General features: G+C 72.4%; 32 protein-coding genes. 17 read left to right on the plus strand and 15 right to left on the minus strand.

What is annotated here, in order from left to right:
• Positions 1-2,061: DUF8754 domain-containing protein (locus tag RBXJA2T_RS10400; RefSeq protein WP_009857320.1), on the minus strand; the 2,061-nt coding region annotated here is incomplete at its 3' end.
• Between the two features lie 73 nt (positions 2,062-2,134).
• Between RBXJA2T_RS10400 and RBXJA2T_RS10405 the strand changes: the two genes are divergently transcribed.
• Positions 2,135-3,430 (plus strand): iron-containing alcohol dehydrogenase, encoded by a 1,296-nt coding sequence (locus RBXJA2T_RS10405; RefSeq protein ID WP_009857321.1) that lies wholly within the window; start codon positions 2,135-2,137, stop codon positions 3,428-3,430.
• Here the strand turns inward: RBXJA2T_RS10405 and RBXJA2T_RS10410 are convergent, their stop codons facing one another.
• The 3 genes from RBXJA2T_RS10410 to RBXJA2T_RS10420 all read right to left on the minus strand — a co-directional run bounded on the left by RBXJA2T_RS10410 (position 3,431) and on the right by RBXJA2T_RS10420 (position 6,514).
• Complete coding sequence (locus tag RBXJA2T_RS10410) at positions 3,431-4,123, minus strand: anaerobic ribonucleoside-triphosphate reductase activating protein (RefSeq protein ID WP_009857322.1); 693 nt, start codon at positions 4,121-4,123, stop codon at positions 3,431-3,433. It lies immediately after the preceding gene.
• Positions 4,110-4,328 carry an anaerobic ribonucleoside-triphosphate reductase gene (gene nrdD / locus RBXJA2T_RS10415; RefSeq protein WP_009857323.1) on the minus strand — a complete coding sequence of 73 codons (219 nt, stop codon included), beginning with the start codon at positions 4,326-4,328 and terminating at the stop codon, positions 4,110-4,112. The genes RBXJA2T_RS10410 and nrdD overlap by 14 nt, the downstream gene beginning before the upstream one ends.
• A gap of 158 nt (positions 4,329-4,486) precedes the next feature.
• Positions 4,487-6,514 carry a ribonucleoside triphosphate reductase gene (locus RBXJA2T_RS10420; RefSeq protein WP_009857324.1) on the minus strand — a complete coding sequence of 676 codons (2,028 nt, stop codon included), beginning with the start codon at positions 6,512-6,514 and terminating at the stop codon, positions 4,487-4,489.
• Between the two features lie 277 nt (positions 6,515-6,791).
• On the opposite strand from RBXJA2T_RS10420, the gene ubiU reads away from it, so the two are divergent.
• The 7 genes from ubiU (at position 6,792) to RBXJA2T_RS10455 (ending at position 15,618) form a co-directional block, all read left to right on the plus strand.
• On the plus strand, positions 6,792-7,811 hold the full coding sequence (gene ubiU, locus RBXJA2T_RS10425) for a ubiquinone anaerobic biosynthesis protein UbiU (RefSeq protein WP_009857325.1): 1,020 nt from the start codon (positions 6,792-6,794) through the stop codon (positions 7,809-7,811).
• Positions 7,812-7,825: 14 nt separating this feature from the next.
• Positions 7,826-8,755: a U32 family peptidase gene (locus RBXJA2T_RS10430; RefSeq protein WP_029718573.1), complete on the plus strand. Its 930-nt coding sequence runs from the start codon at positions 7,826-7,828 to the stop codon at positions 8,753-8,755.
• Positions 8,752-9,204 carry a ubiquinone anaerobic biosynthesis accessory factor UbiT gene (gene ubiT / locus RBXJA2T_RS10435; RefSeq protein WP_009857327.1) on the plus strand — a complete coding sequence of 151 codons (453 nt, stop codon included), beginning with the start codon at positions 8,752-8,754 and terminating at the stop codon, positions 9,202-9,204. The genes RBXJA2T_RS10430 and ubiT overlap by 4 nt, the downstream gene beginning before the upstream one ends.
• A gap of 176 nt (positions 9,205-9,380) precedes the next feature.
• The gene (locus RBXJA2T_RS10440; protein ID WP_009857328.1) at positions 9,381-10,976 is read left to right on the plus strand and encodes a methyl-accepting chemotaxis protein; all 1,596 of its coding nucleotides are present in this window, start codon (positions 9,381-9,383) and stop codon (positions 10,974-10,976) included.
• Between the two features lie 271 nt (positions 10,977-11,247).
• Positions 11,248-12,654, plus strand: coding sequence for a bifunctional enoyl-CoA hydratase/phosphate acetyltransferase (locus RBXJA2T_RS10445; RefSeq protein WP_009857329.1), 1,407 nt, complete (start codon positions 11,248-11,250; stop codon positions 12,652-12,654).
• Positions 12,651-13,832 carry an acetate/propionate family kinase gene (locus tag RBXJA2T_RS10450; protein ID WP_009857330.1) on the plus strand — a complete coding sequence of 394 codons (1,182 nt, stop codon included), beginning with the start codon at positions 12,651-12,653 and terminating at the stop codon, positions 13,830-13,832. Before RBXJA2T_RS10445 ends, RBXJA2T_RS10450 begins: the two co-directional genes overlap by 4 nt.
• 16 nt (positions 13,833-13,848) lie before the next feature.
• Entirely contained in the window at positions 13,849-15,618 is a 1,770-nt protein-coding gene (locus RBXJA2T_RS10455) for a PHA/PHB synthase family protein (protein WP_009857331.1), read from the plus strand.
• 87 nt (positions 15,619-15,705) lie between these two features.
• Here RBXJA2T_RS10455 and RBXJA2T_RS10460 read toward each other — a convergent pair whose 3' ends face one another.
• Entirely contained in the window at positions 15,706-16,509 is an 804-nt protein-coding gene (locus tag RBXJA2T_RS10460) for an alpha/beta fold hydrolase (RefSeq protein WP_009857332.1), read from the minus strand.
• Positions 16,510-16,684: 175 nt separating this feature from the next.
• Positions 16,685-17,752, minus strand: coding sequence for a selenide, water dikinase SelD (gene selD / locus RBXJA2T_RS10465; RefSeq protein WP_009857333.1), 1,068 nt, complete (start codon positions 17,750-17,752; stop codon positions 16,685-16,687).
• Positions 17,753-17,885: 133 nt separating this feature from the next.
• On the opposite strand from selD, the gene RBXJA2T_RS10470 reads away from it, so the two are divergent.
• The 5 genes from RBXJA2T_RS10470 (at position 17,886) to RBXJA2T_RS10490 (ending at position 22,219) form a co-directional block, all read left to right on the plus strand.
• Complete coding sequence (locus RBXJA2T_RS10470; RefSeq protein ID WP_439126483.1) at positions 17,886-18,731, plus strand: putative selenate ABC transporter substrate-binding protein; 846 nt, start codon at positions 17,886-17,888, stop codon at positions 18,729-18,731.
• An 11-nt stretch (positions 18,732-18,742) separates the two neighbouring features.
• Complete coding sequence (locus tag RBXJA2T_RS10475) at positions 18,743-19,558, plus strand: phosphonate ABC transporter ATP-binding protein (RefSeq protein WP_009857335.1); 816 nt, start codon at positions 18,743-18,745, stop codon at positions 19,556-19,558.
• Complete coding sequence (locus RBXJA2T_RS10480; protein ID WP_009857336.1) at positions 19,552-20,373, plus strand: PhnE/PtxC family ABC transporter permease; 822 nt, start codon at positions 19,552-19,554, stop codon at positions 20,371-20,373. The genes RBXJA2T_RS10475 and RBXJA2T_RS10480 overlap by 7 nt, the downstream gene beginning before the upstream one ends.
• Positions 20,370-21,137, plus strand: a complete 768-nt coding sequence (gene phnE / locus RBXJA2T_RS10485) for a phosphonate ABC transporter, permease protein PhnE (RefSeq protein ID WP_009857337.1) — start codon at positions 20,370-20,372, stop codon at positions 21,135-21,137. Before RBXJA2T_RS10480 ends, phnE begins: the two co-directional genes overlap by 4 nt.
• Positions 21,138-21,211: 74 nt before the next feature.
• Positions 21,212-22,219, plus strand: a complete 1,008-nt coding sequence (locus RBXJA2T_RS10490; protein WP_009857338.1) for an NAD-dependent epimerase — start codon at positions 21,212-21,214, stop codon at positions 22,217-22,219.
• Here RBXJA2T_RS10490 and RBXJA2T_RS10495 read toward each other — a convergent pair whose 3' ends face one another.
• Positions 22,220-23,092, minus strand: coding sequence for a S1C family serine protease (locus RBXJA2T_RS10495; RefSeq protein ID WP_009857339.1), 873 nt, complete (start codon positions 23,090-23,092; stop codon positions 22,220-22,222).
• 46 nt (positions 23,093-23,138) lie between these two features.
• Complete coding sequence (locus RBXJA2T_RS10500; protein ID WP_009857340.1) at positions 23,139-24,458, minus strand: PilZ domain-containing protein; 1,320 nt, start codon at positions 24,456-24,458, stop codon at positions 23,139-23,141.
• 321 nt (positions 24,459-24,779) lie between these two features.
• Here RBXJA2T_RS10500 and RBXJA2T_RS10505 point away from each other — a divergent pair, with 321 nt between their 5' ends.
• The 4 genes from RBXJA2T_RS10505 to RBXJA2T_RS10520 are packed head-to-tail and all read left to right on the plus strand — an operon-like array spanning position 24,780 to position 27,714.
• Positions 24,780-25,385: a hypothetical protein gene (locus tag RBXJA2T_RS10505; protein ID WP_009857342.1), complete on the plus strand. Its 606-nt coding sequence runs from the start codon at positions 24,780-24,782 to the stop codon at positions 25,383-25,385.
• Positions 25,386-25,389: 4 nt separating this feature from the next.
• The gene (locus RBXJA2T_RS10510; RefSeq protein WP_009857343.1) at positions 25,390-25,686 is read left to right on the plus strand and encodes an HPr-rel-A system PqqD family peptide chaperone; all 297 of its coding nucleotides are present in this window, start codon (positions 25,390-25,392) and stop codon (positions 25,684-25,686) included.
• Complete coding sequence (locus RBXJA2T_RS10515) at positions 25,683-26,618, plus strand: HprK-related kinase A (protein WP_009857344.1); 936 nt, start codon at positions 25,683-25,685, stop codon at positions 26,616-26,618. The genes RBXJA2T_RS10510 and RBXJA2T_RS10515 overlap by 4 nt, the downstream gene beginning before the upstream one ends.
• Entirely contained in the window at positions 26,608-27,714 is a 1,107-nt protein-coding gene (locus RBXJA2T_RS10520; protein ID WP_009857345.1) for a nucleotidyltransferase domain-containing protein, read from the plus strand. The genes RBXJA2T_RS10515 and RBXJA2T_RS10520 overlap by 11 nt, the downstream gene beginning before the upstream one ends.
• 30 nt (positions 27,715-27,744) lie before the next feature.
• Here RBXJA2T_RS10520 and prsT (RBXJA2T_RS10525) read toward each other — a convergent pair whose 3' ends face one another.
• From prsT (RBXJA2T_RS10525) to RBXJA2T_RS10555, 7 genes are all read right to left on the minus strand, one after another.
• Positions 27,745-30,510 (minus strand): XrtA/PEP-CTERM system TPR-repeat protein PrsT, encoded by a 2,766-nt coding sequence (prsT, locus tag RBXJA2T_RS10525; RefSeq protein WP_009857346.1) that lies wholly within the window; start codon positions 30,508-30,510, stop codon positions 27,745-27,747.
• Positions 30,510-33,287, minus strand: a complete 2,778-nt coding sequence (gene prsT / locus RBXJA2T_RS10530) for an XrtA/PEP-CTERM system TPR-repeat protein PrsT (RefSeq protein WP_009857347.1) — start codon at positions 33,285-33,287, stop codon at positions 30,510-30,512. The genes prsT (RBXJA2T_RS10525) and prsT (RBXJA2T_RS10530) overlap by 1 nt, the downstream gene beginning before the upstream one ends.
• Positions 33,288-33,313: 26 nt before the next feature.
• Complete coding sequence (gene prsR, locus RBXJA2T_RS10535) at positions 33,314-34,687, minus strand: PEP-CTERM-box response regulator transcription factor (protein WP_009857348.1); 1,374 nt, start codon at positions 34,685-34,687, stop codon at positions 33,314-33,316.
• Complete coding sequence (prsK, locus tag RBXJA2T_RS10540) at positions 34,684-36,786, minus strand: XrtA/PEP-CTERM system histidine kinase PrsK (RefSeq protein ID WP_009857349.1); 2,103 nt, start codon at positions 36,784-36,786, stop codon at positions 34,684-34,686. Before prsK ends, prsR begins: the two co-directional genes overlap by 4 nt.
• A 70-nt stretch (positions 36,787-36,856) precedes the next feature.
• The gene (locus tag RBXJA2T_RS10545; RefSeq protein WP_009857350.1) at positions 36,857-38,239 is read right to left on the minus strand and encodes a TIGR03013 family XrtA/PEP-CTERM system glycosyltransferase; all 1,383 of its coding nucleotides are present in this window, start codon (positions 38,237-38,239) and stop codon (positions 36,857-36,859) included.
• A 459-nt stretch (positions 38,240-38,698) separates the two neighbouring features.
• Positions 38,699-39,730, minus strand: a complete 1,032-nt coding sequence (locus RBXJA2T_RS10550) for a PEP-CTERM sorting domain-containing protein (protein WP_009857351.1) — start codon at positions 39,728-39,730, stop codon at positions 38,699-38,701.
• Between the two features lie 189 nt (positions 39,731-39,919).
• A partial coding sequence (locus tag RBXJA2T_RS10555) for a GMC oxidoreductase (RefSeq protein WP_009857352.1) occupies positions 39,920-41,252 on the minus strand: 1,333 nt, incomplete at its 5' end.

Consider the following 41,252-nt stretch of genomic DNA (forward strand, 5'->3'; position numbering starts at 1 on the left):
GGCGCGGCGCCTGGGCTTGGCGGCCGGGGCGTCCGCCTGGGCTTCGCGCTTGCGCGCCGCCAGTGCCAGCCGGCGCACACGCGCGATGTCGCGGTCGGTGATGACGCCGTTGACGCCGGAGATCGCGGCCAGCTTCATGCCGTGTTTCAGGCCCAGCTTGTAGATCTCGCGCACCTTCTCCCACTCGATCGCGCGGCCGACGGTGAAGTTCTCGAAGCGGCCTTCCAGCGCCAGCACGATGGTCTCGGCCAGGCAGGCATAGGCCACGCCGGGCGGCAGGCCGATGTTCTTCATCTTCACGTGGCCGGGCAGCTGGATCTCGCCGGACTCGATGACCAGCACGTCGGGGCGTTTGGCCACGTCCTCGGGCGACAGGTCCAGCGGCCGGGCGACGTCGGTGATCACGCAGCCGGGCTTGACCTTCATGATGTCCAGCACCTTCTTGCCGGCGCCCGAGGTCGCGGTGACGATCATGTCCATCTCGGCGATGTGCGTGTCGGCCTTGGCGCTGAGCACGATCTTCGCGTCGGGCGTCTGGCGCAGGATGGACTCCTGCAGCGCCAGCAGCTTGGCGGTTTCCGGCGAGACCAGCGTCACCTCCTCGGCGGCGCGCACCAGGAGCCGCGCGCAGGCCGAGCCGATGGCGCCGGTGGCGCCGACGACCATGGCCTTGAACTTCACGCGCTCGTCGCCCTGGGGCGGCTCGATGAGCCGCAGCCGCAGCAGCGCGTCGTGCGCCGCCCACAGCGCGCCCGAGGCGCTGTAGCTGTTGCCGGTGGTGATCGGCAGCGTCGCGCGCCGCGCCACCGTCGCGCCGGCATCGCCGACGACCTTGGTGAACGCGCCCAGGCCCATGATCTGGGCGCCGAGCTTGCGCGCCATCTCGGCGGCGGCCAGCAGTCGGCGGTAGGTGAACTCCGGCGGGTGGCTCATGATCTCGCGCGGCGTGCCGCCCACCGAGATCAGCCAGCCCTCGGCCTCGGCGCCGGTCGGCGACTTGATGCCCTCGACCTTCGAGTAGACGAAGGGCGGCGCATAGGCCATCGCCTTCTCCAGCGAGTCCATCAAGAGCGGCGGCGAGACCTTGGACAGCATCTCGATCGGCTTGACCTTCTTGAAGTACTCCTGCGACAGCGGGTGGATGACGAAGGCGAAGCGGTTCTTGCGCTGGAAGCCGTTGGGGTAGAGCACGCGCGGACGCGCGTCGAGCATCTGGATCAGCTCGAGGTAGTCGTCGTCGTACAGCGTGCCCGGCGCCTTGCCGGTGGCCGCCAGGATCATCGCGTCGAGCAGCTCGTGGCCGAGCACCTGGCCCTGCACCACCGGCGAGGCGTCGACGATCATCGCCACGCCCTTCTCGCGGAAGGCTTCCAGCCGCGCGTCGTTGACGGTCGCGGTGACGATGGTCTTGCCGGCCAGCTCCTCGGTGCCGAAACGGTCGAGCTCGTGCACCGGCGCGACGACGACGGTGGCCTTCTTCATCGCCTGGCGCAGCACGTGATCCGACCAGCGCTCCAGCAGCGCCGTGCTCGGCAGGCGCCTGGGCGTCCAGCCGGCGACGTAGTGCGAGCCGGTGGCGTACAGCGACAGCGCGTCCAGCGAGGTCAGCAGCTTGGGCACGCCCAGCTGCAGCAGCGGGTCGGCGAAGAACAGGTTGGGCGTGAACTCGGCCATCGCCGAGGCCAGCTTGCGGTTGGCGACGCCGGAGAAGAACAGCACCAGCGCGTTGTCGAAATAGCGCCCGAGATCGGCCTGCACGTGGCGCAGCGCCCATTCGAGATAGATTTCGGCGAGGTGGGCGCCGGTGGTGCACGGCGCGTGCTTGAGCGTGGCGGCGAGCTCGGCGCCGCCGACCGTGGCGCCGACGCTGCGCGGGTCTGGCCCGGCGCCGATGCCGATCGCGGCGGCGCGGCGGTCCCAGTAGGCCAGCCGGCGTGCGGCGACGGTCTCGTCGCCGTCGGTGCCGATGCGCCGCACGCGCAACGGTTGGCCGAGCAGCGTGGTGCGCAGCTCGAAGTCTTGCGCTGCTGCGCCGAGGCTGATGCCGATCACGCTCTTCATACGTTGTTCGCGCCAGAGTGGACCCGGAAGGGCATGGTGGAGGGTTGACGAGATGGCCAACTTGATTGGGGACATGGCCCGCAGCGTCGGGCTGCCCAAGCTGAAGCAGGCGGCAGGCCTGGTGACGAAGCGGCTGCCGATACCGCAGCCCCTGTTGATCGTAGGGCCGGGTGCCAGCGCCAAGCTCGGCCAGGCGATCGGGGATTTCACCCATCGGAAGGTCATGCTGGTCACCGACGCGACGGTGATGAAGCTCGGCCTGGCCGAACCCTTGCGCGCCGCGCTCGCCGCGGCGGGCACCGAGGTCGTGGTCTTCGACCGCGTCGAGCCCGACGCGCCGATCCCGGTCATCGAAGCCGGCATCACGCTGCTGCGCGACGAGGGCTGCGACGCCATCGTCGCCTTCGGCGGCGGCTCGGTGATGGACGCGGCCAAGGTCATCGGCCTGGCGGTGGCCAACGGCAAGCCGCCCAAGGCGCTGGTCGGCTACTTCAAGGGCCTGCACGGGCCGCTGCCGCTGTACGCGGTGCCGACGACCGCCGGCACCGGCAGCGAGGTCACCGTCGCCGCGGTGATCTCCGACCCGAAGGCCGCGCGCAAGCTGGTCGTCGCCGACACGCGGCTGGTGCCGCGCATGGCAGCGCTGGACCCGGAACTGATGGTCGGCCTGCCGCCGGCGATCACCGCCGCCACCGGCATGGACGCGCTGACGCACGCCGTCGAGGCCTACATCGGTGACTGGTGCACCGACACCACCGACCGCTGGGCGCTGGCCGCGGTCGGCATGGTCTTCGAGCAGCTGGAGCGCGCCGTCACCGACGGTGGTGACCTCGTCGCGCGCGAACGCATGGCGCTGGCCTCGACCTACGCCGGGCTGGCCTTCACCCGTGCCAACGTCGGCAACGTGCACGCGATCGCGCACCAGTTGGGCGGCCTGTACCACGTGCCGCACGGGCTGGCCAACGCGATCGTGCTGCCGGCGGTTCTGCGCTTCTCGGCGCCGAACTGCGAGCCGCGGCTGGCGGCGCTGGCGCGGCGCGCCGGCGTCGGTGCGCCCGACGACGGCGACACGACGCTGGCGCACAAGTTCATCGACGCGGTGGCCGAGTTGAACCGGCGCATCGGCATCCCGGCGACGGTCGACGCGCTGCGGGCCGCCGACATCCCCAAGCTCGCCCAGGCCGCCTGCCGCGAGGCCGACGCCAACTACCCGGTGCCGCGTGTGATGACGCCGGGTGACTGTGAAGCCATCCTGCGTTCGCTGCTGCCGGCCAAGGCGCCGGCGCGCAAGCGCACGGCGGCCAAGACAGCCGCCAAGCCGGCGGCGAAGAAGGCCGCCGCGCGCAAGAAGGCCGCAGCGCCGGCCTGATCAGCGCAGCGCGAGTTCGGGGCCGAGCTCGCGCAGCCAGGCCAGCACCGCCGGCTCGGGCCAGTGCCAGGGCTGCTCGAACCCTGGCGTGCCGTCGCGCGGGTGCCACTGCTGCAGCACCCAGCGCTTCGCGCCGGCGGTCTTCAGCGTCACCGCCATCTTCGCCAGCGTCTCGTCGCTCTGCAGCGCCGGGTGGTAGGTGGTGCGGATCTCGTGGTCGACGCCGCTGGCGACGACGGCGGCCAGTGCCTCGTGCACCGGCGCGCCGCTGCACGGGCGGCCGGTCAGCGTGTCGTGGCCGGCGAGGTCGGTCTTCAGGTCCAGGCCGACCCAGTCCAGCTGCGGCAGCAGCGCGGCGAGCTTCTGCGGATAGATGCCGGCGCTGTGCAAGCCAACGGCGAAACCCAGGCCGCGCGCGGTGGCCACGGCCTCGGGCAGCGCCGGGTCCAGTGTCGGCTCGCCGCCGCTGAAGACGACGCCGTCGAGCAGCCCGCGGCGGCGCGCCAGCGTCGCGACGACCTCGTCCCAGCCCGGGCCCGCGGCGCCGTCGCGCCGCTGCAGCGCCGGGTTGTGGCAGTAGACGCAGCGCCAGGGGCAGCCCTGGACGAAGACGACCGCCGCGAGGCGGTCGGGCCAGTCGGTCGTGCTCAGCGGCTGGAAGCCGCCGATGGCGAGGGCTTCAGGCGCAGCCACACTCGACGCTGGCCGTGACGTCGGCCGTGGCGGACGGGCGGCCCGGCTCGTCGAAGTAGCGGCGGTCGAGGAACTCGCCCTGCTTGCCGATGTTGAACGAGGCCATCGGACGGTGATAGCCCATCACGCGCGTCCAGACTTCGCAGCGGGTGCGTTCGTGTTCTTCGAGCTGCGGGTGGACGAGGGGGGTCTGGCTGTGGCTCATGGGTCTGTTTCCTTCGGGGGGAGCTGGGGGGGAGCTGGGGTCAGGTCCTGAGGGACCTGACCCCGTCTTTCGGTGGAACTGCGGGGCTGGGGGGGCTGGGGTCAGGTCTCGCAAGACCTGACCCCGTCCGTCTGACCCCGTCCGTCGCTTCGTCTGCCTCACGCCGTCGCGGCGCGCGCCTTGCGTGCCAGGGCTTCCTCGTCGCACTTCGGGCAGAACGCGTGCTCGCCGGCGAGGTAGCCGTGTTTCGGGCAGATCGAGAAGGTCGGCGTCACCGTGATGTAGGGCAGCCGGTAGCGTTCGAGCGAACGCCGCACCAGGTCGCGGCAGGCGCGCGCCGACGACACACGTTCGCCCAGATACAGGTGCAGCACGGTGCCGCCGGTGTACTTGCGCTGCAGCTCCTCCTGGCGCTCCAGCGCCTCGAAGGGGTCGGTCGTGAAGCCGACCGGCAGCTGCGAGGAGTTCGTGTAGTACGGGCGCTCGGCCGTGCCGGCCTGCAGGATGCCGGGCAGGCGCTTGCGGTCTTCCTTCGCGAAGCGGTAGGTCGTGCCTTCGGCCGGCGTCGCCTCCAGGTTGTAGAGGTGGCCGGTCTCCTCCTGCAGCTCGACGATGCGCGCGCGGATGTGGTCCAGGTATCGCACCGCCATCGCGTGGCCTTCGGGCGAGGTGATGTCGTGGCGGTCGGCCGTGAAGTTGCGGATCATCTCGTTGATCCCGTTCACGCCGATCGTCGAGAAGTGGTTGCGCAGCGTGCCGAGGTAGCGCTTGGTGTACGGGAACAGGCCGCTGTCGATGTGGCCCTGGATGACCTTGCGCTTGATCTCCAGGCTGGTGCGCGCGATGTCGATCAGGCGGTCGGTGCGCGCCAGCAGGCCGGCTTCGTCGCCGGCGTGCAGGTAGCCCAGGCGGGCGCAGTTGATCGTCACCACGCCCAGCGAGCCGGTCTGTTCGGCCGAGCCGAACAGGCCGTTGCCGCGCTTCAGAAGCTCGCGCAGGTCCAGCTGCAGCCGGCAGCACATCGAGCGCACCATGTTCGGCTGCAGGTCCGAGTTCAGGAAGTTCTGGAAGTACGGCAGGCCGTACTTGGCCGTCATCTCGAACAGCGGCAGCGTGTTCGGGTGCTCCCAGTCGAAGTCGCGGGTGATGTTGTAGGTCGGGATCGGGAACGTGAACGAGCGGCCCTTGGCGTCGCCTTCCATCATCACGTCGATGTAGGCGCGGTTGATCATGTCCATCTCGGCCTGCAGATCGCCGTAGGCGAACGGCATCTCCCGGCCGCCGATCACCGGCACCTGCTCGCGCAGGTCCTCGGGGCAGGTCCAGTCGAAGGTCAGGTTGGTGAACGGCGTCTGCGTGCCCCAGCGCGAGGGCACGTTCAGGTTGTAGATCAGCTCCTGCAGGCTCTGGCGCACCTGGTCGTAGCTCAGCCCGTCCTTGCGGATGAAGGGCGCGAGATAGGTGTCGAAGGAGCTGAAGGCCTGGGCGCCGGCCCACTCGTTCTGCAGCGTGCCGAGGAAGTTGACGATCTGGCCGACGGCGCTGGACAGGTGCTTGGGCGGGCCGGCCTCGACCTTGCCCGGCACGCCGTTCAGGCCTTCGTGCAGCAGCGTGCGCAGCGACCAGCCAGCGCAGTAGCCCGACAGCATGTCCAGGTCGTGGATGTGCAGGTCGGCCTCGCGGTGGGCGATGCCCACTTCCGGCGGGTAGACGTGGTTCAGCCAGTAGTTGGCGACGACCTTGCCCGAGACGTTGAGGATCAGCCCGCCCAGCGAGTAACCCTGGTTGGCGTTGGCGTTGACGCGCCAGTCCTGGCGCGCCAGGTACTCGTTGACCGAACGCTCGACGTCGACGGCGACGCTGCGGTCCTGGCGCAGCGCGCGGCGCTGCTCGCGGTAGACGATGTAGGCGCGCGCGGTGTCGAAGTGGCCGGCCTCCTGCAGCACACGCTCGACCTCGTCCTGGATCTGCTCGACGCCAGTAACACGGCGGCGCAGGCGTTCGGTGACCTGCTGCGTCAGCTCGGCGGCGCGCGCGGCGTCGTATTCGCCGGTGGCGGCGCCGGCACGCGCCAGCGCGTCGGCGATCTTGGCGGGGTCGAAGGCGACGGTGCGGCCTTCACGCTTGATGACCGCCAGCGGGGCGGCCTGGGTGTCGGCAGAGGGGGGCAGGGCGGCGTCTGTCATGCGCGTTGACACTATCTATGGTGTGTAGGCGGCGAACGATACCCAATAGATAGCGTCTACTGGTGCGGAACTCGGGCGGTCTTGACGCAGTGCAAGCTCGTCGCGCGAGGGGCTTGCGCCGGCGGCGGTGGCGCGCTTGGCGGCGCCTCGGGCCTCCGGAGACCCTGACGGCGGTGTGGTGCGCAGGTCGCGTCGACCGGTCGGTGGAGGCCCGGTTCGCAGCTGTCTTGACGTCCCGCAAGCCGCTGGCCGCACCCGCGCCTAGACTCCGCCCGCCATGCAACAGCCCCCCTTCGCGGCGCCCGAACTGGTCTGCCCCGCGGGCTCTCTGCGGGCCCTCCAGTTGGCCGTCGACGCCGGCGCCGACACGGTCTACCTGGGCCTGAAGAACGCCACCAACGCCCGGAACTTCGCCGGCCTGAACTTCGACGACGCCCAGGTGCGCGAGGGCATCGCCTACGCGCACAAGCGCGGCCGCAAGGTCCTGATGGCGCTGAACACCTTCGCCCAGTCGGCGGACGTGACGCCCTGGTACCGCGCGGTCGACACCGCCGTCGACTTCGGCGCCGACGCGCTGATCTGCGCCGACACCGCGGTGATGGCCTACGCCACGCGCACGCACCCCGAGCTGCGTCTGCACCTGTCGGTGCAGGCCTCGGCGACGAGCTACGAGGCGATCAACTTCTACCAGCGCCACTACAACATCCAGCGTGCGGTGCTGCCGCGTGTGCTGACGCTGCAGCAGGTGCAGCACGTGCTGCGCAACACGACGGTCGAGATCGAGTGCTTCGCCTTCGGCAGCCTGTGCGTGATGGTCGAAGGCCGCTGCACGCTGTCGTCGTACGCCACCGGCCAGTCGCCGAACAACGTCGGCGTCTGCTCGCCGCCTTCCGCCGTGCGCTGGACCGACACGCCGACCGGCGTCGAGTCGCGCCTGGGCGGCATGCTGATCGACCACTACGCGCCCGACGAGCCGCGCGGCTACCCGACGATCTGCAAGGGCCGCTTCGTCGTCGAAGGCAAGCGCGACTACGCGATCGAGGAGCCGACCAGCCTGAACACGCTGGCCATCCTGCCCGAACTGATGAAGATGGGCGTCAAGGCGCTGAAGATCGAAGGCCGCCAGCGCAGCCCCGCCTACACCGAGCAGGTGACCAAGGTCTGGCGCCAGGCGATCGACGCGGCCAAGGCCTCGCCCGACCGCTTCAGCGTGCAGCCGGCCTGGACCGCCACGCTGGGCCACCTCGCCGAAGGCCAGCAGCACACGCTCGGCGCGCTGGACCGCCCGTGGCGCTGAGACCGGACGAGACGATGAGTTCCGAACGCATTAAGCTGACCGTCGGCCCGGTGCTGACCTACTGGACGCGCCAGGCGCTGATGGATTTCTACGCCGGTGTCGCCGAATCGGCCGCCGACGCCGTCGTGCTCGGCGAGGTCGTCTGCTCGCGCCGCTACGAGTTCAAGCTCGACGACTGGCTGGACCTGGCCGCCGACCTGCGCGCCGCCGGCAAGGAGGTCGTGCTGGCGACGCAGGGCCTGATCGAGTCCGAGTCCGACCTGCGTGTCGTGCGCCGCATCGCCGAGCAGCGCGACTACCTCGTCGAGGCCGGTGACGCCTCGGCGCTGGCGGTGCTGGAGCCCGCCGGCGTGCCGTTCGCGATCGGCCCGCACGTCAACGTCTACAGCCGTGCCGCGCTCGAGGAGCACGCACGTTTCGGCGCCGTGCGCTGGACGGCGCCGACCGAGCTGCCGCTGGACGCGATGGGCCGCGTGAACCCGGCCGCCGACCCGGTGAAGGCCGGCCAGACGCCGGTCGAGACCGAGGCCTTCGCCTTCGGCCGCACGCCGCTGGCGTTCTCGGCGCGCTGCTTCACCGCGCGCCACCACCGGCTGAGCAAGGACCAGTGCGAGTTCCGCTGCCAGGACTATCCCGACGGCCTGCTGCTGTCGACCAGCGACGGCAAGCCCTTCCTGGTGCTCAACGGCATCCAGACCCAGGGTGCGGCGCAGCACTGCCTGATCGAGCAGCGTGAGCAGATCGTCGCCCACGGCGTGCGCCGCCTGCGCCTGTCGCCGTGCTCGCAGCACTTCAGCACCGTCGTCGCCTGCTTCGAGCAGGTGATGAACCAGGGGGCGCCGGCCGCGGCCGCGCGCCGTGAGCTCGAGGCCATCGCACTGCCGGGCGGTCTGGCCAACGGGTACGCGCAAGGTCGCGCCGGCATGGAATGGAAAGCCGCATGAGCACCAAGTCCCAAGCCTTCGTCGCGCCGCGTTCGCTGGCCGAGCTGCACGCGCTGGCGGCCGCCAAGGTCAAGCCCATCGTGCAGCGCCTGCCGATGCAGCCGCCCAGCCTGGTGCTGGCGCTGGCGATGAACAAGCTGCTGCTGCCGCGCCTGCCGGCCGACGCCAAGGCGGCGCTGTCGGGGCGCAGCGTCGAGGTCGCGGTCACCGACCTCGGCCTGGCGATGAAGCTGCAGCTCGCCGAACGCGGCTTCGTGCTGGCGCCGCAGAGCCAGCCGGTCGCGCTGCGCATCGCCGCCGCGTTGCCCGACTACCTGCGCCTGCTGCGCGGCGAGGACGACGCCGACCGCCTGTTCTTCGAGCGCGCCCTCGTGATGGAAGGCGACACCGAGATGGGCCTGGTGCTGAAGAACACGCTCGACGCGCTGGGGCCGCTGTTCCGCTTCTGATCCGGCGCAACGCCGTTTCTTGTCAATTTTGCAGCTTCGGGTAATTTGACCGTTTTGGCGCGTTTCAGGACCCATAACCCGGTCTTTTGCAACGACTGCCGCCGCCGTTCTTCCCGATGATCGAACCCGGGGCTCCCGCCGCCTGGGGCCCCGTTCGATCCACGAAGAACACCGGCATGAACATCACCGCCTTCACCGTCCGCACCCGGCTGCTCGCCAGCTTCGGGCTGCTCGCCTCGATCGTGCTCGTGGTCAGCGGCTTCGCGCTGCACGCGCAGTGGAAGAGCTATCGGGTCTTCGCCGGCTACGTCAACGAGGACGCGCAGCGCCTGCAATTGGCCAACCGGATGCTCGACGCCGCCAATGCGCGCGCGATCGGTGCGCGCGATCTGGTCATCGTCGACTCCGATGCCGATCGTGCCGCCCTGAAGTCTGCCGTCGGCCAGGCCGACGAACGTGTGCAGCAGAACCTGGCGCGCCTGAAGCAGGCGCTCGCCGCTGCCGACGACGTGGGCGATCGCGAGCGCGAACTCTTCAACGCGATCGAACGCATCGAGGCCGAGTACGGCCCGGTGGCTCGGGCGATCGTCGATCTCGCCGCCTCGGGCCAGAGCGAGGCGGCGATCCGCCGCATCGACGAGCGCTGCCGGCCCTTGCTGGCACGACTGATCGGGGCTGCGGACGCCTATGTCGAGCACGGCAACGAACTGGCCGCCGAACATGTCGCGCAGGCCGACGCGGCCTTCGCCGCCCAGCGCTGGCTGCTGATCGGTGTCGGGCTGGCGGCCATGCTGCTGGCCGGCGTGCTGGCTCACCTCGTGACCGGCGGCATCACGCGGGCGCTGGGTGCCGAGCCGGGTGAACTCGGTGCGGCGGCTTCGCGCGTGGCCGACGGCGATCTCGGCCCGGTGCCGGGTGCCGAACTTGCGCCGGCCGGCAGCGTGCTCGCCTCGCTGGGCGCGATGCAGCAAAGCTTGGCGCGCATCGTCGCCCAGGTGCGTTCGGCCTCCGACTCGATCGCCACCGGTTCGGCGCAGATCGCCACCGGCAACGCCGACCTGTCGCAGCGCACCGAGACCCAGGCTTCCAACCTGGCACAGACGGCGGCCTCGATGGACGAGATGAGCGCCTCGGTGCGCCACAACGCCGAGACCGCGCAGCAGGCGACGCAACTCGCCGGCTCGGCCAGCACCGTGGCCCGCCAGGGCGGTCAGGTCGTCGGCGCGGTGGTCGCGACGATGCAGGAGATCAGCGACAGCTCGCGCCGCATCGCCGACATCACCGGCGTCATCGACGGCATCGCCTTCCAGACCAACATCCTGGCGCTGAACGCCGCCGTCGAGGCGGCCCGCGCCGGCGAGCAGGGCCGCGGTTTCGCGGTCGTCGCCGGCGAGGTGCGTTCGCTGGCCCACCGTGCCGCCGAAGCGGCACGCGAGATCAAGACGCTGATCGGCAACTCGGTCGACAAGGTCGAGGCCGGCACGCGCCTGGTCGGCGACGCAGGCCGCACGATGGACGAGATCGTCGCCCAGGTGCAGCGTGTGGCGGACCTGATCGGCGAGATCGGGCATGCCACCACCGAGCAGACCGCTGGCATCGCCCAGGTCAGCACCGCCGTCGGCGGTCTGGACCAGGCGACGCAGCAGAACGCCGCGCTCGTCGAAGAGAGCGCCGCAGCCGCCGAGAGCCTGCGCCAACAGGCCGCGCGGCTGACCACGCTGGTCAGCGTCTTCCGCCTGGAGGCCACCGCCGCGCGCGCCGAAGCCGCCTGAGCGCGACCGCGCGGCCGCGCGGCCGCGTGGCGCCACGGCGACGGCAGTCTTGACGTGTGTCATGTGCGCTGCAACATGACACCGCTGTGCCCCCGCCGCGCGCGGTGCTAGGCGTGGCGCCCCACACGCACGCGCCGCGGACGTTCAGAATCGTTCCGGCAGCCCCGTCGCGTCCGAGCGGGGGGGCGCTGCCGCGCGGCGCAGGCCAGGCGGCTCGCGCGGACCCCGCCTCCCGGACGTCCGCATCGTCGGCACCAGACGGGAGCGGGACATGGGCGCACAAGAAGGCCTGATCGAGAACCTGACCTACGACGAGCTGCGTCCGGGCCAGCGCGCGCAGATGATGCGCACGCTGTCCAAGGACGACATCAACGCCTTCGCGCTGGTCTCCGGCGACGTCAACCCGGCGCACGTCGACGCCGAGTACGCCGAAGGCACACGTTTCAAGGGCGTCATCGCGCACGGCATGTGGGCCGGCGCGCTGATCTCCAGCCTGCTCGGCACCGAGTTTCCCGGCCCGGGCACGATCTACCTCGAGCAGAGCCTGCGTTTCCACCGCCCGGTGCGCGTCGGCGACACGCTGACGGTGGGCGTCACGGTGGCCGAGAAGGACGACACGACACGCAACGTCACGCTCGACTGCATCGTGCTCAACCAGCACGGCGACCAGGTCGTCACCGGCCGCGCGCTGGTGCGCGCGCCGACGCAGAAGATCGTGCGCCCGCGCGCCGCGATGCCGACGATGCACCTGTTCGACCCCGAGGCGCGGCTCGAAGCCTGGGTGCAGACGCTGCGCGGCCACCCGCCGGTGCGCTGCGTCGTCGTGCATCCCTGCGACGAAGGCTCGCTGCACGGCGCGCTCGACGCACGTGCGCACGGGCTGATCGAGCCGGTGTTCGTCGGCCCGGCGCTGCGCATGCGCACGCTGGCCGAGCAGTTGCAGGTCTCGCTGGAGGGCATCGAGATCGTCGACGTGCCGCACAGCCACGCCGCCGCGGTCGCCGCCGCGGCGCTGGCCGCGCGTGGCGAGGCGCAGATGCTGATGAAGGGCAGCCTGCACACCGACGAGCTGATCAAGGCCGTGCTCGACGAGAACTCGCTGCGCACCGGGCGGCGCATGTCGCACGTCTACCGCTTCGAGGTGCCGGCCTATCCGAAGCCGCTGCTGGTCACCGACGCGGCGATCAACATCGCGCCGACGCTGGCCGAGAAGGCCGACATCGTGCGCAACGCCGTCGAGCTGGCGCACGCGCTGGGCGTGCACCAGCCGCGGGTCGCGCTGCTGTCGGCGGTGGAGACGGTGACGCCGCGGCTGGCCTCGACGCTGGACGCCGCGGCGCTGTGCAAGATGGCCGATCGCGGCCAGATCACCGGCGCGCTGCTCGACGGGCCGCTGGCCTTCGACAACGCGATCTCGGTCGAGGCCGCGCGCATCAAGCACATCGAGTCGCCGGTGGCCGGCAATGCCGACATCCTCGTCGTGCCCGATCTGGAGGCCGGCAACATGCTCGCCAAGCAGCTCGAGTACCTGGCCGGTGCGGCGAGCTGCGGCGTCGTGCTCGGCGCGCGCGTGCCGATCGCGCTGACCAGCCGCGCCGACGCGGCGATCTCGCGCATGGCCTCGGCGGCGCTGGCCGGCGTCGTCGCCCGCGCCATCGCCGCCGGGAAGGCGCGATGAACGCTGCACCGCGCGACGCGGTGCTGGCGCTCAACGCGGGGTCCTCGTCGCTGAAGTTCGGCGTCTACGAGCGCCAGGGGCCGGCCTTGTGGACTGGCTTGTTCGAAGGTCTGGAGCCCGGCGGCGAGCCGAGCTGGCACCTTGCCGGCGAAGACGCGCGCCGCCTGGTGCAGGCGCCCGGGCAGGACGGTTTTGCCGCCGCGCTGGACGCGCTGCTGGCCTTGCTGGCGGCACGCGGGCGGCGGCTCGCGGCGGTGGCGCACCGCGTCGTGCACGGCGGCTCGCGCTGCGTCGCGCCCTGCGTGCTCGACGCCGAACTGCTGGCGTATCTGCACACGCTGGAGCCGCTGGCGCCGCTGCACCAGCCGCACAATCTGGCCGGCGTCGCGGCGATCCACCGCGCGCTGCCGGCGCTGCCACAGGTGGCGTGTTTCGACACCGCCTTCCACGCGACGATGCCCGAGGTCGAACGCCGGCTGCCGCTGCCGCGTGACTTCGAGTCGCGAGGCCTGCGGCGCTACGGCTTTCACGGCCTGTCCTACGAGTCGGTCAGCGGCACGCTGGCCGGCGTCTCGGCGCGTGCCGGCGGCCGGCTGCTGATGGCCCACCTGGGCAACGGCGCCAGCCTCTGCGGCGCCGTCGGCGGGCGTTCGGTCGCCTCGTCGATGGGCCTGTCGGCGCTGGACGGGCTGATGATGGGCACCCGCAGCGGCGCGTTGGACCCCGGCGTGCTGCTCCACCTGTGGCGCGACGGCTGGACGCTGGAGCAGGTCGAGCGCCTGCTCTACAAGCAGTCGGGCCTGCTCGGCGTCTCCGGGCTGTCGGCCGACATGCGCACGCTGCGCGCCAGTGCCGAGCCGGCGGCGGCCGAGGCGATCGCACTCTTCACCCACCGCCTGCTGCGCGAGGCCGGCGCCATCGTCGCCGTGCTCGGCGGGCTGGACGTACTGGCCTTCACCGGCGGCATCGGCGAACACGACGCGCGGCTGCGCGAAGACGTCGCCGCCGCGCTGGGCTTCACCGGCCTGGTGCTCGACGCCGCCGCCAACCGCGCGGCGCCGCCCGACCGGCCGGTGCCGCTGCACGCCGCCGGCAGCGCCGTCGAGGTCTGGGTCGTGCCGACCGACGAAGGCCGGGTCGCCGCCGATGCCGCGTTCCGCCACCTGGACGGCGGCTGAGTTTCAAGGAGTCCGCATGCACAACCCGAACGTCGCCGCCGCCGTGCTCGCCGATCCGGCGCTGGACCCGGCGCTGGCCGCCGCACGCCGCCTCGACAGCCACTTCCACGCCGCCGTCGCGCCGGCCTTCTCGGGGCTGTCGCCGATCTCGCTGGCGCTGGCCTGGCAGGACTGGGCGCTGCACCTGGCGACGCAGCCAGCCACCGCGCTGGCGCTGGTCGCCCGCGCCCAGCAGTCCTGGCTGCAGGCCTGGGGCGAGATGCTGGGCCAGGCCGAGCCCGGCAACGGCGACGCCCGTTTTGCCGCCCCGGCGTGGAGGCAGTGGCCCTGGGCGCCGGTGGTGCACGGCTGGCACGCCACCGAACGCTGGTGGCAGGACGCGACCGACCTGCGCGGCGTCGACCCGCACCACCGCGAGGTCGTGCGTTTCTTCGCCCGCCAGTGGCTGGACATGCTGGCGCCGTCGAATGCCGGCCTGGCCAACCCCGAGGTGCTGCAGCGCACCGCCGAACGCGGCGGCGCCAACCTCGTCGACGGCACGCTGCACGCGCTGGACGGCTGGCGCCGCCAGCACGGCCTGGAGCCGCTGCGCACGCCCGAGCGGCGTTACGAGCCCGGTGTCGACGTCGCCGTGACGCCCGGCCAGGTGGTCTGGCGCAACCACCTCGTCGAGCTGATCCAGTACCTGCCGCTGACCGCCTCGGTGCAGGCCGAGCCGGTGTTCATCGTTCCGTCGTGGATCATGAAGTACTACATCCTCGACCTGTCGCCGCACAACTCGTTCGTCAAGTGGCTGGTCGAGCAGGGCCACACGGTCTTCATCCTCAGCTGGCGCAACCCCGACGAGTCGGACGCGCTGCTGGCGATGCAGGACTATCTGGAGCTCGGCATCTTCGACCCGCTGGCGCAGATCGCCCGGATGATCCCGGGGCGGCGCGTTCACGCCTGCGGCTACTGCCTGGGCGGCACGCTGCTGTCGCTGGCCGCCGCGGCGCTGGCGCGGCCGGGGCGCATCGCACGCGCCGAGCTGCTGCCGGAACTGGCCAGCGTCTCGCTGCTGGCCGCCGAGACCGACTTCACCGAGCCCGGCGAGATGGGCGTGCTGATCGACGAGTCGCAGGTCACGCTGCTCGAGGACATGATGGCCGAACGCGGCTTCCTCACCGGCGCGCAGATGGCCGGCTCCTTCGCCTACCTGCATTCACGCGACCAGGTCTGGTCACGCCGGCTGCGCGAGTTCTGGCTCGGCGAGCCCGACAGCCCCAACGACCTGATGGCCTGGAACGCCGACCTGACGCGCATGCCGGCGGCGATGCACAGCGAGTACCTGCGCCGCTGCTACCTGCGCAACGAGATCGCCGAAGGGCGCTTCCCGGTCGAAGGGCGCGCGGTGTCGCTGTCGGACATCGCGGCGCCGATGTTCGTCGTCGGCACCGAGAAGGATCACGTCTCGCCGTGGAAGTCGGTCTACAAGATCCACCGCCTGGCCGACACCACGATCACCTTCGTGCTGACCAGCGGCGGCCACAACGCCGGCATCGTCAGCGAGCCCGGCCACGCCAACCGGCGCTACCGCATGGCCACACGCGAGGTCGACGGCGCCTGGGTCGACCCCGAGGCCTGGGCCGAGCAGGCGCCGCGCCACGAAGGTTCGTGGTGGACCGCCTGGCACGAGTGGCTGCTGGCCCAGGGCAGCGGCGAGACCGCCAAGGCGCGCACGCCGGCCAAGGCCGACGTCGTCTGCGCCGCGCCGGGCACTTACGTGTACCAGTGCTGGCGTGACTGAGTCCGGACATGGGACGCCGGAAGGCGTCCCGTGCCGGACGAAGGCCTGAGCGCGATTTCACGCGCGAGGGCTGGCCTCGATCCGGTCTCAATCCGGTTTGACGAAGCGCGCCACGGCGGCGATCAGCTCGCGCGGCCGCTCGCGGTGCGGCACGTGGCCGCAGTCCTCCAGTTCCAGCAGCACCGTGCCCGGCACCTGCCGCGCCACGCTGCGGATCTGCTCCAGCGTGCCGTAGTCGTCGCGTTCGCCCTGCACCGCGAGCAGCGGGCAGCGGATCGCCGCGACCTCGTCGACGATGGACCAGCCGTGGAAACGTTCGTCCAGCCAGACGCCGTTCCAGCCCCAGAAGGCCGAGTCGGGGTCGTCGTGCCAGCGTGCCAGCCGGGCGCGCAGGTCGCCTTCGACGTAGGCCCGGCGGGCGGCGCGCAGGCCGGCGAGCGTGAGGTCTTCGACCCACAGGTGCGGCGCGACGATCACCGCACCGGCGGCGACGCCGGGGAAGGCCGCGGCGTGCAGCAGCGCGATCGTCGCGCCGTCGCTGTGGCCGAAGAGCCAGAGCGGCTCGCGCGCCGGGTCGAGGCCACGTTCGGCGAGCAGCGCCGGCAGCAGGTCCTGCGCCTGGCGGTGCAGATAACTCGCGTCCCAGTGTTCGTCGGCCGCGCGCGGCGTCGAGCGGCCGTAGCCGGGGCGCGAATAGACCAGCCCGCGCCAGCCGAGCGCGGCGCAGAGCCGGTCGGGGAAGTCGCGCCAGGCCGCCGCCGAACCCAGGCCCTCGTGCAGGAAGACCATGCACGGCGTGCCCGGCGGCGCGTCGCGGCCGATCTCGCGCCACTCGATGCGCACGCGGCGGCCGTCGAACGGCAGCTCGCTGAACGAGGTTCCCTCACGCATCGCGCGACCTTAACGCCGTGGGCCGGCTTGGACCTTTCGCGTCCGGGGCCTTGGCGCCGGCTTTTGGCATCGACGGCGCACCCGGCCCAGAATGACTTCGCTGCCTGACGGTTCCGGACGTCGGGTGGTCAGGAAGATCGAGTTACGGGGCCCTCGCGGCCCCGTTTTTTTGCCCTCAGCGAATGCGCAGCCGCGGCGCCGCGCCGGCGGTCGGCACGACGCGGCCGACCACCGCGGCGTCGCCGAAGCCGTGCTCGCGGAAGATCGCCAGCACCGCGTCCAGCGCCTCGGGCGCGCAGGCGGCGAGCAGGCCGCCGCTGGTCTGCGGGTCGGTCAGCAGCGCGCGGTCTTCGGCGGCGAAACCCTCGGGCAGTTCGACTTCGGCGCCGTAGCTGGCCCAGTTGCGGCCCGACGCGCCGGTGACGAAACCCTGGCCGGCGAGCGCACGCACGCCCGGCAGCAGCGGCACCGAGGCCCAGTCGAGCTCGACGTCGTGGCCCGAGCCGCGTGCCATCTCCAGCGCGTGGCCGGCGAGCGCGAAGCCGGTGACGTCGGTCAGCGCGTGCACCGCGTCCAGCGCCGCGAGGTCGGGCCCCGGCGTGTTGAGTTTCGTCGTCGTCGCGATCATGCGGTCGTAGCCCTCGGCGCCGAGCGCACCCTTCTTCAGCGCCGCCGACATCACGCCGACACCCAGCGGCTTGCCCAGCACCAGCAGGTCGCCGGGCTTCGCGCCGGCGTTGCGGCGCACCCGCTGCGGGTGCACCAGGCCCAGCGCCACGAGGCCGTAGATCGCCTCGACCGAGTCGATCGAATGGCCGCCGGCGATCGGGATGCCGGCGGCCCGGCAGACCGAGGCGCCGCCTTCGAGCACCCGCCCGATGGTCTCGGTGGACAGCACCGCGATCGGCATGCCGACCAGCGCCAGCGCCAGGATCGGCTTGCCACCCATCGCGTAGACGTCGGACAGCGCGTTGGTCGCGGCGATGCGGCCGAAGTCGAAGGGGTCGTCGACGATCGGCATGAAGAAGTCGGTCGTCGCGACCAGCGCCTGCTCGTCGTTGAGCTGGTAGACCGCGGCGTCGTCGCTGGTCTCGATGCCGACCAGCAACTCGGGCGGCACCGGCATCGCCGACGCGCCGCGCAGGATCTCGGTCAGCACGCCCGGGGCGATCTTGCAGCCGCAGCCGCCGCCGTGCGACAGCGAGGTCAGACGGGGCTCTGCAGGGGCGGGGGCGGTGGTCATCGGCGGCTTTCGCAAAGATGGATCGGCCGCGAGCATAGTCCCGCCCGGGAAACCGAGCGCCTGCGCGGGCCGGGCCGAACTTCCATAATCGCGCCCCCCATCGACCCAGGGAGAACCGATGTTCCACCGCCTGATGTCGCGCGCGCTGCGCGCCGCTGTCGTCGCCGCCGCCTTCACCGCCGTCGGCGCCCAGGCGCAGCAGGTGCTGCGCGTCACCGCGATCCCCGACGAGTCGCCGACCGAACTGGCGCGCAAGGCCGCGCCGCTGGTCAAGTACCTCGAGTCCAAGCTCGCGATGAAGGTCGAGTACACGCCGGTGACCGACTACGCCGCGGCCGTCGAGACCCTGGTCACGCGCAAGATCGACCTCGCCTGGTTCGGCGGCTTCACCTTCGTGCAGGCCAACATCCGCTCCGGCGGCCAGGTGATCCCGCTGGTGCAGCGCGAGGAGGACCAGAAGTTCCGCTCGGTCTTCGTCACCGCCGACCCGGCGGTGCGCTCGCTGGCCGACATCAAGGGCCGCGACTTCAGCTTCGGCTCGCAGAGCTCGACCTCGGGCCACTTGATGCCGCGCAGCTTCCTGATGGCCGCCGGGCTGGAACCCGACCGCGACTTCCGCCGTGTCGCCTACAGCGGCGCGCACGACGCCACGGTGGCCGCGGTCGCCGCCGGCAAGGTGGCCGCCGGGGCGCTGAACATCTCGGTCTGGGACAAGCTCGTCGCCGAGGGCAAGGTCGACACGCAGCGCGTGCGCGTCTTCTACACGACGCCCGCGTACTACGACTACAACTGGACCGTGCACGCCCAGATGCCGGCGCCGCTGCGCGAGAAGCTCAAGGCCGCCTTCCTGGCGCTGTCGCGCGACACCGCCGAAGGCCGCGAGGTGCTGGAACTGCAGCGCGCGACGCGTTTCGTGCCGACCAGCCCGGACAACTACAAGGGCATCGAAGCCGCGGCACGCGCCGCCGGCCTGATCTGAGCGCGGCCGCGATGCGCATCGCGCTGGCCGCCGCCGTCGGCCGCCACCCGGCGGCCCGCGCCGACGCGCCGGCGGCCATCGACGGCCTGACGCTGGACATCGCGCCTGGCGAGGCGGTGGCCGTCATCGGCCCGTCGGGCGCCGGCAAGACGACGCTGCTGCAGCTCATCGCCGCGGCGCTGCGGCCCTCGGCCGGGCAGGTCGTGCTCGACGGCACCGACCCGTGGACGCTGCCGCGCGCGGCGCTGCAGCGGCTGCGCGGCCGGCTGTTCCTGGCGCCGCAGACGCCGCCGCTGCCGCCGCGCCAGCGTGTCGTCACCGCGGTGACGGCCGGCCGGCTGCCGGCGATGGGCTTCTGGCAGAGCCTGGCGGCGCTGGTGCACGCCCAGGACATCGGCGCGGCCGAAGCCGCGCTGGCGCGTTTCGACCTCGCCGACAAGCTCTTCGAGCGTGTCGACCGCCTGTCCGGCGGCGAGCGCCAGCGTGTCGGCCTGGCGCGTGCGCTGCTGTCGCCGGCGACGCTGTGGCTGGTCGACGAGCCGCTGTCGGCGCTGGACCCGGCGCGTGCCGCCCAGGCGCTGGCCGCCTTGCGCGACGAGGCCGCGGCGCGTGGCGTGACGCTGGTCGCGTCGCTGCACCAGGTCGACGCGGCGCTGGCCTCGTTCCCGCGTGTCATCGGCCTGCGCGACGGCCGCCTGGCCTTCGACCTGCCGGCCGCCGAGGTCACGCCGGCGCGTCTGCAGGCCTTGTACGCGGCGCGCGAAGACTTCGCTCCGGCGCTGGAAGACCAGCCGGCCGAACGCGCGCTGGTCGCCGGCCGATGCTGAACCCGGCGCGCCGCGACCCGGCCTGGGCCGGCCGGGTCTTCTGGACCGGCGCCGTGCTGGTGCTGCTGTGGCCGCTGGTCGTGGCCACCGAGTTCCGGCCGCAGCGGCTGTTCGAGCCCGAGACGCTGGCCGTCACCGGGCGTTTCCTCGCCGCCTTCTTCCCGCCGGCGCTCGCGCCCGAGTTCCTGGCGCTGGTCGCGAAAGCGACCTGGCGCACGGTGGCGATCGCCACCGCCGGCATCACGCTGGCGCTGCTGATCGCGGTGCCGGGTGCGCTGCTGACGGCGCGCGTGCTGTCGCTCTCGGCGCTGGCCGGGCCGATGGCGGCCGTGCCGCTGGTCGTGCGCCAGGCGGTGCGCGCGCTGCTCGTCGTGCTGCGCAGCGTGCCCGAACTCGTCTGGGCGCTGGTCTTCGTGCGTGTCGTCGGCCTGGGGCCGACCTCGGGCGTGCTGGCGATCGCGCTGACCTACGGCGGCATGCTCGGCAAGGTCTACGCCGAGATCCTGGACAGCGGCGAAGCGGCGCCGGCGCAGGCGCTGCTGCGCCAGGGCGCGGGCCGGCTGCAGGCCTTCTTCTGGGGGCTGCTGCCGCAGAACGCGCACGAGCTGGCCTCGTACACCGTCTACCGCTGGGAGTGCGCGATCCGCTCGTCGGTGGTGCTCGGTTTCGTCGGTGCCGGCGGCCTGGGCCAGGAGCTGGACGGCTCGCTGAAGATGTTCGCCGGCGCCGAGGTGGCGACGGTGCTGATCGTCTTCGTCGCGCTGGTGGCACTGGCCGACCGCGCCAGCGCGACGATCCGCAAGGTGCTCGGATGAACCCGCGCCGCCCTCCGCGCACCGACGTGCGCACGCGTGTGCTGCTGGCTGCGCTGGCGGTGCTGATCGTCGCCAGCTTCGTTTCGCTGGACCTGCAGTGGCGCGCCTTCTTCTCGTCCGAGGCGCTGGCCTCGATGGCGCGTTTCGTCGCCGAGTTCTTCCCGCCGGCGCACGACCCGGTGTTCGTCGCCAAGGTCGTGCGCGGTGCCGGCGAGACGCTGGCGATGTCGCTGCTGGGCACCGCGCTGGCGGCCGTCGGCGGGCTGCTGCTGGCGCTGCCGCGCCGCGGCCGGTGGCTGGCGCGCTGGCTGATGAACGCGCTGCGTGCGGTGCCCGAACTCGTCTGGGCGGCGCTGCTGCTGGTCGCCGCCGGCCTGGGGCCGATGACCGGCACGCTGGCGCTGGCGCTGCACACCACCGGCGTGCTCGGCCGGCTGTTCGGCGAGGCCATCGAGAACGCGCCGCCCGGCCCGGCCGAGGCGCTGCGCGCGCAGGGTGTCGAGGGCTGGCGCGTCGCCGCCTGGGCGACGCTGCCGCAGGTGCTGCCGCAACTCGTCAGCTACACGCTGTACCGCTGGGAGAACAACATCCGCGCCGCCGCGGTGCTGGGTGTCGTCGGCGCCGGCGGGCTGGGGCAGATGCTGGCCTTCCACCTCGGCCTGTTCCAGATGGGCCGCACGGCGACGGTGCTGCTGGCGATGATCGTGCTGGTGCTGGCGGTCGACGCGGCCAGCGTCTTCGTGCGCCGGATGCTGATGCGCTGAGCAGAACGGCACGCCGGCCGCCCGCGAGCACGGGGGCCGGGCCGCGCAGGGCGCGTGCCAGAATCGTCGCCGACATGAAGATCCTGCTCACCGGTGCCGCCGGTTTCATCGGCATGACGACGGCGCTGCGGCTGCTCGCGCGCGGCGACGAGGTGGTCGGTCTCGACAACCTCAACGACTACTACGACGTCCGGCTCAAGCTCGACCGCCTGGCGCGGCTCGAGCCGCACCCGGGCTTCCGCTTCGTCAAGCTCGACGTCGCCGACCGCGCCGGCATGGACGCGCTGTTCGCCGCCGAACGTTTCGACCGCGTCATCCACCTCGCCGCGCAGGCCGGCGTGCGCTACTCGCTGCAGAACCCGCACGCCTACGTCGACAGCAACCTCGTCGGCTTCATCAACATCCTCGAGGGCTGCCGCCACGCGCGGGTGCAGCACCTCGTCTACGCGTCCAGCTCCAGCGTCTACGGCGGCAACACGAAGATGCCGTTCGCCGAGCACGACAGCGTCGACCACCCGGTCAGCCTGTACGCCGCGACGAAGAAGGCCAACGAACTGATGGCGCACACCTACAGCCATCTCTACGGCCTGCCGACGACGGGGCTGCGCTTCTTCACCGTCTACGGCCCCTGGGGCCGGCCGGACATGGCGCTGTTCCTGTTCACCAAGGCGATCCTCGAAGGCCGGCCGATCGACGTCTTCAACCACGGCCGCATGAAGCGCGACTTCACCTACGTGGACGACATCGTCGAAGGCGTGATCCGGGTGCTCGACCGCACGGCCGAGCCCGACCCGGCCTACCGTCCCGAGGCGCCCGACGCCGGCACCAGCAACGTGCCCTACCGCGTCTTCAACATCGGCAACCACGCGCCGGTGGAGCTGATGGAGTTCATCGGCCACGTCGAGGCCGCGCTCGGCCGCGAGGCACAGAAGAACCTGCTGCCGATGCAGGACGGCGACGTGCCGGCGACCTACGCCGACGTCGACGCGCTGAGTGCCTGGACCGGTTTCGCGCCGGCCACCGACCTGCGCACCGGCATCGGCCGCTTCGTCGACTGGTACCGCGGCTACTACCGCGTCTGATCAGCGCGGCAGCGCCGTGGCCGTCGGCTCCGGCGGAGCGGCCTGCTGCAGCAGCTCGTGCACGTGGCGCACGGGGATCGCGTAGCTGATGCCCGACGGGTACTGGATCGCGTTCTCGCGCGTGCCGCGCACCAGCACCATGTTGACGACGGCGACGACCTCGCCGGTCTCGGCGTCCAGCACCGGGCCGCCGCTGTTGCCGGGGTAGGCGGTGGCGTCGAGCTGGAAGATGTCGAAGCTGCCCTCGCGCAGCTTCTGCAGCGCCCGCGGGTCGAGCTGGCGCGAGTTCGCCGCCGGCAGCGCGATCGAGGTCACCGCCGAGACGATGCCGCGGTGCGTCACCGGCGAGTAGCCCAGCGCGCCGGCGATCGGGAAGCCCATCAGCGCGATCGACATGCCTTCGCGCGCAGCGTCGGCGTCGGCCAGCGGCAGCGGCGGCAGCGACGGGCCCTCGATCTTCAGCAGCACCAGGTCGTGCGAGCGGTCGGAGCCGGCCAGGCGCGCCGAGCGCGCTTCCGACACCTTGCCGTTGCGCGCCACCAGCACCGACAGCCGCGACAGCTGCTCGACCTCGTTGGCCGGCGGCAGCACGTGCTGGTTGGTGATGACGTAGCTGCCGTCGAGCACGGCGAAGCCGCTGCCGCGGAACGAGAAGCGCGGGTTGTCCAGCGGGTTGAAGGTGCCGACGGCGACGACCCCGGGCTTGGCCGCGGCGATGACGTCGGGCAGGCCGGCCCAGGCCGGCAAGGTCAGCGACAGCAGCGAAGCCGCCAGCCAGGCGCGGCGCCGGGGGCCGGTGCCGTGGCCGGCGCCGGGACGGGCATCGATCGGGGAGGTGGGGGCGGGGATCAGCGTCGGGAACGGGGCGCGCACGGTAGGGCCAGCATAGCACCCGCAGGTGGTGCGTCCGGCCCCCCGCTCAGGCTGCCCGGCGGCCGTCGGGCTGCGGCCGGGCCGCCGGCTCTGCCGGGTCGGGCGCGAGGTCGGCGTGCGTCGTGCCGGTCTCCAGCAGGCGCACGCAGCGCATCCAGGCCGGGTCCGGCGCCTCGACGCGGAAGCCGTGGTAGTGGCCGGTGGCCGTCGGCACGCGCCGCACGACCTCGGTCAGCACCGTGGATTCGACGCCTTCGCCGAGCTGCACCTTGGCCCAGCCGCGTGCGCCCAGCGGCAGGTCGTTCGCGCCGTGGGCCTGGAAGCCCTGCTGCGACAGCTCCACCACCTCCAGCGCCTGCGGGCGGTCTTCCAGCGTCAGCACCGCCGGGCACTTCAGCGAGTAGCGCGGGTGGCGGCGCAGCGCGGCGCCACCGGCCTGGTGGCCGTAAGGCAGCGGCGGCAGCACCGCGGCGTACTCGGGGCTGTCGTAGATGCTGTGCAGCAGCCCCAGCCGGCGAGTGTCGAGCTGGGCGAAGCAGTCGGTGCGCTGGGTGAAGAAGTAGTCCAGCAGCGCCGGCGTCATCACCGGGTCGTTGGTCGTGAAGTAGCGGCGTTCGGGCAGCTTGGCGTTGGGCAGGCGCGAGGTGATGAAGTAGCGGTACAGGTCCTTGCGCGGCGGGCGGCCGTCGTAGCCTTCCTTCAGCAGCGTCGGGGCCTCGTGCAGGTCCAGCGTCGCGCCGACCGCCGGCGCGCCGTTGGCGAAGTCGTAGTGGTCGACCTCGGAGGCCTGCAGGCGGCGGAAGAACAGCAGCGACTCGTAGAGCTCGATCTTCGCCGGGTTGACGGCAATGACCAGGTGCCGGGTGTCGAAGTAGTGCACGCAGTAGTCGTGCATGAACTTCATCAGCGGGAACAGGATCCTGCCGCCGGTGGAGCGGAACTTCGGGTGCACCGCCAGCGCCGAGATCTCGGCGATGCGCCCCGGCTGGGCGCGCACCGCGGTCAGGTCGAACACCGACTGCAGCGGGAAGCCGAAAACGCCTTCGCGGATCATCGACAGCGTGCCGACGACCTCGCCGTCCCAGAACGCGGCGATCGTCGTCGTCGTCGGCAGCGCGTGGTATGGCGTGACGCGCAGGCCCGACGGGTGCGGCTTCATGAAGCCGCTGGCGACGTAGGCGTCGTGCAGCAGCCGGAAGCAGGCCTCGAGATCCTGGCGGCTGTCGACGATGCGGATCTCCAGCCGGCCGTCCGGGGCCGGCTCGCAGTCGACCATGCGGCGGAAGATCGCGTGCCGGGCGGAGTCGGGCAGCATCCCCATCGCGGAACGCAGACCGGCGTGGACGTTCTTTCGCAGGGTGCTCATGGCTCAGGTTACGGCGTGCGGCGCGGCAGGTTGAGGATCTGCAACACCTTGTCGCAATTGAGTGCCTGGCGGACCGGTGAGAACCAGTACACGGACGGCTTCATCCACGGGGTGCCGACCACCGATTCAAGGGCCCGTTGCAAGGTGTGTCGGCGCCGGGTCGCGGTCTACACTGCGTGCACCGGACCCGCTCCAGAGCTTGTCGCCTGCGCCGAATCCGAGGGAGCCGTGATGAACGACACCGAACGACCCATCGAACCCCAAGAACCGGATCACGCCGAGGGCACTCCGTCTGGCGGCTTCTCCCCGCGTCGCCGGCGCTTGCTGAGGGTCGCCGGCGGTGCCGCGCCGGCCTCGCTGCTGCTGGTCGGCCGCCCGGTGCACGCCACGACCCTCAGCTGCCTGTCGACCTCGGCCTGGGGCTCGATGATGGTCAACCCGTCGGCCAGCGTCACGACGCGCGCGATCGCCAACGGCACCAAGATCCAGGCCTGGTCGCTGGACCAGTGGTGCCGCAATCTCGAGCAGGTCGGCATCGGCCGGCCGTGGGACAAGCTGTGTGGGAGTCTCGACAGCAAGAAGTTCGGCAGCAACTTCGACGGCTGGAAGAGAACCGTGCTGGTCAGCCACTTTGACGTGCCCCGGCCGAGCGGTCTTCACACCAAGGATGTGCTGCTGTTCGATTTGCTCAACAAGATCAACAACTGCGCGGGGCTTGACGATTTCCCGCGCCACATGGTCGTGGCCTGCCTGAACCAGCGGCTGCTGCAGGGCAAGGGCGTGGACATCGACCCGACGCGCTGCGTGCCGCTGCTGGACGTCAACCAGATGGCCTCCGGCAGCTACACGCTGCCCTCGGGCAAGTACTGGGGCCGTGCCGAGATCCTCGACTACGTGAAGAACAACAACGTCTCGCGCCCGATCTGATGGCGTGACCGCGGCGACCTGGTCCCTCACGCACGAGGCGGCGATCCACGTCCGGTCCTGGGACGACTCGGCCTGCGCGATCGCCTTCGACGAACGCAGCGGCGACACCTTCACGCTCGGCGCGCTGGCGCTGGAGTTGATGGCGATGCTGCACGAGCACGGTGCGCAGTCCGAGCCGGCGCTGGCCGCAGCACTCGCCGCGGAGCTGGGCACCGAGCTGCCCGCCGACATGGCCGGCGCCATCGGCACCGAACTCGAACAGCTGCGGACATGGGGCCTCGTCGCGCGCCTGGACTCTTGAAGATCTCCGACCTCGATCGTGCGGCGCTGCGCGCGCGGCTCCGCGGCGCCGGCCTGCGGCTGGACCTGCACCCCTTCAGCGCCTGCGTGCGTTCCGAGCTGCCGGCGCTGGCCGACGCCGTGGCGCTGCTCTACGCCGACTTCCCGCTCGCCGCCGAGGACGGCTTCGCCGACTTCCATCTCGAGATCCGCGCCGAGCCGCGCTGGCTGCCGTTCGGCCGCTGGCGCGCGCGTTTCCTCTACGACGGGCTGCCGGCCTTCGTCAGCCTGCCCCGGCGCCAGGCGCCGACGATGCTCGAATGGGGCCTCAACTGGTGCGTGGCCTCGCACGCCCACCAGTTCCTGGTCTGCCATGCCGCGGTGCTCGAGCGCGACGGCCGCGCGCTCGTGCTGCCGGCGCCGCCGGGCTCGGGCAAGAGCACGCTGACCGCGGTGCTGGCCCATCGCGGCTGGCGTCTGCTGTCCGACGAGCTCGCGCTGCTGGACCCGGCCACCGGCCTGGTGCACGGCATGGCGCGTGCCGTCAACCTGAAGAACGCCTCGATCGACCTGGTCACCGGTTTCGTGCCCGAGGCCGTGATGTCGCCGCCGGTGCCGGACACGCTGAAGGGCACGGTGGCGCTGATGCGCCCGCCGGCCGAGGCCGTGCGCCGCCGCGCCGAGCCGGCACGGCCGGCCTGGGTGGTGCTGCCGCGCTGGCAGGCCGGAGCCCGCGCCGGCTTCGAGCGGCTCGACCGCGCGCAGGCGGCGCTGCTGCTGGCCGAGCAGTCCTTCAACTACCACGTGCTCGGGCGGCGGGGTTTCGACACGCTGACCACGCTGGTCGGCGCCGTCGACTGCCTGAGCTTCCGCTACGGCACGCTCGACGAGCTCGAGCCGGCCTTCGAGGCGCTGGCCGCCGGCCGGCCGCCGGGAGACGCGCATGGCGCCTAGCCTGCTCGTGCGTGTGCTGCGGGAGCCGGCACGCGCTGCCGCGCTGGCGCCGGCCGGCTGGGACCTGCTGGTGCGCCAGGCGCGCCGCGCCAACCTGATCGCCCGGCTGCACGACGCGCTGGCCGAGGCCGGCGTCCAGGCGCCGCCGCCGGCGCAGGCCCATCTGGCGGCCGCGCGCCAGATCGCCGACGCCCAGCGCCAGCGCATGCGCTGGGAGCTGGCCTGCATTGCCGAGGCCCTGGCCGGGGTCACGCCGCACTGCGTCGTGCTCAAGGGCGGCGCCTACCTGGCGCTGGACCTGCCGCTGGCGCGCTCGCGGCTGTACGGCGACCTCGACATCCTCGTGCCGCGTGCGGCGCTGGCCGACGTCGAGAGCGCGCTGCTGATCCACGGCTGGATCGTCGAAGGCCTGTCGGCCTACGACGAGCAGTACTACCGCCGCTGGATGCACGAGTTGCCGCCGATGCGCCACCGCAGCCGCGAGACGGCGCTCGACGTGCACCACACGCTGCTGCCGCTGACCTCGCGCACCGCGCTGGACACGCCGGCGCTGTTCGAGGACCTGCGCCCGCTGGCCGCCTGGCCCGGCCTGTCGACGCTGGCGCCGGCCGACCTGCTGCTGCACAGCGCAACCCACCTGTTCCACGAAGGCGAGTTCGCCCACGGGCTGCGCGACCTGTTCGACCTGGACGCGCTGGTGCGCCACTTCGGCGGCGAGGCCGCCTACTGGGACCGCGTCGTCGAACGCGCCGGCCGGCTGGGGCTGCGGCGCTCGCTGCACTATGCGCTGCGCCACAGCGCGCGTGCGCTCGGCACGCCGGTGCCGCCGGAGGTCCAGCGTGAACTGCAGCGCGCGGCGCCGCCGTGGCCGCTGCCGGCGCTGCTCGACGCCTGTTACGCGCGGGCGCTGCAGCCGCAGCACCCGAGTTGCGAGACGCCGGGGGCGCCGCCGGCGCGGCTGGCGCTGTACCTGCGTTCGCACTGGCTGCGCATGCCGCTGCCGCTGCTCGCCCGCCACCTCGCGCGCAAGGCCTGGCGCCGGTTCAGCGGCGCCGAGCGCCGCGAGCAGGAGGCCGCGCAGCGCCAGCAGGCCTGACCCGGCAGGCCCGACGGCGCGGCCCGGTCTTCAGCTCGCCTTCTTCAGCAGCTCGGCGACCTCGGCCTGGCCGTCGAAGCCCGGGCCGAGCTTGGCCAGCTTGTCGAGCTCGGCGCGCGCGCCGGTCTTGTCGCCCGACTGCAGCATCAGCTTGGCCAGCGTCAGCCGCAGCGACGGCGAGTCGGGCGACCGCTGCACGGTCTCCTTCTGCAACTGCAGCGCGCGCGGCAGCTGGCCTTCGGCGGCCGCGGCCAGCGCCAGCGTGTCGCGCAGCGCCGGCTGGCCCGGGGCCAGCGTGTTCGCCTTCTCGGCCAGCGCCAGCGCGCCGGGCTTGTGCTGCTGCAGCATCAGCCAGGCGACGTTGTTCAGCGCCATCGGGTTGGACGGCTGGCGCTGCAGCACGTCGCGGTAACGCGCCTCGGCGGCGGCCCAGTCCTTCGTGGCCAGCGCCAGGTCACCGAGGTGGAAGCGGAACGCGATGTCGTCCGGGTGCTGCTTCTGCCAGCTGGCGGCGAAGCGCTCGGCCTCGTCGCCTTGCCCGGCGGCGCGCAGCGTCGCGTGCAGCCGGATCGCCGACTCGGCGCCCGGCGCCTTCTGCACGGCGCTGCGGATCAGCGCGAGCGCCGCCTCGGGCTTGCGCCGCGCGGTCTCGACGTCGGCCTCGGCGAGATAACCGATGGCCTCGCCGGGGCGCTGCTTCTGGATCTCGCGCGCCAGCGCCACGGCCTCGGCATAACGCCCGCTGCCGGCGTACAGGCCGAGCAGCGCGCGCTGGGCGGGCAGCAGGCGCGGCGCGAGTTCCAGCGCGGCCTTGAGGCTGCGCTCGGCGCCGGCCTCGTCCTTCAGGCCCAGATAGGCGTCGGCCTGGCCGAGCAGCCCGGCCGGCGAGCGCGGCTGCAGCTGGGCGAGCTTCTGGAAGCTCGTCAGCGCCTGCTGGTAGTCGCGGTTGGCCAGCTCGCTGCGGGCCAGCGCGGCGAGCAGCTCGCGGCTGGACGGCAGCGCCGCCACGGCCTCGCGGGCCGCCGACAGCGCCCCGCGGGTGTCGCGCCGGGCGAGGCGGTCGTCGATCAGCCGCAGCCGCGGCAGCGCCTCGTTGGGCGCGGCCTTCACCGCGGCCGCGTACTGGGTGCTGGCGGCGTCGGCGCCGCCGCCGGTGCGCTCGTGCCACTCGGCCAGCGCCAGCATCGCGCGCCAGTTCTTCGGGTCGCGCGCCAACTCGTCGTCGAAACGCTTGCGCGCCGCGTCGGCCTTGCCCTCGGCCAGGTCGAGCGCGGCCAGGCTGGCGACGGCCGGGAAGTAGGAGGCGTCGCGTTCGAGCGCGCGCCCGAACGCGGCACGTGCGCCGGCGCGGTCGTTGCCGAGCAGCAGCACGCGGCCGCGCATCAGCTCGGGCGTCGGGTCCTGGGGCCGCTTGGCGTCCAGGCCGTCGATGGCCTTCAGCGCCTTGGCGCGGTCGCCCTGGCGCAGGTACGAGGCGATCAGCGCCATGTCGGCGCCGACCCCCGACTCGTGCGCCGCCAGCGTCTCCAGCTCACCCAGGCCGGCGCTGGTGTCGCCGCGCCCGATCTTGCCGAGCGCGACCGCGGTGCGCGCGCGCGGGTTCTGCGGCGCGACCTTGGCCGCCTGCGCGAACACCGCCTCGGCCTGGCGCGCCTCGCCGATCTGCAGGTACGCCTGGCCGGCCAGCAGCAGCGTCTCGGCGCGTGCCTTGCCGCTGTCGAGTTCGGGCTGCAGCAGCGCCAGCGTCTTGTCGGCCTGGCCGGTGCGCAAATAGGTCTCGGCGAGCAGGCGGGTGGCCAGCGGCATGCCGGGCTGCAGCTTCACGGCCTGGGCCAGCAGGGTCTCGGCCTGGGGCAGGGCGCGCAGCTGGTATTCGGCGGCGCCGGCCAGCTGCAGCACGAGGGGGTTGTTCGGTGCGGCCTGCACCAGCGGCTGCGTCAGCCGCCGCACGCCTTCGAAGTCGCTGCGCAGGTAGGCGGTCTGGGCCTGCAGCAGACGCGTGCCGGCCAGGTCGGGCAGTTTCTTGGCGAGCTGCTGGACATGGGCCTCGGCGCCTGCCACGTCGCCGGCGGCGACGAGCAGCGCGACGAGCGACTGGTGCGCCGTCATCTGCCGCGGGTCGGCCTCGACGGCCTTGCGGTAGGCCGCCAGCGCGGCGTCGCGGTCCTGGCGTCCGTACTGCTCGAGCTGGCCCTTCAGCAGCCAGGCCTCGGCGTTGCGGGCGTCGGCGCCGGTCAGCTCGTCGGTCAGGCGCAGGGCGCCGTCGAGGTCGGCCCGGGCGGCCAGTTGCCGCGCCTTCAGCAGCTTGGCCGGCGCGTAGCCCGGCTGGGCCTGCAGCGCGGCCTCGACCGCCTGTTCGGCCTTGGGCGTCTGGTCGAGCCGCAGATAGGCCATCGCCAGCGTCGTCGACAGGTCGGCGTCGGCCTCGGGCTGGCCCAGGCGCGTCGCGCCCCAGGTCTGCACGACGCGGCGCTCGTCGCCGGCGGCCAGCGTGGCGCGTGCCAGCGCCGGCACGACCCGCGCCTCGGGCAGCTTGAGCATCTCGGCCTTGCGCAGCTCGACGACGGCGCCGGCGGCGTCGCCCATGGCCAGCAGCGTCGTGCCCAGCAGCAGCCGGGCCTCGGCGAGGTCGGGGTTCTTCTGCAGCGCCGACTTCAGCGAGATGGTCGCCGACTTGCTGTCGTTCTGCGCCAGCGACTGCTTCGCGGTGGCGAGCAGCTCTTCTTCGGACGGGCCGCCGCAGGCGGCGAGCAGCGCCGCGACGGTGATCGCGACGGCGGTCAGGGAGTGTTTCATCACAGGGTCTTGAGGAGGCGGGTCACTTCGTCTTGGCCGCGGAAGGACGGGCCGAGCTTGGCGAGCGATTCGAGTTCGGCCCGGGCCGCCGCCTTGTCGCCGTTGGCCATCAGCAGGCGGGCCAGGCCGAGGCGGTAGTTCGGCACCTCGGGGGCCTTGGCGACGGCTTCACGCTGCGTCTGCACGGCGCGCGGCAGCTGCTTGTCGGCGGCCAGCGCGCCGGCCAGCGTGTCCAGCACCGACGCGTTGCCCGGGGCCAGCTGCAGCGCCCGTTCGGCGACGGCCACCGCGCCGGGCTTGCCCTGGCGGACCATCAGCCAGGCGACGTTGTTGTGCGCCACGGCGTCGTTGGGCCGCAGCGCGATGACCTTGCGAAAGCGCGCCTCGGCCTGGGCGAACTGCCCCCGGTCGAGCGCCGCGCCGCCCAGGTGGTTCTGGAAGTCGGCGTCCTTCGGATGCTCGGTCTCCCAGGCGGCGGCAAAACGTTCGGCCTCGGCCTGGCGCCCGGCCAGGCTCAGCAGCGCATGCTGCCGCACCGCCACCGCAGTGGCGGGCTGGCGCTGCAGCGCGACGCGCGTCGCCGCCAGCGCCGCCGGCCATTGCTTCTGCGCCGACAGCACCTCGGATTCGAGCAGCGGGCCGGCGGCCTCGCGCGGGCGCTGCCGGCCGACCTCGCGTGCGACCTGCAGCGCCTCGTCGTAGTGCTGGCTCGCCAGCGCGACCTGCACCAGGCGCTGCTGCGCCGGCAGGTGCTCGGGTGCGGCCTTCAGGGCCCGGCGCAGCGCCTGCATCGCGGCGTCCGGGTTCTTCATCGCCACGTAGGTGTCGGCCATGCGCATCTGCGGCCCCGGCAGCTCGGGCTGGGCCGCGGCGACCTTGCCGAAGGTGGCCAGGGCTTGTTGCGTGTCGCCCACCGCGAGCTGCGCCACGCCCAGCGCGTCGAGCAGGCGCACGTCGTCGGGCACCGCGGCGACGGCCTCGTTGGCAGCGGTCAGCGCCGCCTTGTGATCGCCCAGGCCGAGGAAGTGCTCGACCAGCACCAGCCGCGGCGCGGCCTCGCCGGGGTTGGCCTTGACGGCGGCGGCGAGCAGGCCGCCGACCTCGGCGGCACCGGCGCCGGTGCGCTGCTTCAGGTCGGCGATCGCCAGCAGTGCGCGGTAGTCGCGCGGGTCCTGCTCCCGCAGCGCCTCGAAGCGCTTGATCGCCTCCTGCGGCTTGTTCTCGGCGAAGTCGATGGCCGCCAGCCCGGCCACGGCCGGGAAGTAGGCCGGGTCCAGCTCGGCCGCCCGGGTGTAGGCCGCGCGGGCGCCGGGCGCGTCGCCGCGCTGGCCCAGGATGCGGCCGCGCAGCAGGTGCGGCAGCGGCTGGCCCTGCATCTTCTTCTCGAGCCGGCCGGTCGCCGCCAGCGCGGCGTCGACCTGGCCGACGCGCAGCCGGGCGCTGATCAGCGCCAGGTCGGCGTAGTTGCCGGGGTCCTGCGTGGCGATGTGCTCGAGCTGCGCGAAGCCGTCGTCGGTCTGGCCCTTGGCGATCTGCGTCAGCGCCAGCGCGGTCGAGACCTTCGGGTCGCGCGGGTCGATCGCCGCCGCGCGCTTGAAGTAGCGCTCCGCGGTCGCCATGTCGCCGCTCTGCAGGTAGGCCTCGGCCGCTGCCGCCAGCGACGGGGCGTCCGGCCGCGGCCCTTCCAGCACCGGCTTGATCGCCTGCAGCGCCTTGGCCGGCTGGCCGGCGCGCAGATGGGTCTGGGCCAGCAGCCGGCGCGCCGTGCCCAGCCGCGGCTCCTGCTGGATCGCGCGGTTGAGGAAGGACTCCGCGAGCAGCAGCCGGCCTTCGCGGAACTCGATCGCGCCGGCCAGCTGCAGCAGGCGCACGCTGGTCGGCGCCAGCTTCAGCAACTGCTGCACGCCGTCGCGCGCGCGCTTGACGTCGCCGTCGAGCAGCGCGACCTGGGCGTCGTAGTAGCGCGTGTCGGGATGCTGCGGCAGCACCTTCTTCATCGCCGCGACCATCGCGCGCAGGCCCTCGACGTCGCTGCGCTCCAGCAGCAGCGGCACCAGCGCGGCGTAGGCCGGCAGGTGGCGCGGCTCGGCCTCCAGCGCCGAGCGGAAGGCGGCCATCGCGCCGTCGTTGTCGCCGAGGCTCCAGCGCAGCACGTTGCCCTTGAGCAGCCAGGCGTTGGCGTTGCCCGGCGCGTCCGCCAGGATGCCGTCGACGCGCTCCAGCGTCTGCCGCGGCGACTCGGTGCGCGTCAGCAGGCGCGCCTCCTGCAGCCGGGCGGTGATGTTCTTCGGGTCCAGCCGGAGCGCCTGGTCGACGGCCGCCTGGCTGCGGTCGGAGTCGCCGAGCGCGGCGTGGGCCAGCGCCACCTGGGCCCGCAGTTCGGCGCCGGCGACACGGTCGCCGAGCTCGAAGCGGCCGTACAGGTCGGCGACCTGCTTGGCCTCGCCGCGTGCGACCATCGCCTTGGCCAGCAGCGGCAGCACCGCGTTGTCGTCCCAGCGCAGGTCGTGCGCCTTGCCGAGCTCGATCTGCGCGGCGGCCATGTCGCCGCTCTCGAACAGCGTGCGCCCAAGCAGGAAGCGGGCCTCGGCCGACTGCGGGTTGCCCTGCAGCGCGGACTTCAGCTCGATGATCGCCGCCGGGCGGTCGTTGTTCTGCAGGTGCCCCTTGGCCGACGCGATCAGCTCCGTGTCGGACTTGGCGCCGCAGCCGACGAGGCCGGCGAGGGCGACGGAGATCGCCGCGGCGATGCCCAGGCGCTGAAGTGTCGAACTCACGTGGTCTCCCTTCGTCGGCCGGGCGCTCATTTGATCGCCAGGCGGTGCATCAGGTCGTAGAGCGTCGGCCGGCTGATGCCCAGCAGCTCGGAGGCCTTGACGATGTTGTTGTTGGTGCGCGCCAGCGCGGCGATCACCGTCTGGCGCTCGGCAGCCTCGCGCGCGGCGCGCAGGTCGAACTCGGTGCCGGCCGCCGCGGCGCCCTCGCGCTCGGGGACCTTCAGGCCCATGTCCTGGGCGGTGACGCGCGTGCCGTCGGCCATGATCGAGGCCCGCTTGACGACGTTGATCAGCTCGCGCACGTTGCCCGGCCAGGCGTGGGCCTCGATGGCCTGCAGCGCGTCCTCGCTGAAGACCAGCGAGCCGCGACGCTGCTCCTGCGCGAAGCGGCGCAGGAAGGCGTGCGCCAGCAGCACCGCGTCGCCCTGGCGCGAGCGCAGCGGCGGGATCTTCACCTCGATCTCGGCGAGGCGGTAGTACAGGTCCTCGCGGAAACGGCCTTCGGCGATCAGCGCCTGCAGGTCCTGGTGTGTCGCGCCGACGACGCGCACGTCGACCGGGATCTCCTGACGCGCACCCAGGCGCTCGATCTTGCGCTCCTGCAGGAAACGCAGCAGCTTGGCCTGCAGCGATGCCGGCAGGTCGCCGATCTCGTCGAGCATCAGCGTGCCGCCGTGGGCGGTCTCGATCTTGCCCGGCGTCGTCTTCGCGGCGCCGGTGAACGCACCCTTCTCGTAGCCGAAGAGCTCGCTCTCGAGCAGGTTCTCGGGGATCGCCGCGCAGTTGATGGCGACGAAGCGCCCGCTGCGGCGCGAGGCCTGGTGCAGGCCCTGCGCCAGCACCTCCTTGCCGGTGCCGCTCTCGCCGAGCAGCAGCACCGTCGCGTCGCTGGAGGCCACACGCTCGACCATGCGCGAGATGCGCAGCATCTCCGGGTCGCGTGTCATCAGCCCGGACAGCGCGTCGGGCTGCTGCAGCGCCTGCAGCCGGCGGTTCTCGGCCTGCAGCTCGGCCAGGCGCATCGCGCGTTCGATCGTCAGCCCCAGCACCTCGGGGTCGAAGGGCTTGGCGAGGAAGTCGTAGGCGCCCAGGGCCACGGCGCGCAGCGCGTTGGCCTGGTCGTTCTGGCCGGTCAGCACGATGACCTTGACGTGCGGGTCCAGGTCCAGCAGCTGCTCGAGCAGCCTGAAGCCCTCGGAGACCGAGTCGGGGTCGGGCGGCAGGCCGAGGTCCATCGTGACGACGGTGGGCTGCACGCGGCGGTATTGCAGGATCGCGGCTTCGCGGTCGGCGGCGGTGGCGCAGTCGTAGCGGTCGAGCGACCACTTGATCTGCTTCTGCAGCGCGAGATCGTCCTCGACGATCAGCACGCGACCGGCGGTGTCGGGGTTCAGGCTCATGCGGACATCCGGAGGTCTGAGGAGGCGTGGGTCTCGAACAGCGGCATCAGCAGCGTGATCACGGTGCCTTCGCCGACGCGGCTGGCGACGTCGACGCTGCCGCCGAGCTCGCGCAGGTACTGGAAGCTCTCGTAGGAGCCGATGCCCATGCCGCTGGTCTTGGTGCTGCTGAACGGGCGGAAGAGCTTGTTGCGCACGAAGTCCTCGCTCATGCCGATGCCGGTGTCGCCGACCTCGACCTTGACTTGGCCGCCGTGGCGCGCGCAGCGCACCCAGACGCGGCCTTCGGGCGGCGTCGCGTCCAGCGCGTTCTGCACCAGGTGGCCGAGCACACGCTCGAGGCGGTCCTCGTGGCCGCGCGTGGCCAGGCCCGGCGTGCAGTCGGTCTCGACGCGGCGGCCGGCGCTGCGTGCGCCCGAGGCGATGCGCTCGACGACGGCCGCCAGCTCGACACCGCGCGCGCCGCCCGGCGGCGTCGCGCCTTCGCGCAGCTGCAGCATCAGGCGGCGCATCTTCTCGAGCGAGCTTTCCACCGTCATCAGCATGTCCTGCTGGAACTCCGGGTTGGCGTGCAGTCGCTGGGCATTCTTCATCATCAGCGACAGCTGGGTGACGATGTTCTTCAGGTCGTGCACGACGAAGGCCGACATGCGGTTGAAGGCCTCGAACTTGCGCGCCTCCAGCAGCGCCTCGGTGGCCTGCATCTGCGCCAGGATGCCGGCGGCCTGGCGCGCGGCGGTCTTCAGCAGGTCGCGCACCTCCCAGTTCAGCTCCAGCCGCGTGCGCGGCCGGCCCAGCGTGACGAAGCCCAGCAGCTCGCCGGCCACCGGCAGCGGCACCACCAGCCAGGTGTCGCCGCCGTCGCGCAGCCAGGCCGGCAGCGCCAGGCTGCCGTAGCGGCGTGGCGCGTCGCGGAACTCGTCGAGGTCGATCACCCAGCCGGGTTCGCCGAGAAAGGCGACCAGCGGCGCGTCGGCGGCCTCGGCGGCGTCGACCTCGGCGGTGTTCCAGCGTGCCGCCTGGCGGTAGGCGCCGTCGGCGCCGCCGCGCAGCCACAGGCTGCCCGAGGGCGACTCGACCATGTTCGCCAGGCCGCGCACGACCAGGCCGCCGATCTCCTGCGGCGAGCCGCGCGACGACAGCATCGCGGTGAAGCGCAGCCACTCCTCGCGGTAGTCGTAGCGGTAGCTGAAGAAGTGCTTGCCGACGAAGACGCGAAGCCGCGCGCGGGCCGTGCCCGACAGCACCATCATCGCCAGCATCAGCACGCCGGCCGCGCCGAGCACGATCTGCAGCCCGCGGCCCCAGTCGCCGCCGAAGTCGCGCACCCAGTAGCCAACGCCGGCCATGACGAGCAGGTAGCCGCCCACCAGGATCAGCGTCGCCGAGTAGAAGGCCGCCGAACGCGAGACCTGCAGCCGGCGGATCCAGTCGCGGCGGCGGTGCGCGGCCACCAGCAGCCCGGGCATCGACAGCGCCACGACCAGCCCGCGCACGCCCAGCGCGTCGGCGTCCGGGCGGCCGAACAGCAGGCCCTCGGCGTAGACGTAGAGGTCGAAGGCGAACAGCAGCGCCAGCCCCAGGCACACCGGCTTGGCGTTCCAGCGCGAGTCGTCGGGCAGGTTGCGGAACAGCTGCTCCACCAGCACCAGGCCGACGACGGCGATCAGCAGCCAGCCGCCGAACATCAGCCGGGCGAGCGCGGCGGGCTCGCGCGCCAGGCCGACGCCGACCAGGCCGCACAGCGTCACCACCACCGCGACGGCGGCCGCCGTGCGCAGCGGGCGCAGCACGGGGTCGGCCTCGTCGCCGCGGCCGGGGGCCAGCAGCGCGAGCATGAAACGCAGCCACAGCCCCAGGCGCAGCAGGTCCAGCAGCGCGGCCGTGTAGGCCGCCGTCAGGCTGGGCGCGCCGGCCTGCCACAGCGAGGCCAGCGCCCAGGCGACGGTGGCGCCGAGCGCAGCCAGGAACAGCGTGGCGTTGGCGTCGCGGTCGCGGCGCCATTCGGGCGCACGCAGCAGCATCGCGACGAAGCCGGCATACGCCAGCGCCGCGAGGGCGAAACCGAGCAGGGCGAGATCGGCCTCGGGGCGTTCCATGGTTCAGGCGTTGGCCGGCGCGTCCGCTCCGTGGAAGGGAGCGGAAGATTCTAGGTGGCCGGCCGGCGGCTCAGCGCGCCCCCTTGCCCGTCAGCACCACGCCGACCGTCTCGAACAGCACGACGAGGTCGAGGAACAGCGAGTGGTTCTTCACGTAGTAGAGGTCGTACTGCAGCTTCTGCTGCGAGTCCTCGACCGTGGAGCCGTACTGGTAGCGCACCTGGGCCCAGCCGGTGACCCCCGGCTTGACGCTGTGGCGCACCGCGAAGAACGGGATCTCGCGCGTCAGCTGCTCGACGAAGAACGGGCGTTCGGGGCGCGGGCCGACCAGGCTCATCTCGCCCTTGAGCACGTTGAACAGCTGCGGCAGCTCGTCGATGCGCAGCAGCCGGATGACGTGGCCGACACGCGTGACGCGGTCGTCCTGCGCCGTGGCCCAGCGCGGCTTGCCGTCCTTCTCGGCGTCGGTGCGCATGCTGCGGAACTTGGTCACCATGAAGCTCGCGCCGCCCAGGCCGACGCGCTCCTGGCTGTAGAACACCGGGCCGCGGCTGTCGATCTTGATCGCCAGCGCGGTGAGCAGCATCACCGGCGCCGACAGCACGATCAGCAGCGTGCTGAACAGGATGTCGAAGACACGCTTGATCGCGGTGCGCACGGCGCCCTGGTTGAAGCCCTCGCCGAAGATCAGCCAGCCGGCGTTGACGAAGTCGACGCGGATCTGGCCGAGCCGCTTCTCGAAGTGCGTGGACAGGTCGTAGACCTTGACGCCGATGAGCTTGCAGTCGAGCAGCTGGCGCAGCGGCATGCTGCCGGAGCGGCGTTCGGTCAGCGCGACGACGATCTCGTCGACGCCCAGCTGTTCGGCCAGCGCCGGCAGCGCGAGGTCCGAATGCAGGATCTGGCCCTCGGGCACCGCCGTCTCGCGCTCGTTCGGGCCGGGCAGGAAGCCGACGATCTCGACACACGGGTCCGAGGCGAGCAGCGTCTGGCCGACGATCTGCGCCGCCGGGCCGGCGCCGAAGACCATCACCCGCACCCGGTCGCGGTCGCGTGCGCCCCAGTGGGTCACGTAGACGCGCCGCGCGACGACGGCGGCCACGCCGGCCATCGCCGCGATCTGGACGACGTGGCGCTCCGGCGCGGCGGCCGGCAGCAGGCCGAAGCCGAGATAGGCCAGCGGCAGCACGATGACGAGCATCGCCACGGCGCGGGCGCAGCTCTGCACCGGCGTCAGGTTGGGGCCGCGCTGGTAGATGCCGGTGGCTGCGCTGATGACCACCATGCCGGCGGCCAGCGACAGCACGTGCGGGCCGGCGACCGTCAGCAGGTCGGGTGCGTGGCCGAAGGGCACGAAGAACACCGCGACGAGCATCAGCACCAGCAGGGCGCAGTCCGAGGAGATCTGCAGCAGCGTCTGGCGGTGCACGTAGTGGTTGAAGATGCGGATCATGGTCGCTACCGGGTGAGCTTCCGTGGCGATGGCCGCTGGGACCAGCAGGCGGTGGAGAGCCTGGAGGTGATCGTCCCCGGCCGTTTGATGCTTGTTGCAAGCAGGCGTGACCTGCTTTCAGGCACTGTAGGGAAGGCCCCCGGGCAGCGGCACCCCCGGCTCACGGGATCGGGGCGCTTAGCGCGCTGAAGCCGCAAAGAATGCGACTTGCGTCATGAAAACGCGAGGCTGTGGCGCCTCGGCATGGCGCCAGTTGCCGCTTCAGTGGCTGGGGCCGCCCGGCGCCGCGGCGCAGGCGTCCGGTCTGGCTCGCCGGGCCCGGGCCCGTGGCCGCGGGTCCGGGGACGACGGCACCCCCACGATCGTGGTCGCCGTCACCTCGTGTATCCGGGCGTGTCGGTGCGACGCACCAAAAGAAACGGGGGGCCGAAGCCCCCCGATGCGTGCCGGCGGCAGGTCTCAGCCGCGGCGACGGCGCGAGGCCGCGAAGCCGGCGGTGCCGAGAGCCAGGCCGACCAGGGCCAGCGTGCCCGGTTCCGGAACGTCGCCGGTGACCGCCGAGTTGAAGTCGGTCTGGGCGATGAAGTCGGGGCCGAGCGGACGGCCGTTGTCGTCGTTGCCGCCGTTCACGGCGCCGACCACCGGGGTGTAACCGCCCGAGCCACCGTTGGCGGCGTAGGTGCCGTTCACGTGCACGTTGTCGCAGGTCGACACGTGACCGGTGCTTCCGACCGCCGCGCCGTTCTGCGTCGTGTTGAAGCAGTCCGACGGGTTGACCGAGGTGTACGGCAGGCCGATCGAGATGTTCGCGAAATTGATCGTGAACCCGGTCAGCGTCGTCAGGAAGAAGGTCGGGTCAAGCGTGATGCCGGTGGTGCCCGCGCGCAGCGCGCCCTGCGAACCCACGCCCGTCACCGTTTGCTGCGTCCCGTACTGGTTGCCGTCGAAGCCATCCAGCAGGGCAATGCCCGAAGTTGTGTCGATGGTGAATTGGCCGAGCGCGTTGACCGTCACGCCCGTCAGCTTGCCGATCAGGCGGCCGTCGTTGAAGCCGTTGCCGGTCAGGTCCGTGGCGTTGGTGCCGCTCGGCGCGCTGTAGTAGATCTCCAGCCAGCCTGCGCCGGTGGTGCGGAACGTCGCCGAATCAGTGCCAACGCCCGTGACCCGCTCGGTGTACCCGGCGACCAGCGTGATCTCGCCGAAGCCCGGGGGCAGCGTGCCCGAGCTGCCGCCGTTGGCCAGCGTGTAGCCGGTCAGCTTGGCGTGCGTGTAGACCTGGAACTCCGTCGACCCGCCGTTCTGGGTGGCGAAGTTGACGATGGCGTTGTTCGCGCCCTGGGCCAGGAAGCTGGTCTGCGACCAGTCCAGCGCCGTGACTTCGACCGGGGCCAGGCCACCGGCGCCGTCCAGGTCGAGAACGAGGCCGGCGTGGGCGGGGCCGGCGAGGGCGAAGGCACTACCGATCAGTGCACCCAGGATGCTCTTGCGCATTCGGACTCCTCTCAGGATTCGTTGCTGTACTGGGCACGTGCCCGCTGAGCCAACAAAGCAACGGCTGTGCCACTTTCTCCAAGTGGCTGTCATGAAAGGGAAAAGTGGCATTTCACGGCCTCTGCCCGGTGGCCTGTGTAAGGCTTTCCGACAGGGCTGGAGACGGCCTGCCGGGGCCGGAGGCCGGGCTCAGCCGCCCGACACCAGCAGCCGCCCGGCCACCCGCAGCGCGTTGGCCGCGATCGTCAGGCTCGGGTTGGTGCCGCCGCTGGACGGGAAGAAGGAGCTGTCGACGACGTAGACGTTGTCGAGCTCGTGGACCCGGTTGTCGCGGTCGAGCACGCTGTGCCGCGGGTCGTCGCCGAAGCGGCAGGTGCCGCAGACGTGGGCGATGCGCTGGTTGTTCGCCACCTGGTCCAGGCGGCGCCAGCGCCGGCCCTGCAGCGTGCGCCGCAGGTGCGCGCGCAGCGTTCTCATGCGCTCGTGGGCCTCGGGGCGCAGCCGGTACTCCAGCAGCACGCGCTGCGGCCCGTCCGGGTGGCAGGCGACGCGGTTGTCGGCGTAGGGCAGGTCCTCGGCGATCGTCGCCAGCGTCATCCAGCCTTCGCTGAGGTCGCGCAGCAGCGGCAGCATCAGCGGCCGCGCCAGCTCCAGCAGCCCGGCCGCGGCGGCCCAGGGCGTGGCGCGCAGGTCCGAGGCCAGCGAGCCCAGCAGCATCGGCGCCGGGGGCAGGCGGCCGAAGGACTGCAGCGTGCCGAGCTTGGCGCCGCCGTCGACGTAGAAGTCGTTGCAGGCCAGTTCCTTGCGCCGGTTGTCGAAGGGCTCGTCCGCCGCCCGCGGGCGCACCAGGTAGACGTCGATCAGGTGGCGCATCAGGCAGCGCCCGAGCAGCCCCGACCCGTTGCCCAGCCCGGCGCCGCCGGCCGAGCGCAGCAGGATCAGCGGCGACTGCAGCGCCCCGGCGGCCAGGATCACGCGCCGGCCGCGCAGCGTCAGCGGGCGGCCGCGCCAGGTGCAGCGCAGGCCGCCGGCGCGGCGCCCGTCGGCCAGCAGCTCCAGCACCCGGCAGCCGGCGAGCAGCGTCGCGCCGTGATCGCGCACGGCCGGCACGAGGCAGGCGCTCTCGGCGTCACGCTTGCAGCCGTGTCGGCAGAGAAAGCTCTGGCAGGACCCGCAGCCCGGCTGGTACTCGCAGGCGCTGGGCAGGCGGTACGGATGCAGGCCGCGCGCGCGCAGGAAGTCGGCGAACTCGCTGCCGGCCGCCGACAGCGGCGGCGGCGCCGGCAGCCGCGGCGCGTGCGCGGCCAGCGGGTCGGCGTCGCCGCGCACCCCGTACAGCGTCTCGGCCTGCTCGTAGAACGGCAGCAGCTCGGCGTGCGACACCGGCCAGCGTTCGACGACCGCGGCGTCGACGGCGCCGGCGGCGAAGCGGCCGGGCTCGAAATCCTCCGGCGTGAAGCGCTCCATCGCCATGCCGTACAGCGCGCTCGAGCCGCCCGGCCCGTGGCCGATGAACGGCGTG

The sequence above is a fragment of the Rubrivivax benzoatilyticus JA2 = ATCC BAA-35 genome (assembly GCF_000190375.1).
GTDB classification, from domain to species: domain Bacteria; phylum Pseudomonadota; class Gammaproteobacteria; order Burkholderiales; family Burkholderiaceae_C; genus Rubrivivax; species Rubrivivax benzoatilyticus.

Bases quoted from the DNA above. Each gene is read 5' to 3' on its own strand.
- RBXJA2T_RS10550 (WP_009857351.1), bottom strand. From the start codon at position 39,730: ATGCGCAAGAGCATCCTGGGTGCACTGATCGGTAGTGCCTTCGCCCTC.
- phnE (WP_009857337.1), top strand. From the start codon at position 20,370: ATGAACCCGCGCCGCCCTCCGCGCACCGACGTGCGCACGCGTGTGCTG.
- RBXJA2T_RS10470 (WP_439126483.1), top strand. From the start codon at position 17,886: ATGTCGCGCGCGCTGCGCGCCGCTGTCGTCGCCGCCGCCTTCACCGCC.
- RBXJA2T_RS10445 (WP_009857329.1), top strand. From the start codon at position 11,248: ATGGGCGCACAAGAAGGCCTGATCGAGAACCTGACCTACGACGAGCTG.
- nrdD (WP_009857323.1), bottom strand. From the start codon at position 4,328: ATGAGCCACAGCCAGACCCCCCTCGTCCACCCGCAGCTCGAAGAACAC.
- RBXJA2T_RS10475 (WP_009857335.1), top strand. From the start codon at position 18,743: ATGCGCATCGCGCTGGCCGCCGCCGTCGGCCGCCACCCGGCGGCCCGC.
- RBXJA2T_RS10440 (WP_009857328.1), top strand. From the start codon at position 9,381: ATGAACATCACCGCCTTCACCGTCCGCACCCGGCTGCTCGCCAGCTTC.
- prsK (WP_009857349.1), bottom strand. From the start codon at position 36,786: ATGGAACGCCCCGAGGCCGATCTCGCCCTGCTCGGTTTCGCCCTCGCG.
- prsR (WP_009857348.1), bottom strand. From the start codon at position 34,687: ATGAGCCTGAACCCCGACACCGCCGGTCGCGTGCTGATCGTCGAGGAC.
- RBXJA2T_RS10520 (WP_009857345.1), top strand. From the start codon at position 26,608: ATGGCGCCTAGCCTGCTCGTGCGTGTGCTGCGGGAGCCGGCACGCGCT.
- selD (WP_009857333.1), bottom strand. From the start codon at position 17,752: ATGACCACCGCCCCCGCCCCTGCAGAGCCCCGTCTGACCTCGCTGTCG.
- RBXJA2T_RS10455 (WP_009857331.1), top strand. From the start codon at position 13,849: ATGCACAACCCGAACGTCGCCGCCGCCGTGCTCGCCGATCCGGCGCTG.
- RBXJA2T_RS10480 (WP_009857336.1), top strand. From the start codon at position 19,552: ATGCTGAACCCGGCGCGCCGCGACCCGGCCTGGGCCGGCCGGGTCTTC.
- RBXJA2T_RS10450 (WP_009857330.1), top strand. From the start codon at position 12,651: ATGAACGCTGCACCGCGCGACGCGGTGCTGGCGCTCAACGCGGGGTCC.
- RBXJA2T_RS10545 (WP_009857350.1), bottom strand. From the start codon at position 38,239: ATGATCCGCATCTTCAACCACTACGTGCACCGCCAGACGCTGCTGCAG.
- ubiT (WP_009857327.1), top strand. From the start codon at position 8,752: ATGAGCACCAAGTCCCAAGCCTTCGTCGCGCCGCGTTCGCTGGCCGAG.
- RBXJA2T_RS10405 (WP_009857321.1), top strand. From the start codon at position 2,135: ATGGCCCGCAGCGTCGGGCTGCCCAAGCTGAAGCAGGCGGCAGGCCTG.
- RBXJA2T_RS10430 (WP_029718573.1), top strand. From the start codon at position 7,826: ATGAGTTCCGAACGCATTAAGCTGACCGTCGGCCCGGTGCTGACCTAC.
- RBXJA2T_RS10490 (WP_009857338.1), top strand. From the start codon at position 21,212: ATGAAGATCCTGCTCACCGGTGCCGCCGGTTTCATCGGCATGACGACG.
- RBXJA2T_RS10500 (WP_009857340.1), bottom strand. From the start codon at position 24,458: ATGAGCACCCTGCGAAAGAACGTCCACGCCGGTCTGCGTTCCGCGATG.
- RBXJA2T_RS10420 (WP_009857324.1), bottom strand. From the start codon at position 6,514: ATGACAGACGCCGCCCTGCCCCCCTCTGCCGACACCCAGGCCGCCCCG.
- ubiU (WP_009857325.1), top strand. From the start codon at position 6,792: ATGCAACAGCCCCCCTTCGCGGCGCCCGAACTGGTCTGCCCCGCGGGC.
- prsT (WP_009857346.1), bottom strand. From the start codon at position 30,510: ATGAAACACTCCCTGACCGCCGTCGCGATCACCGTCGCGGCGCTGCTC.
- RBXJA2T_RS10460 (WP_009857332.1), bottom strand. From the start codon at position 16,509: ATGCGTGAGGGAACCTCGTTCAGCGAGCTGCCGTTCGACGGCCGCCGC.